Raw genomic sequence first — 55,734 nt, 5'->3', positions numbered from 1 at the left:
CCGACCACATGGCCGACCTTGGCTTCCTCCCGGTGGTCAAGAAGCTCATGGACATGACCCCCACCCAGGGCCAGCGCCTGCTGTTCTCCGCCACCTTGGACAACGGTGTGGACAAGATCGTCCAGCGCTACCTGTCCAACCCGCTGACCCACTCCGTGGACGACCCGCAGGCCGCGGTGACCACCATGGAACACCACGTGCTGGTGGTCAACGACCAGACCGTCAAGAAGCAGCTGATCGTCGAGCTCGCCTCCGGTGCAGGCCGCCGCGTGCTCTTCATGCGCACCAAGCACCACGCCCGGAAGCTGGCCAAGACCCTGACCGACGCCGGCATCCCCGCCGTCGATCTCCACGGCAACCTCTCGCAGAACGCCCGTGACCGCAACCTGGCCGAGTTCTCCTCCGGCGACGTCCGCGTCCTGGTGGCCACCGACGTCGCGGCCCGCGGCGTCCACGTCGACGACGTCGAGCTGGTCATCCACGTGGATCCGCCCACGGAGCACAAGGCGTACCTGCACCGCTCAGGCCGTACTGCCCGCGCCGGTTCCGACGGCACCGTGGTCACGCTGACCCTGCCCGAGCAGCAGTCCGACGTCAAGAAGCTGATGAAGGCTGCCGGCGTCGAGGTCAACTTCGAGCGCGTCACGGCCAACTCCCCGCTGGTTGCTGAACTGGTCGGCGAAATGGCCGACAAGATCGATCCGCGTACCCGCGCCGCGCTGCTGGCCGCCAAGGCCGCGCAGCACGGCGGCGGCACCTCCACCGGTGCCAACGCCGAGCGCAAGCGCGCCCGCCGCACCACCCAGGCAGCACCCACCGCGGGTGGCCGGGGCGGCCGTGGCGGACGTGGACGCGTCGGAGCCGAGGCTCCCCGGACCGATCTGCCGCGCGCCGAGCGCCGCGCCGTCGCCTACGAAGGCAAGGCCGCTGCCCGCAACGCCGCCGACCGTGTCGCCGAGCAGAACCAGGACCGTGCCGATGCCGAGCGCGCCGAGCGCCGGAATGCGCGCGGCCGTGGCCGCGTGACCGCCTACGGGCACCACAACGATGTCCCGGCTGCCGGCGGCCGTGCCGCGGCCGGCCGCGGTTCGGACGGACGCGCCGCCGAGGGACGCAGCGACGCCCGGGGCGCTTCGGCTCCCCGCAGCGGAGCACCCCGCACGGGAGGCGCTCCCCGCACGGGCGCTTCGGCCGGCGGCCAGCGCGGCGGACGTCCGGCAACCGGGCAGCGTGCAGCTGCTGGCGCCAAGTCGGCTGGGAGCAAATCCGGAGGCAGCGCGGCTGTCTGGTCCTCCAACACCGGTGGCACCTCCGGCGGATCCTACGCCGGCGGCGGCAACGGCCGCTCCGGTGAGGGACGTCCGGCCCGCGGCGCCGGCCCGCGCCGCGCGTCGGCTCCGGCCTCGAACGAACGCCGCAGCCGCTAAGGTTCCGGGTTTCCGCCGGCCACAATAGCCGGCGCTACGCAAACGGAAGGCCGCTACGGGGATGCCTATAGCGGCCTTCCGAAAGCGCGGCGGCCGTCCGAAAGCGCGGCGCAAAGCTGAGACTTACCAGCCGCGGGCGCGCCACTCTTCCAGATGCGGGCGTTCCGCACCCAGGGTGGTTGGCTTGCCGTGGCCCGGGTGCACCACGGTGTCATCCGGATACACGTCGAACAACCGCTCGCTGACATCGGTGATCAGCTGGGCAAACCGCGCCGGGTCCTTCTGCGTGTTGCCTACTCCTCCCGGGAACAGCGAATCGCCGGAAAAGATGTGCGCAGGGCCCGCGGGGTCCTGGTACACAAGGGCGATCGAACCCGGTGTGTGGCCGCGCAGATGCACAGCCGTCACGTCGAAGCCGTCGAAGTTGCCGACGTCCCCGTGATCCAGCAGTACATCCACCGGCACCGGAAGCTCCGGGGCATCCTCTGTCCCGGCCGCCGTTTTCACACCCGTGGCTTCCACCAGGGACGGCAGCGCCCGCACGTGGTCCCAGTGCTGGTGGGTGGTGGCAATCAGCGCCAGCTTCGGCGTCGCGGAAGTATCCGCGGCGGCGTCCGTGAGCAGCGCCTGGATGGCGGCCAGATCATCGGCCGCATCGATCAGGAGCTGCGCGCCGGACGCCTTGGCCGTGAGCAGGTACACGTTGTTGTCCATCTCGCTGACCGAAATCCGGCGGATGGTGATGTCGCGTAAAGAGTGAATAAGCGAGTCCATGGGCTTCAGTCTACGGAGGGGCTATTCACGGCCCTGGGACACCCAGTTGGGATCCGCGGAGCGGGAGCCGACGACGGCGTCCGCGGCGGCGTCGAGCGTCTTCAGTTGCGCTGCGGTGAAGACGAGTGCCAGGGCGCCCAGGTTTTCGTCGATCCGGTCCGCCTTGCGCGTGCCGGGGATGGGGACCACGGGGAGCCCCAGTTTCCGGCCCTGCGCGAGCAGCCAGGCCAGTGCCACCTGGGCGGGAGTTGCAGCCCGCCCGGCAACGCTCAGTTCCGCAGCGACCGCCCGCACGGCGTCCACCACACCCTGGTTGGCGACGGCAGCGTCCGCGGCGAAACGCGGGATATTGCGGCGGAAGTCGTTGCTGCCCAGCGTCGAGGCGTCCACGGTGCCGGTGAGGAATCCCCGGCCCAGCGGCGAATAGGGCACAAAACCCACCCCGAGTTCGGCGGCGGTGGGAACCACGTTGCGTTCCACGTCGCGGCTCCAGATGGACCATTCGCTCTGGACCGCGGCGATCGGGTGGACGCTGCTGGCCTCGCGCAGCTCCTCGGCCGTCACCTCTGACAGGCCCAGATGCCGCACCTTGCCGGCCTGCACCAGCCCCGCCATGGCCTCCACGGTTTCCACTATCGGAACGCGGAGGTCACGGCGGTGCATGTAGTACAGGTCGATCGAGTCGGTGCCCAGCCGTTGCAGGCTGCGGTCCACCGCCTGTTTCACGTAGGCGGCGTCGCCGCGGATGTCGGTGTAGCCCGCCGAGGGGGTGCCCACAAGGCCGAACTTGGTGGCCAGCTGGACTTCGCCGCGGCGTTCCTTGAGCAGCCGGGCGATCAGCTCCTCGTTGCTGCCGCCGCCGTAGATGTCCGCTGTGTCGATGAAGCTGACGCCTGCGTCCACCGCGTGATGCAGGGTACGCAGGGCCTCGGCCGGGTCCACCTCGCCGTACACAGGGGTCAGGGCCATGCCGCCGAACCCCAGGGGGCTGACCGTGAGGCCGTCGCCGAGCTGGACTGTTGCTGCCGTCATCTGTTTCTCCATTCGCGCACTGAGTGGTTCCGTCCCTGCCAAGAACCCCGGGGCGCGCGCGGCTATTCCGGCTCACGCTTGTTGACCGGTCGGTTGGCCGGGCCGACGATTCTCCCCACCTTTGACCGTGGCGTGGCCAGTACGACGGCGCGTCGTGGGGACGCGCCGTCGTACTGGCTCATACGTGGGGAGATTGCGCGGGGGACGGTGACTGCTCTGCCTCTTTCGCCGCCCGTTTCTCGGCCGGCAGGAGCTTCAGGCCTGCGGCGCAGCCGACGATCCCGGCGATGAACAGCAGCTTGAGCGGGCTGGCCGGTTCGACGCCGGTGGCCATCGCCCAGCCCACCGTCAGTGCCGCGCCGATCCCCACCCAGACGGCGTAGGCGGTGCCGAGCGGGATGCGCGTTACTGCCATGCCGAGCCCAACCATGCTCAGGGTGAACGTCACCGCGAACACGAGGGTGGACAGCGGGCGGGTGAACCCGTCAGACAGGCCCAGCGCCGTGGCCCAGACCGCCTCCAGCACGGCGGAGGCGAGCAGGATGATCCACGCGAGGGCCGGAGTTGAACGGTTTTCCTGGGGGTAGTTGGCGGCCATCATCACGCCACCAGCTTCAGGCCGACGACACTCGCGGCAATCCCGCCAAGCAGCAGGATGCGGGCCGCCGTCGCGCGCTCAACTTTGGCGATCATCGCGTAGCCGGAGGTCAGGACGACGCCGACCCCCACCCACACGGCGTAGGCCGTTCCGGTGGGGATGGACTGCATGGCGACGGCGAGCCCGCCTGTGCTCGCAATGACGGAGACGAGGAAGACCAAGCCCGGGACCAGCCGGCGCCGGCCGGTGGCCTGCGACGTGCGGTGCAGGGCGGCGGCCCAGACGGCCTCCAGCGCTCCGGAAAGAATGAGAATTAACCACGACATGACGGCTCCTGTGGCCAGTCTTGTCGCGTGCCGGGTACTGAACCGTCGTCCGGAGGCCCGGAAGAAGGGGCCTTGGCCTCCAAGTCTAGCAAAACCGCGTCGCAGCCGGTCGACTTACAGGCCGACGGCGTCGCTCCAGAGCATGAATGTGCGCCCCACAGGGTAGTGCACGCACGGCTCGTCCGGCGAGATAAGGTCTCCGGGCGGTCAAAGGTAGGCAGTCAAGATCGTGGCTCAAAGGTGCGGTGTCGGTCAATAGCGTTTGGCCTGCTCGGTCAGCAGCCAGTCGGTGGTGGCCGAGATGAGGGCCTTGACCCCCGTTTCGGCGGCGCCTGGATCGTGGGCCTCAATGGCGGCTGCCACGTCCTCGAGGATTACCGTGGTGCATCCGCGGTACCCGTCGTCCGTGCAGGGCAGCAGCGTGAGGGTGCCAAGATCGGCCTGTAGCCGGATGAGCTCGCGGGCGAGCCGGGCGGAACGTGCAATGGCCGCGACTTCCAGCAGGAACTCCGAGAGGGCCAGACGCCAGCTCAGGGAGTCATCGTCGGCTGAGGGGATGAACGAGCGCAGCGTGGCGATGTCGGCGGCGTCGGAGCGCCGGGCCGCCACCCCCGCGCAGGCCGCGGCGATCGCCTGGTAGTGCAGCGCGAGGTCCCTGATCTGCAGCCGGCTCAACTCGTGCAGTTGCGCCAGTGCCCGTTCCCGGGAGGGCAGCACGTTGTCGGCGATGAAGCTTCCGCCGCTGCGGCCGCGTGCGGTCCGGATGATTCCCGAGGCACGCAGTTGGGAAAGGGCCTCCCGCGCCGTTACTGCGGACACTCCGAGAGCCGCGGCAAGCTCGGTTTCGTTCGGCAGCCGCTGGCCGCTGGTCAGCAGCCCGGTTTCCACCGCCTGTTCGATCCGGCCGCACACTTCATCGACGAGCCCGCGTGATTTGATCGGAGTGAAGACCGCAGCCAGGCTCCGGGAGGCGCCATTCGGCGACAACAACATCCGGGCCTCCCTTCCCTTCGGCGGTATCCGCCCCCGCCCCGTCCGGGGCGTCCGTGCAGCTTCCGCGGGCGGCGCCGCCGCGCGTCGCCGGGGCTGATGTCATCCTAATGCGGGCTTTGCCGGAGGGTCTATGCATAAAACCTATGAAGTAATAGCATTTGGCCAAGCAGCCCGTGTGGACTGGCTCACATTGCGCTGTGTGGCTCTCTGGTGGACGATCCGGCAACGGAGTAAGGCGCACCCCATGACCGAAACACTGGCCGCCGGCAGCTCGACCGGAACCGAAGAGGTTCCGGCGATTCGCCTGCGTAAGCTCACCAAGGTCTTCGGGGATACGGTCGCGGTAAATGGCGTGGACCTGGACATCCGCCACGGGGAGTTCTTCTCCATGCTTGGCCCGTCCGGCTCCGGCAAGACCACGGTCCTGCGCTTGATCGCCGGCTTCGAGCTGCCCACCTCCGGCAGCATTGAACTCGACGGCAAGGACGTCACGGCGATGGCACCGTTCCAGCGGGACGTCAACACCGTTTTTCAGGACTACGCCCTGTTCCCGCACATGTCGCTCGTGGACAACGTCGCCTATGGGCTGCGGGTGCGCGGCATGCCCGGAAGCCAGCGCCGGCAGCGGGCCAGGGAGGCCCTGGACCGCGTTCAGCTCGGGAAGTTCCTCGGCCGCAAACCCGCCCAGCTCTCCGGCGGCCAGCGGCAGCGGGTTGCCCTGGCCCGGGCGCTCGTGGTCGAGCCGAAGGTCCTCCTGCTGGACGAGCCACTCGGCGCCCTGGACCTCAAGCTCCGGCAACAGATGCAGGTCGAACTCAAGGAATTGCAGCGCTCGCTGGGCATCACCTTCATCTTTGTCACCCACGACCAGGAGGAAGCCCTGACCATGAGCGACAGGATCGGCGTCTTCAACAACGGCAGCATCGAACAGATCGGTACCGCGCACGAAATCTACGAGCGGCCCGGTGGCATCTTTGTGGCCACCTTCGTCGGCACCTCCAACATTTTCGACGCCGCCCAGGCCCAGGCGGTCTATGGCCGGCCAGATCCCTTTTGCATCCGTCCCGAGCGGCTGCGCGTCGCCTGGACCGGGAAACCCGAGCACCGTTCCGGCACCACCTCCCGGCCCGGGACGGTGACGTCGTTCGTCTACGTCGGGCACGCCACCCAGGTGCGGGTGCAGCTCGACGGCGGGCCCGCCGTCGTCGCCCTTGTGCCGGAAAAGCTGCCCGGCAGCGACGCGGAACTGGTAAACGGGCCTGTCACGGTCAGCTGGGACGACGACGCCGTCGTTTGGCTTCCGGCCAGCGGTTCCCACACCGATTCACCGCAGACCGATTCACCACAGATCGAAAGGTAAGGATCATGGCTCCTGGAACAAAGGCCTCCCTCGTGGTCGGGGTGGTCGCGGCGGCAACCCTCGCGCTGTCAGCCTGCGGAACGAGCGGCGGATCGGGTACCTCAGCGTCGGCGCAAGCTACCAAGACTGAGATCGGCACCGGTGAGGGCCAGCTGTCCATCCTCGGGTGGCCCGGGTATGCCGAGGACGGCAGCAACGATCCGGCGGTGGACTGGGTGCATCCGTTCGAACAAGAGACCGGGTGCAAGGTCAGTTTTAAGCCGTTCGGCACCTCGGACGAGGCCGTGACGCTCATGCGCACGGGTCAGTACGACGTCGTCTCGGCCTCCGGGGATGCCTCGCTGCGCCTGATCGCTGGCCAGGATGTGCAGCCGGTCAACATGAGCCTGCTGAAGAACTATCCGGACATCTATCCGTTCCTGAAGGACAAGGCCTGGAACACCGTCAACGGTGTGAACTACGGGATGCCCCACGGCTGGGGCGCCAACCTGCTGATGTACACCACGGACAAGGTCACCCCGGCGCCCACCTCCTGGAGCGCGGTGTTTGACGATGCTGCCCAGAACACCGGCAAGGTCACGGCCTACGATTCGCCGATCTACATCGCCGACGCCGCCGTCTACCTCATGGCGCACAAGCCGGACCTGGGCATCAAGAACCCTTATGCCCTCGACAAGGACCAGCTGGCCGCCGCCGTCGACCTGCTCAAGCAGCAGCGCGCGCACATCGGCGAGTACTGGAGCGACGTCCTCAAGGAAGTCCAGGCCTTCACGTCCGGGAGTACCGTGGTCGGCACCACCTGGCAGGTGGGGGCCAACATCGCCACGGCCGACGGCGCCAAGGTCGCAACCCTTGTCCCTGACGAGGGTGCCACCGGCTGGTCGGACACCTGGATGATCGGGTCCAAGACCAAGAACGTGAACTGCGCCTACAAATGGCTTGACTACATCGCCAGCCCCAAGCCGAATGCCCAGGTGGCCGAGTACTTTGGCGAATCCCCGGCCAACGCGAAAAGCTGCGAGCTGACCACTGACCCTAAGCACTGCGAGACGTACCACTCCGGTGATACGGCCTACGCCGAGAAGATCTGGTACTGGACCACCCCGGTCGCCCAGTGCCTCGATGGCCGCAAGGACGTCAAGTGCACCGACTATTCGGAATGGACCAAATCCTGGACGGAAATCAAGGGCTGATTCCGGACATCGGGCCGCAAGGGATCCGGAAGAAACGGCCGGCCCGAGGGTCGGCAGAAACAAAGGCGAGATGGCACAACAATTGCAGCAGCTTCCGCCCGGCTCACCGCAGAGTGCCGGGGCTGTACCCCGGGCGAAAGCCAATTCCTTCTCGGCGCTGCTGCACCGCTCGCCCAGGCTGCGGCTTGCCGGGCTGCTCACGGCCCCGGCGCTCTGGCTGGTCCTTGACTATGTCGCGGCCCTGGCGGCACTGCTGATCACGGCGTTCTGGACCGTGGACACCTTCACCGGAGAGGTGTCCACGGAGTGGACCACTGAAAACATCGTCACGGTCCTGACGGATCCGGTGTACCAGCGGATCACTCTGCGGACAGTGTGGATTGCCGTGGCGGTCACCGTGATCGACATGATCCTTGCCCTGCCCATCGCGTTCTTCATCGCCAAGGTGGCTCCGGCCCGCTGGGAGAAACTGCTCGTGGTGGCCGTGCTGATGCCGCTGTGGGCAAGCTACCTGGTCAAGGCCTACGCCTGGCGGAATGTCCTTTCCGAGGGTGGCCTGCTGGAGTGGCTGGGGGCGCCGATCGGCCTGTCGTCGCCGGGCTACGGCGAGACCGCCGTCATCGTGACCCTGTCCTACATCTGGCTGCCGTACATGATCCTGCCGATCTACGCGGGCTTTGACCGGGTGCCCGACTCCCTGCTTGAGGCCTCCGGGGATCTTGGCGCGAAGCCGCTGACCACCATGCGCCTTGTCATGCTTCCGCTGCTGGTCCCTTCGATCATCGCGGGCACGATCTTCACGTTCTCCCTGTCCCTGGGTGACTACATCACCGCGCAGATCGTCGGCGGGACCACCCAGATGCTGGGCACCGTGGTTTACGCAAACGTCGGGGCGGCGAACAACCTGCCGTTCGCCGCCGCGGTCTCGCTGGTTCCGATCGCCATCATCATGTTCTATCTCTTCATCGTCCGGCGTACCGGCGCCCTGAACAGCCTGTAGCGAAAGGCGCCTCATGAGACTTTCCCGTAGCGCCAAAGTGGTCCTGGGCGTCATAACCGGGCTGGTGCTGTTGTTCATCTACACGCCGCTGCTGCTGGTGGTGGTGAACTCGTTCAACGCGGACCGGACGTTCGGCTGGCCGCCCAAGGGCTTCACGCTGGAATGGTGGGGCAAGGCTTTCGACTCTCCCGGCGTACGGGATGCCGTCGTGTCCTCCGTGTGGGTGGCATTGGTCTCGACCATCGTCTCGCTGGTGCTGGGAACGCTGCTGGCGATCTCACTGCAGCGCTATGAGTTCTTCGGCCGCGACGTCATCAGCCTCCTGGTGATCTTGCCCATCGCATTGCCCGGCGTTGTCACGGGCATCGCCCTGAACAACATGTTCACCACCATCCTGGGCGTCCCGCTGAGCCTGTGGACAGTGGTGATCGCCCACGCGACCTTCTGCATGGTGACCGTGTTCAACAACGCGATTGCACGGCTCCGCCGCACCAGCGCCGGCCTGGAGGAAGCGTCGTCCGATCTCGGCGCCGGCGTCTTCACCACCTTCGGCTTGGTGACATTCCCGCAATTGCGCTCTGCCCTGCTGGCCGGCGGCCTGCTGGCCTTCGCGCTGAGCTTCGACGAAATCATCGTCACGACGTTCACGATCGGGGCCGGGGAGACCACGCTGCCGATCTGGATCCTGCAGAACCTCTTCCGCCCGAATCAGGCGCCCGTGGTCAATGTCGTGGCCGTCGTGCTGATCGTGGTCTCGATCGTCCCCATCTGGCTCGCCCAGCGCTTGTCGGGGGACTCGGTGGGAGTCAGCGAGGCCAGGGTGAAGGCGGACGGGCGCTAGTCCGAGCCGGCCTCCGCCGCCGGATCGATGGAAACGACCGCCAGGAAGCCACGGCCCAGGATTTCCGGCGTGGCGGTATCAGCGCCGACGACGGCGTCATAACGGTTCAGTTCGACGCGCTCCGGCTCAGCAGCGACGGCGCCCGTCGGCGCTGTGGGGATCGGCGCCGTGGGGACCGGCTCTGTGCCCGTGTCGGCTGCGGGCGCGGGGCGGCCCGCAGTCCCGGGGCTGACGGTCCCTTGGCCCTGCAGGAGGATGCCGAACTGGCCTTCGAACACCGGATGGGCGCGTTTCTTGGACAGCTCGATGATTGACGTGTAGCCCTTGAAGGCGCCGTTGCGGGTGATGACGTTCAGATCCCGGATGTCGCCCGTGGGCAGTGCCCCGGCCGAGGCCGCGTCGCCGGAGAACCGGAATGGCCGGTACTTCTCCAGCGGGTGCTCGGCGCCGTCTACGCTCAGGAGCAACAACTCGCCGTCAATGACCGTCAACACGCGGTCCATTCCGGCGAAAGCGGAGAAGGGGCCGGCCTTGGATACCTCGGCAATGCTGACTCGCCAGTCCCATGCGTTTTCCTGCGCGGCGGTTTGCGCGGACGAGGCCCGCGGATGGCGTGCCACTTCGCGCGTCACCCCGCCGCCGTTGCGCCAGGGGTGGGCTTTGAGCTCGGCATAGCGGATGATCTCCATGGCCCCAGCCTATCGGCCCGGCTCTGGGCCCCGGCCGCCAGCCGGCTCGGCCGGCGCCGCCGCCGATGCCGATGCCGACGGCGACGCTCCTGCCGGCGCCGACGCGAAGTCGGCGGCGGCGGTCCTGTCTTGCTAACGTCAGAGGCAGGAAGCGTGCGGAAGGAGCCTGAATGTTTGTCAAAGTGTGCGGCCTTAGCACCGCGGATGCGGTCCGCGTCGCGGCAGGTGCCGGCGCGGACGCTGTCGGCTTCGTCCTGACCCGCAGCCCCCGGGAGGTCACGCCGGAACAGGTCAGGAACCTCCTCGCCCACGTCCCGAACGGGTTGCCCGCGGTGGGCGTGTTCCGGCACGAACCGGCCGCTGACGCCGTCGCCGTCGCCCGTGAGGCGGGCCTGGTCTGGGTCCAGCTCCACGGCGACCGTTCACCGGCGGACGTCCGGACGGTGCACGACGCCGGGATGAAGCTGATCCGGGCCGTCACCATGGCTGCCCCTGCGGAAGCCTTCGACCATTGGGGTGAGGAACTGCTCCTGATCGACGCCGCTGTCCCCGGCTCCGGGGAAGCCTGGGACTACGGCTCCGTCCGGGCCAAGGCACTGGCCGGACGCAAGTGGCTGCTCGCCGGTGGCCTGGATCCCGCCAACGTGGCCCGGGCAGCGGCGGAGGCCGGGGCGTGGGGCGTCGATGTGTCTTCCGGTGTCGAGTCGGCGCGCGGCATCAAGGACCTTGCCAAAATTGGGGACTTCGTGCGGGCGGCCAAGGAGTCCGGATGAGTCCGGAACCGCCCGCCCACTATCGGAGGGAGCTAGGAGCGTTTGATGATGACGTCATCGATGTATTCGTCGCCCTTTTGCCGGTTGTGCTCGGCCCCGAGCTGAACTTTGCTCAGGCTGCTCCCCAGCATTTTGACGCTCGAGCTGCTGTATCGCTGCACGCCGTCGAACCATACCTGGATTGTTGAGGCGCTGCCGTTGGCGGTCACCCGCATGCTGACATGGTGCCAGGCGCCAAGGGAGATGCTGCTGGAGATCAGCTTCGTGTAGACAAAGGTGCCGCTCGGTGAGGTGACCCGGAGCCACAGCTGCCCGTTGCTGTTGTAGCGGTAGATGTCCGCGACGCGGGTGGAGCCGGAGAAGAAGCGGAAGTACGGGACGTCATTGCCGGAAACGCCGGCCACAGTGATGTTGAACCAGCCGTCTGCGTACGAGGTCTTGGTCCCCGAGGTGAAAGCCGGGGCGGAAAGGTTTGCGAGCGAACCGGAATCCGTGGTCACGTGGAGCTTGGCTGAATGCGTCCCGGTATGCCCCCGCGAACTGGAAATCGTTGCCGTGCCGGTGCCCGACACTTTGGGGATGAGGCCGCAAAAGCCGCCCGCTTCAAAACTCGTGGCGAGCACAATGGTGCCGGGATAGGAGTTTTTCGGCGCGGGGCTGCACGTTGCGGCGGTAGCAGCCTGGGCGGAACCGAAGACAAGGGAACCGGCTACGAGCAATCCGAGCGTCCCAACCATGCTGAGGGTTCTTAGTTTTCTCATTGAAGATACTTTCCGTGATTGGTTCGACTTGTTGTGCCCTTGTGCCGCGGCACCGGGAGGGCGGCTTTCTGTCATGCAAGCTGCGCCAGATGCACCAACTGCACGACCGCCGCGACGCCGACTATGGCCAGCAGGGCTGCGGTGATGATCACCACGGCGCGCGGCAGTGCCTTGTCCGGCTTCAACACGCGCAGCACGTCGCAACTCACGAGTGCCGTCACTGTGGCCAGCCCTGTCAGGAAAATAATCATTTCGCACGCACCAGGGCCCGCTTTGGCCTCTTGAGCTCAAGGCCCAGGAAGGCGAGCGTTACCAACGACAGGACGCAGACGCCTGCCGGCGGTGACCAGAGCCGTGCATAGATCATCGCCGTCGCCACGAGGGTGGACATCGCGAGGCTGAAAGCAATTGCGATGGCGATGCTGAGGGGCAGCGCTCCAGTGGCCTGGGCTGAGCGCGGGGGGTCGAAGCGGAGGAGCAGCACCAGCGCGGTTCCAGGCCCGGCCAGCATCAAGAGGCCGATCACCGCCAGGCGCAGGCCCTCGGGACCGACAAACGAGAGCGGTACGGCGGCTAGGGCGACGGCTGCCGTCGCATAGCTCACGTAGCTGCGTTCAGTTGCCATTGCTAACTCCTTCGATGTGAAAAATCACGCCGCCGGCGTTTTCATAAACCTTCGTCCAGCCAGGACTGGTGGCGCATGTGGCGGTAAAACGTTGAAGATCGCCGATGGGAGTCGAGCCGCGAAGTTCGGCTGCCTCCTTCTGGCTTTCGGTCACGATGAGGTACGCGCCCGCTTTGTGGGCGATCTGGTTGACCGCGTCACAGCTGAGCGGCGCGGCGTTAGGAATGGGCTCGGCAGCAACGAGCGCCCGGTAGTCATAGTCCGCGTAGTGCTGGTATCTCCACGGGGTGTTGCGAACTGCCTCAATGAGGACGGCGCCGGTGGGCGCAGTCGAGTAGAGGCGGTTCACGACGGCGATTTCGTCGTCGTTGAAGCTCTCCATGCCGTCGTTTCCGTAGCGGGAGACGACCGTGGCCGTGGCCAGTACCGCGCCCATCAGCAGCAGCCCAAGGGCTCGGCGCAGGCTCAGCCCGGCAGTGTTTTCTGACATCAGCGGCAGCACCGCCAGGCACACGGCAAACGGGAGGCTGAACAGGTACAGGCGCAGGAGCAGTTCGCCGCCATATGGCTGGAGGGGAATCAGGACCAGCGGCGCAAGCGCTGCGGCCGCGGCCGCCAGCCACGGTGCCTTCCGGCGGTAGCCCACGATGGCACCGGCAACGGCGAGGATCCAGACCAGCGCCACCTCGGCCATGCGCGTGTAGACGACGAACACGTGGGCATCGCTGCCTGAGACCCTGGTGCTCAGCGCACCGAGGCTGTTCGCGCCGATGTCACCGAGCGAGCCGAGCAGCTGGCCGAAGTGCCCCTCCAGGAATGTTGAAGCCGCAAAGAGCAGCCAGCCCATGGGCAGGACCACGGCCAGGACTGGCAAGAAGCGCAGCCGGAGACGGCCGGTCAGCAGCAGTACGGCGAGGATGGGGATCACGGCGAAGGGGCTGAGCTGATGCGAAGCCGTCATGGCCAGCAGGAGCAGCGCGCAGACCACGACGAGCACCGCCGTGTCCGCCCGGAGCGGCTCCACGGCGCCGTACCGCGGGACTGAGCTGTCCAGCTTGCTGACATTCCGGGCCAGCCACCGGGAGAACTTGGTGCGCTCCGTGGGCCAGGCCCAGCCGCCGAAGACGCTGAGCAGGCAGGCAATTAGGGTGAGCAGGAGGACGAACGAATATGCCTGCGGCGACAGATAGTCCTGCCCAATCCAGCTGGCCAGGTAGAAGATCCAGACAGCCGCCCACGCCTGGCGCGGATTTGCCGTCAACCGCCGTGCCAGGGCCAGCAGCGGGGCGAGCAGGAGGATGTTGATTCCCACCGGCGCCCACGTTGCGATGCCGAAAAGGTCCTTGGCGCCCGTTGCGCCGGAGAGCATTCCCAGCAGGCTGAAGAATCCGGGCCAGTTGAAGTACGCGTCCAGGGTCGGATCCAGCTGGCCCGATTGGCTAATGGTGTCGGCAATGCCCATATGCCGGAAACTCGCCTCGAGCCGGGGCAGGCCATGGATGATCGGGTCAGCGCCATCGAGGAGAACCACCGTGACTATGAGCTGCCAGGTCAGAAGTGCCGGAACCAGGCGGCGGAGGCTCAACGAGGCGACAAATCCGGCCAGGCTGAGCGCGAGCGCAACGAAATAGGCGGGCGGGAGGGCGCCAATGAGCCCGGCACCGCCGATCCGAAGGGGATCGACCTGGGTCATGCTCCAGACGCCGAGGGCGAGGGCAGCCGCGGCCGCCGCGGCCAGGGCACCGATGTGCCACGACGGCGTCAGTCCGAGGTTGCGGTGGGTGGGCGGTTTGGCGCCGCCGACATGTGCATGCGCATGCGCCTGCGCCTCGTGCCGGTGGGCGGTGCGCACCGGGAGACTTGTTGCCGTTTCGTGTGTCATCATTTCTCGATTCAGGTCGGCTGGTGGCGCGCCGCTGAAGGAATCTCGCCTGCGGTGGTGGCGGGCTTCACTCGGGTCAGGGTGATCAGTCGCCAAGCGGCAGCCAGCGCAGCCGTCGCTTGGGCAATGGCCCAGAGGACGGAGACGCCGGTGAGGCCAAATTGCTGCGCCACGGCCGCGGCGGGTGCCACGACCAGGATGGCGGCAAGGATGGCGACTGCCGTGGATTCGAAAAGCCGCCCTTGGGCCCGGCACAACCCGTAGTAGACCTGGGTCACGCAACTCAGGAGGAGTGCCGGAACGAGTACAGGAAGAAGGACCCAAGCGGACGCGTACTGCGGCCCGAGGAAGCCCAGAAGCAGTGGCCCGGCCAGCATCAGTATCAGCCCGGCCAGGAGAGTCAACAGGAAGCTGGCCCGCAGCGCGGAGGCGAGGAGGCCCGGCCGTGCCCGCGTCCCCGCGAGGGCCGTTTGCAGGGTAAATCCGGCCGACTGCGGCACGAAGAACACCGCCGAGGCCATCATCCACACCACGTACCAGGCGGCAGTCGGGGCGGGGCCCAACGTAGCTGCAACGATGAGCGGAAGCAGGTAGCCGGGCGCGCGGTCGGCGAGCGTGAGGGCGTGGTTGGGGAGTCCCGGCTTCAGGAGTTTTAGGGCCGGGCGCGGCCGGAGGCCATGCCTCCAGTCCGGGGACACATGGGCCCGGCCAAGCTGGCGCAGGCCTACGAGGACGCTGGCCAGCGCGCCGGCGGCAACGGCGCCCACAATCACCGCCAGGTCACGGAGTCCGACGGCGAGCGCGGCGGCCAGGAAGACGAGCTGCACGAGGCTCTGCGCGAGGCTTCTGACCAGCGTACGGTCGGCCCGTTCCTGGGCTACGCCCACGTGGTCAAGCTGGTAGGCGGTGGCGGCGAGCAGGGCCGTGGCCAGGAATAGGACCGTGACCAGGGGGTCGACCCAGGCTTCGCCCACACCTGTGCCGAGCCAATAAGTGATGGCAACCAGCAGGCCAGCGCCCAGCAGGGAGAACGTGGCGACGGTAAGCAGACTGGTGGCGATGAGGCGCCGGCCGCCATCAGTTTCCGCGGGAAGAAGCGTAAGGGTGGCGGGCCCGACGCCGAGCATCCCCAGCTGCACGGTCAAGAGCGCGGCCGAGACCACCGCGGAGCCAAGACCTATTTGCTCCGGCGGGAGCGCGATGGCCGCGAGGGCCCAGAACAGGAAGCCCGCCACCATGGGGGCGATCCTCGCAGCGGCCAGCCATGCGGCGTTCCCTCCAACCGAGATGGGTTTGTGGGCCGGCCGCAGGAGCTCGCCGGCCATGGCGCGGTAGTTGTAGAGCAGGAAGCCCATCCAATACGGCAGGAAGCGGGGTGCGCGGACCAGGGACAGGCCCACGCCCCGCACAGTGGCCAGCAGGGGTAGGATCACCAGCCAGATGTGGCCCGTGTGCTTGCGGACGGTCCGGGCCATCCCGGCCCCGTCCTGGAGCCACTGGTCGCGGGCGTAATCGAACGTGTCGTCGAACCGGTGCCTGACCACTACGGAGTCGGAGACGCCGAGCCGGTACCCTGCCTGCTCCAGCCTGATCCTGAGCTCCACATCTTCCCCGGAGCGGAACTCGTCGTCGAACCCGACATCGAGCAGCACGTCGCGGCGCATCAGCGTGGCGCTGACGCCGAACCACTTGCGCACCCGGCTGTGGTTGTGGTGCCAGGCCAGCGCGGCCCCCCAGTACCCGGGCCCGTCGGCTTCGCTGGCGAGCCCGAATTGCAGGCCGTCGTAACCGCCGGCCTCGAATTCGGTCAGCAGCCGGGGCAGGCTCTTCGACGGAAGGACGACGTCGGCGTCGATCAGGGCGACTACCTCCCCGGTGGCGCTTCGGGCGCCGAGCATCCTTGCGGCGGGCAGGCCGCGTCCCTCATCGGAGATGACAGTTGCCCCGCAGTCGCGGGCGATTGCGGCCGTGTCATCCGTCGAGCAGCCATCGACCACGATCATCTCGTGTGGCTGTTGGCTGCGGATCGACTCCAGGCACTCGCCCAGCCAGGCTGCGGCATTGCGTGCCGGAACGACAACCGACACCTTCAGATCGCTCACGTGGCCTCGCCTCACTCATCCAGTTTTGAACGAACCAGATTCGCGATGAAGTCAGAGGCCTGGTCCGCTGACCAGGCGGCGGGCAGCCGGAGCAGCCAGCAGGGAACGTCCTCCAGCGCCCGGCGCACCACGGCCGCCTTCTGCCCAAAATGCTCCTCCAGGGGGACCAGGCCGGTGGCGCCGAGGGCCTCGACGAGCCGCCGCGAGACCATGGGTAGTTCCGAATGGAAGTTGCCGACGATCCGGGACGTCATCCACTCCGCACTTCGTGCCTCCAACCGCGCGTCCGCGCCGTCGAAACGTTCAAGGAAGATGGCCAGCTGTGCCGGCGCCGCGGACGAAATCCGCTGCGCCCCGAAGACATGCTCCGGCTGCACCATGCGGTGCTCGGGGGACCAGCGCCGGGTGAAGGCGGCTGTTTTCGGATAGCGGACAATCACCGGATGGACCGCCGTGGCCAGGTGGGCGACGGGCGTCGTCAGCCATCCAGGGGCTAAGGGCTTGCGCGTCCCGCGGAACATGTCCGGGTAGATGGCGCGGTGGTGGGGCTTGATGAACATCGGTTTGGCGTAGCCCATGAGCATTCCGCCTGCGCCCATGAAGGCCCAGTCGTCCGCCATGAACCGCACGTCGCGCATGGCCACCAGCTTCGCCACCGTGCTGGTTTTTCCGACCCCGCCCCAGGCCGGGAGGAGAACCCCGGAGCCGCGGAAGTCCACAACCGCTGCATGGATCATCGCCGTCTCCTCCTGGACGCACAGCCGGTCCAGCAACGGAATCACAGAGGTCAGGAGCTCGCCGGCGCCTTCGATCCGGTACCCGTCCTTCGTCTCGATAATCTGGACGCGGTCAGCCGGAATATAGAGGGACTCCCCGGTGAACCGGTAGGCATCCTCCGCATGCGACTGGCTGGAAATGGGCGATATCGTGGCGCCGATGGTGATCCGCCGTGGCGCGCCGGAGTTCCCCAGGAACGGGGCGAGCATGTCCCTCAGTTGCGGTTCCCCCGGCGTCCCGGCCTCGACATCGATGCCCACGATCCCGTGGACATCGAAGGAGGCTCCGGCAGAGGCGCCAATCGGCTGTTTCACGTCGCGTTCAGGTTGGCTCATGATCCAAGCTTTCTGGGGTCGGGTTCCTGCGGTCAGGTGGTTCCGCGTGCAGGGGCTGCACGGGGCGGTGTACGGGGACGGGCACGTAAATTGCGCGGTTCACTGGACTTCCCTCCAAGGCTCTTCCGTCGACACCGCGGCAGCTTTCAGCGGCGAGGGCGCGGCGGGCAGGCGGCGGCCGCGTACATAGCCGGTCGCGGTGGCCGCGAGAACGGCGAGGATGGTTGCCGCCCGGGCGAGACCGGCGCGGTCCCCGCCGCTGAGCCAGCCGCGGATTCCGGCAAACACTGCACGTGGCAGGACCTGCCGGACATAGCGCCGTTCGGGGCCGAGCGCCCGTTTGTGGCCGACCACCCTGCTGACCTGCGCCTTGGAAATCCCTTCGCCCCAGGAGCGTGCAAGGATGTAGCGCAGGGTGCCGCGTTCGACCGGAACGTGATGGTGCACCAGGGCCGCGGGCTCATAAACCACCCGGGATCCGGGAGCTCCGATCACCGCGCGGATGCACAGTTCGGTCTCTTCGCAGCCCAGCGGGAGGGCGTCCTGGCGTCCAAGGGCTGTGTTGAAACCGCCGACCCGGTCCAGGACCTCGGCGCGGAAGGACATGTTCGCGCCAATGACATTGCGGACCTCGGCGGCGACTTTGGGCATCCCCCGGTACGTGCAGCCGACAATCCAGTCGAGCTCCTTGGCGAAGTGGCCCGGGCGCCCGGCTTCCCAGAGCGGCTCTACCCGGCCGCCAACAGCCAGAACATCGGGATCGTCGTACAGGGCCGCGAGCCGCTCGAGCCAATCCGGCTCGGCTTCGGCGTCGTCATCGAGGAAGGCCACGATCTCCGCCTTGGCGATGCCCGCTCCGGTGTTGCGGGCGCCGGAGAGGCCCTTGGGCCCGGTGTTCTCGACAATTACGGCGTCCGGGACGGTGAAGATGAGGCGCTTGTACAAGTCGACGTTGTAGTCGACGACGACGATCGTCTGCTTGGGTGGGACGGTCTGGGTGCGGACCGAGTCCAAGGCGCCCATCAGCCTGTCCCACCGGTCCTCCGAGTAGGAGCAGATGACCACGGATACTGCCGGGAAGCTGGAGTCTTCGGACATCCTATTCGCCTGCCCGTACGCCCAGAACGCTGCTGGGATCGGTGGGAACGTGCGGGAACATTTCGCTGGGGTACTTGTACTTGACTCGACGCAGGGCTTCGGGACGGGCTCCGGCGGTCGGGGCCTCCCAACTCACGCGCTCGCGGGCAAGGGTGCGCAGGACCCGCCAGCCGTCCCGGAACGTGTGAAGATTCGACTGGCCCGAGATGCGGGACAGTTCATGGCTGGGAACCTCGGCGATGCGGAGTCCGGCCCTTGAGGCCCGCACAATCAGTTCAGTTTCGATCTCGAACCCGTCCGACTCCAGCTCCAGAATGTCAACGCATTCGCGTCGCAGGGCGATGTAGCCGTAGCAAAGGTCTGAGTAGTCGCTGTGGAGAACGGCGTTGGCGAGCCCGGTGAGCATCTTGTTTCCCCCGCTGCGCAGCCACGTGAGATCGTCCGAGCCGCCGCCAGTCACATAGCGGGAGCCTTTGACGAAGTCGTATTCATGCTGGAGCGGAGTCACCAGCCAACCGATCTCCTGGGGGTCCATGCTGCCGTCACCGTCCAGCATGACGATGATGTCGCCGGAGGCCGCGGCAAATCCGGCCCGCACGGCGTTTCCTTTCCCGGGGCGGGGTTCTGCCACCACCACGACGTCCAGGCGCAAGGCCCGGGCCACATCGACTGTGCCGTCCAAGGAACGGCCATCAACAATTACCACCTCATCTACGTAGGAGGGCATGCGCCGCAGCACCCACGGCAGGTTCATTGCCTCGTTCAAGGTGGGGATCACCACACTGACTGAGGGATTTGCCGGCGGGGGCGTCGTTTGGGGGCGCACGTTTGGCTTGAGATTCGGGATGGACACTGGCCTCACCACTCAATAACGTATTCTGCTCGTCTCAACTGCAGCGCTTTTCCGACTCCTCCAACCGGAAAATAGACCCATCGCTGACGCTGAACAGTTGTGGACAACTTAGTGATATACCCCAGGGTTAAAGTCTGCTCACGGCACCTTGCATTAACCTTGGATTAACTTGATGATTCAACTAAAAATGTAGGAATTCTGTTGATGGAGGGTTACCTCCATGCGACACTGGGCGGATGCGGACGCACGTTATAAGGGGGCGCGTACCGGCAAGCCGCCGGCGTCTCCTCACCTTCCGGTTCATGGCGGTTCCCGCCATGGTCCTGGGCCCAGTCCTGGCCCTGGCGGCCTGCGTCGCGGATGGTGCTCCACGGAGCGAGCGGCCGCTCTTCACGTCCATTTCGGCGTCGCCGGCCGGACCGTCAGGCGCCACGGACACTGGCTCCACGGGCACAGGCGTCACGCCGGGGGCGCCGACGGGAGCTCCGGAAAGTGGTGCCGTGACTGGGCCCGCCCCGTCGCCGGGAAGTCCGCCCGCGCCCCAATCCGCACCCGGCCCGGCACAGCTTCCGGTCCCGACCACGGATGTGACAATGACAGGTGACCTGCCCGGCTGGAAGCAGGTCTTTGTCGAGGATTTCTCCGCCGGCGACGTCCCGCTGGGCCGCTTCCCCGGCCCGCTCTACAACGCACGGTGGAGCGCCGGGTACAAGGACGGGACGCCGGATACTGCCGGACAACGCAGCGGTGGAACTTCCGGCTACTACCCGTCCAAGGTGCTTAGTGTCCGCAATGGCTCGCTGGACTGGTACCTGCACTCGGAGAACGGGATCTCGATGGGGGCGGCGCCGACGCCCAAAATCCCCAACGCCAGCTCCAACCCGCCGCGCGCCAACAGTCTCCTCCATGGCCGGTACTCGGTCCGCTACCGGGCTGATGCGCTGCCCGGATTCAAGACGGCATGGCTGCTGTGGCCGGACAGCGGCGTCTGGCCCCGGGACGGCGAAGTGGACTTCCCCGAAGGGGACCTGGCCGCAATCATTTACGGCGCTGTCCACTATGACCGGAACGGCGCGGACGCCTTCGAGAAATTCGATTCGGACCAGTCCGTGACATCGTGGCATATAGCCACGATGGAATGGAGTCCCGGGCGGGTCGAGTTCTTCCTCGACGGGCGTTCTCTGGGTGTCAGCACCAAGGCGCCGACATCGCCCATGCACCTGATCCTGCAGACCGAGTCCTGCCTGACCGGCTGCCCGGCCCCGGCAACCCAAGGCCATGTCTCGCTCGACTGGATCAGCGTCTGGGTGCCGGCTTGAGACTCAGTCCCCGGCGGATTACACGGCAGATTACCGGTGGCCGAATGCTTGTGGCGGATCACTTGCGCCGGAGCGTGAAGGAATCCGAGAAGGTGTAGCCGTCCGCAGGAACGAACCGGGCGGCAAGTTGATCCACGGTGGCCTTGACGTCCAGGGTCCCAAAGGCCGGTTCCCGGTTCTTGCCGGATGTGCTGGCGAAATAGCGCATTTCCGGGTCATCGGATCTGACGTTGTAGAGTCCCACGCCGCCAACGCCAACGGTGGCGAACACGGTCCCCGAGCCCTGGACCATAGTGCCATCGGTATCGGCCAGGCATCCGGAGGTGAAGCTGGCGGGAACGAGTTCCGCGCAGCTTCCGCCCGTGGCCAGCTGATGCGTCCGCTGATAGACGTGGTCGTGGCCGGACAGGACCAAATCCACGTCCTTTTCGATCAGCATGTTGGTGAAGTCCTGCCCCGCCTGGCAGTCATAGTTGCCGACGCTCAGGCACGGGGTATGCATGCCCACCACGGTCCAGGGGATGTTCTGCGATTTGGCCTCGTCGATGGCGTTCGCGGTCCAGCGCCAGCGCTCGCTGCCCCTTGAGTAGTCCAGCGGCTCCCCGCCCCGGAACTCGATGCCGGGGGAGACAAGAATGAAGCGGACAACGGGATTCTGCTCGGGGACATCGACGCGCCACTGGGTGCCGTATTCGCCCTGCAGGCCGGGCAGCTTGTTGGGCAGGCACTGGACAAATTTCTCGATGTCGCCGTCATGGCCGTCACTCTCGTGGTTGCCGGTCACCAGCTGGTAGGGGAATTCGTTGCCGAGGCGGTCAGTGACCATGTCGCAGAACTGCTGTTCGAGCCCGGCTTTGTAGGTGAAGTCACCGAGGGCGAGGTTCAGGTGGGGATCGAGGCCGGCAACGACGTCGAGCACCTTTTTAGCGCCCGCGCCCACGCCGATGTCCCCCTGGGCGGTGAAGTGCACGGGCTCGCCAGCTGGTGGCGCGGCAGGCGACGACGGCGGCGGTGCGGACGACGGCGGTGCGGACGACGGCGTGCCCGGGCTCGGGCGCGGTGCGGGTTCGGGCGGGCCGGGCAGGCAGGCCGAAAGCAGCAGGCCCAGGCTCAGCAAGCAAGCGCCGATGCCCGCCTTGCCACGTTTCCCCAGGGACCCGGCCACGATTCCTCACATCACTTGGTTGATCAGGAGTGCGAATAGTTCTGCGAAATTCGGTGATTGCCCGGCATTTATAGGCCAGAGTAACCCGGCCGCGGAGCGAAGGCCAGAGAACGCGTCGGTCCCGGAAAGCGGAATCCGCCGTCGGAAATCCGGAAGTCCCAAGGCAGCGTGCCCGCTGGCGTGTCGCGAGTCGCGTGTCCCGCATCTAAGGCCGGTCGGACCTAGCCCGGGGCGGGCTTCATCGTTAGCATGCAAAGTGGGGAAACCCCTCCCATCACCCCCGGCGGGACAGACCCCGCCACCGCTCGAAGGAGACCGTTGTGACTCTGCCCGAAGGTTTGACCCCCGGTGTGTGGACGCTGGACATGTCCCACAGCGAAATCGGCTTCAGCGTCCGCCATGCGGGCATCAGCAAGGTCCGCGGCCGGTTCAACGAGGCCTCCGCCGAGGCGCGGGTGCGCGAGTCGCTGGCGGACGCCAGCCTGCACGCCACAGTCAAGACCGCCAGTTTCGATTCGGGGGACGCCAACCGTGATGGCCACGTCCGCGGCCCCGACTTCTTCGATGTCGAGACGTACCCCGACATGACGTTTCGGGCCACCGGGATCCGGGGCGACGGGGAGGACTACGTGCTGACCGGCGAGCTCACTATCCGCGGTGTTACCAAGCCCGTGGAACTCGAAGTCGAGTACACCGGCGTGGCGGTGGACCCCTTCGGCGCCACCCGGGCCGGATTCAGTGCTGAGGCGGACATCAGCCGGAAGGAATTCGGCCTGACCTGGAATGCCGCCCTCGAAGCGGGCGGGCTGCTGGTCAGCGACAAGGTTAAGATCAACGTTGAGGCCGCCATGGTCAAGCAGGCCGAGACGTAAGCGCCGAAGAGGCCGGGCGCAACCAGGAGCCGGGACATGGAAGCCGGTTGCCAGGTGCCGGACACGGGCCGGGCGCGAAAGTCAGGGATTTTTCCGGGTGAACCACTAATCCGAATGTCACTCCTACGGGCGAGAATGAATCCATGAAGACACTCCTGAACATCATCTGGCTGTTCTTTGGCGGCTTGTGGCTGGCCCTTGGATATTTCCTGGCGGGCGTCGTCTGCTGCGTGCTGGTGGTCACCATTCCGTGGGGGGTCGCCTCGTTCCGCATCGCGTCCTATGCCCTGTGGCCCTTCGGCCGCATGGTGGTGGACAAGCCGGGCGGAAACGGCGTGTTTGCCCTGCTGGGAAACGTCATCTGGCTGTTGGTGGCAGGCATCTGGATCGCGATCGCGCACGTCGTCACGGCCTTCGCCATGGCCATCACGATTGTCGGCATCCCGCTGGCGATCGCGAACCTCAAGCTCATCCCTGTCTCGCTGATGCCGCTCGGCAAACAGATCGTTCCGAGCAATTCGCGCTATGTGGTCGCCTACAGCCCCAGCCGACGCTAGGGCGGCAGCGCAGCCAGGGGGCCGAGGGGCACTTCCCCTGTCAGTCCAAGCAATCCGAGGGAGAAGACCATGAGCGAACCGGCGTCCGGGGACACGGACCTCATGCTTGTCATTGTCCGCGAGTTCAGGGCCCCGATCCGGGGCGTGTGGTCCGCGTTGACGGACCCGGACCAGGCTCCGCAGTGGTGGGGTCCGCGCGGCTTCCATGTCCCGCGTGAGAGCGTCGACGCGGACCTCGAAGTCGGCGGCCTGTACCGCGCCTGCATGATCCAGGACAGTACCGGGCAGCAATTCTGGTGGAGCGGGGTGCATACGGATGTTGAGCCGCCGCACCTGTTCGTGTTCACCCATGCCTGGGACAGGCCGGACGGCACCCGCGGCTTCGAGACCGAGGTGACCATCCGGTTGGAGGAGATCGACGGCGGCACGCAGATGACATTTACCCAGGGTCCGTTTGACTCCGCGGCCAGCCGCGACCGCCACGGCGAAGGGTGGCGCGAGTCATTCGACCGGCTGGCGAATCACCTCAGCGTTGCCGCCTGAGCCTCACCGGCTGCGGCTGGGCTGCCGGGTGCCTGCCGGTGGCCGGCCGGTGACACCGTCAGGCGAGCTCGCCCTGCAGGTTACGTCGGGCTGGCTCCAGCCACAGACCGCGGGCGCGGTCAGTATGGAAGAGCGGATCAAGCTGCAGCAACCGGCGGACGACGGCGGCGCGGCCGGCGGCGAAGTCGGCGTCGCCGATATGCGCGAAGTCTTCCCGGACGGCGGCGAGGTAGCGGGCGTAGGCCTCCGGTTCCCCGCCGAGGACGGAGAGATCGGCGTCGCTGAGCAAGGCGCCGCCGTCGTCCCCGGGCTCCGGACGGTGGTCTGCCGTCATCAGCACCAGGCGCACCACTTCGTCCACCTCGGCGGCCGGGAGACCGGCATGCCGGAGCCGGTCTTCGGCCAGCCGCGCCGATTCTTCCTCGTCCTGTCCCGCCACGCCGCGGTAGACGGCGTCGTGGAACCAGGCGGCCAGCACCACGGTCCGGGGCGGATCGGCCGGATCGCACAGCAGGTCCAAGGCCTCCAGCACCGCCAGCAGATGGGTGCGGCCGTGGTACTTCCGGTGCTCCTCGCCCCAGCGGTCCAGCAGGTCCAGGAAGAGGGCGTCGTGGCCCGGCAGCGCCTGATTCCAGCGGTTCAGGAGCGGGACCCGGAGGGCCTTGCCGCGCCGGCGGGCCGGGATCCGCAGCCCGCTGTCGATCAGTTTGCGGACCAGGACCCGGCCCTCCACTGGAATGGCACCGGCTGAGACCAGGGCCTTGTACCGGTCCTCGGCGACGTCGTAGTGGTCGCCGTCGAACGCGCGCCCGGAGATGCCGGCGGCCGCGGCGAACGTGTGCAGCTCCTCGAGCGAGGTGTCCGAAACGAGGTGGGAAAAGTGGGTTCCGTGGGCAGGCCAGAGGGGCGGATCGACGTAGACGGCCATGGTGGCATTCTAGCCCCGTCCGCGGGCACGAACTCGGCGCCGGCGCGGGCGGGGACGTGCCCCGGCCGGCGTCGGACGGGCGACGGCCTGGGTCACACTGCGACGGCGGGGGTCGCACCGCGACGGACTGGTTTACGCCGCGACGGCCTGGGTCACACCGCGACGGCGGGGCGAATGTTCTGGTTGCCGCGGAAAACGTTCCCGGGGTCAAACTCGCGTTTTACTTCTGCCAGCCGGTTGTAGTTTTCGTCGCCGTAGGCCGCGCGGATCCGGGCTTGTCCTTCGTCGCCGATGAAGTTCAGCCAGACGCCTCCGGTGGCGTAGGGGGATATGTCCCGCCGGAAGCGTTTGACCCATGCCTTCGCTTCCTGCCCGCCCTGCGGGGTGTCGCCAAGGCCGAACGGGTGGCTCACCCAGCTGGCACTCCGGTTCAGGAGCGGCGTCGCCGATGCTGCAGGCCCGCTCACCGCGCCGCCCCAATGGGCTATCAGTTGCTGGGAACTTGGCCCGGGGAGGTTCCGCGCCGATTCGATGATGACATCCAAGGCGTCGTCGGAGAGTTCGTCGTGATAGTCAGCGCTCCAGTAGTTGTACTTGCCCGGCGGGTCGTCGAGGGAGCACTGGAAATCTGCGTAGCCAGTATCCTCCACCAGGTCCACAACAGGGCCAAGCTCCCGGTAGGCCTTGGCATGTTCTTTGCCTTCCTCGGCGTCCCCGGCGAAGACATACACGACATACACCGCCATCTTGCCCACCATGTTCGGGGGCACGAAGGGTTCCGCCGGCGCAATCCCGTAGATGAGGGTGGCGGACTCTTCGTTGGGGGCCGCGACGGCCAGGTCCCGGTACCCGCGGCTGAGTTCCGGCGCCGCGTCCCCCGGCCACATCAGCACTCCGGCATGTACTTTTGGCCCGAGCTGGTGCAGGCCGAAGGTGAACGACGTGGCGACGCCGAAGTTCCCACCGCCTCCGTGCAAGGCCCAGAACAGCTCGGGATTCTCCCGGGCGCTGGCCGTCACCTGCTCACCGGCGGCCGTGACCAGATCCACGGAGACGAGGTCGTCGCACGCGAAGCCGAAGGCACGCTCGAGCCAGCCTGACCCGCCCCCAAGCGTGAAACCGGCGAGACCTGTCGTGGAGACCCGCCCGCCGGTGAGTGCTAGGCCGTATTCCTGAGTGGCGCGGTCAAACTCGCCGCAGGTGAGCCCTGCACCCACCGTGGCAGTGCGGGCCTCCGGGTCCACCCGGGCGGATTTCATCGGACGAACATCGATCACAAGGCCGCCGTCGTTCATCGACACGCCGGCCACGGAATGGCCGCCGGCGCGGACGGCGACATCGAGGCCGTGCGTCCGCGCATACGCCAACGCGTCGGCCACCCCTTCCGCGTCGGCACATGGGGCAATGACGGCCGGATGGCGGTCGATCATGGCGTTGAAGAGTCGTCGTGTTTCGTCGTATTCCGGGTGACCCGGCCTGACCCACCTCATGGCAGTGCTCCCTCGGTGACCGCGGCTCCGCCCCACTTTCCGAGCTTACGACCGTGCGCCAGCTGTGGCTACCGCCAGTTGTTTGGCCAGCCGCACCTCGTTGATGACCATGGCATCTCGGACGCTTAGATGCGCGCGGACCGGGCGTCCTGGAGGGGTGTTCTGGCGGTTGGCCGCGGGCGGGTCAGCCTGCTGGCGGGTTCGAAACGGCGGCGCGGAGCCGGTCAGTCGCGGGCGGGTCAGTCGCGGGCGGCGCGGACCGGGTCAGTCGCGGGCGGCGCGGACCGGGTGCTGGCTGACAATCGAGACGCGGTTGAACGCGTTCATCGTGATCGCCAGCCAACTGACGGCGGAAAACTCTTCGGCCGTCAGGTGCCGTCGGGCCTGTGCGCCTTCGTGGTCGCGGGTTTGGGCGTCAGAGATGGTGGTGATGGCCTCGGCCAGCGTCAGGGCTGCGCGTTCCTTTTCGGAGAAAAGAGTGGTGTCGCGCCATGCGGAGAGCACGGCCAGGCGCTGGGCCGACTCGCCGTTCTTGATGGCATCGCCCACGTGCATGTCAAGGCAGTAGGCGCAGCCGTTGATCTGCGAAATGCGGACATTGAGCAACTCGATCAGCGTCCCGTCCAGCCCGGCTTCCCCGGCGGCTTCCTTGACTTTCAAGCCCAGCCCGTTGAGTGCGCGCCAGGCAGCAGGGTGCGCTTTGTCGAGGAATACACTCCGCTGATCGGGATTCTGCGGTGCCGCCGTCTCATTCATGGATTCCACAATACCGATGAGCTTGGGTACGGCCGGGAGCGGCGTGTGACAATCCTGTCAAACATGTGACAAGCTTTGGGGGTGGGGGTGTTTGGTTCGGTGGCCGGCTCCTTGGGGGACCCAGCCACCGGACCGCCCGTTCCGACCTGGCCTTGTCACGGCGGCCAGGCTGCGCCCCGCTGAGCCGTGCCAGGCCGAGCCGAGCCTCGCTGAACTCCGCCGGGCTGAGCCTCGCCCCTCTGAACTCCGCCAGATCTAACTGGGGACATGTCCAGCTGTGCGTGCCAGCAGAGGGCATGTCCCGTGGCCACATCCAGCAGCGTGGGACATGTCCAGTCGTCGGGCCTAAGAGTGGGCATATGGGGAGTATGCCCACCGGTGCGTGCCAACGGAGGGCATGTCCGGCGGTCGCTTCTGGCGGCGGGGGGCATGTCCTGCTGTGTGTGCCAGCAGAGGGCATGTCCAGTGGTCGCGCCCAGGTCGAGGGGACACGCCCATCGTTCGCGACCAGGTCGAGGGGACATGCCCATCGTTCGAGACCAGGTCGAGGGGACATGCCCAGCCCTGGACCCGGGCTGTGGACATATTGGGACTATGTCCAGTCCTTGGGCCGACAGGAGGGCATGTCCCTTCCGGGCCGGGGCCTTCCGGGCCGGAGCGGGCCGAGGAGGGATGCCCGCGGACCGCCCCGGCCCGCGGGCATTCGGCCCCTAGACAGGCGTTTCGCTCTCGGCAAACATGGAGCCAGCGTCCCTCATGGCAAAGTTGAGCGATGTAGACTCAACTTTGACACAGGACCATTCCGGAAGGAGCCCTCTTTGGACGCCAAATTCACCACCAAGAGCCAGGAGGCTCTCGCTGCCGCCGCCATGAACGCCTCGACCGCGGGTAATCCGCAGCTCGAGCCCGCCCACCTGCTCAAAGCGCTCATGGACCAGCGGGAGGGCGTCGCCGTCGCACTGCTCCGGGCCACCGGCGCAGATCCGGACGCCGTCAGCGTCCAGGCGAGCACCGCCATCAAGGCGCTTCCGTCGTCGTCCGGGAGCAGCGTGCAGCAGGCGCAGTTGTCCCGGGCCGGGCTGCAGACGATCAAGAATGCCCAGAACGAGGCCGAGCGCCTCGGGGACACTTTCGTCTCCACCGAACATTTGCTGCTGGGCCTTGCTGCCGGGAGCGACGGCGTCGGGAAGCTCCTGCGCGAGGCCGGCGCCTCCCATGAGGCGCTGCTGGCCGCCCTGCCGGGCGTCCGTGGCGACCGCAAAGTGGACAACGCGGACCCGGAGAACGCGTTCCAGGCGCTGGAGAAGTACGGCACGGACCTCACGGCGGTGGCCCGCTCGGGCAAGCTGGACCCGGTGATTGGCCGCGATGCCGAGATCCGGCGCATCATCCAGGTCCTGAGCCGCCGCACCAAGAACAACCCCGTTATTATCGGCGAGCCCGGCGTCGGCAAGACCGCCGTCGTCGAGGGCCTCGCCCAGCGGATCGTGGAAGGCGACGTGCCCGAAAGCCTGCGCGGCAAGACCCTGATCGCGCTGGACCTCGCCTCGATGGTGGCCGGGGCGAAGTACCGCGGCGAATTCGAGGAGCGGCTCAAGGCTGTCCTGGAGGAAATCAAGGGCTCCGAGGGGCAGATCGTCACGTTCATCGACGAACTCCACACGGTGGTGGGCGCCGGAGCCACGGGGGACAGCTCCATGGACGCCGGCAACATGCTCAAACCCATGCTGGCCCGCGGCGAGCTGCGGCTGATCGGGGCGACCACGCTGGACGAGTACCGCGAGAACATCGAAAAGGACCCCGCCCTGGAGCGCCGGTTCCAGCAGGTCTACGTGGGCGAGCCCAGCGTTGAGGACACCATCGGCATTCTGCGTGGCCTCAAGGAACGCTACGAGGCCCACCACAAGGTGTCCATCTCCGACTCCGCCCTCGTGGCGGCCGCGACCCTCTCCAACCGGTACATCTCCGGCCGGCAGCTGCCGGATAAGGCCATCGACCTCGTGGACGAGGCCGCGTCCCGGCTGCGCATGGAAATCGATTCCGCCCCGGAGGAGATCGACCAGCTGCGCCGACAGGTGGACCGCCTGACCATGGAGGAACTGGCCCTTGCCGGCGAGACCGACCCCGCCTCGGTGGAACGCCTTGCGGCCCTGCGCGCGGACATGGCGGACAAGAAGGAGGAGCTCGCGGGCCTGAACGCCCGCTGGGAGGCCGAGAAAGCGGGCCTGAACCGGGTGGGCGACCTGCGGGCCAAGCTCGACGAGTTCCGCTCCGCCGCCGACAAAGCCCAGCGCGAGGGGGACCTGGAGACGGCGTCCAGAATCCTCTACGGCGAGATCCCGTCCCTGGAGCGGGAACTGAACGCCGCCGCCGAGGCCGAGGCGGCCGTGCCCGATAAATCGAGGCAGATGGTGGCCGATGAGGTCACCGCCGATGACATCGCGGAGGTTATTTCGGCCTGGACCGGCATCCCCGCGGGGCGCATGCTGCAGGGCGAGAGCCAGAAGCTGCTGAACATGGAGCACGTCCTGGGTGAGCGGCTGATCGGCCAGCAGAAGGCCGTCGCCGCGGTCTCCGACGCCGTACGCCGCGCCCGCGCCGGGATCAGCGACCCCAACCGGCCCACCGGCTCGTTCCTGTTCCTCGGCCCCACCGGCGTCGGCAAGACCGAGCTCGCCAAGTCCCTCGCGGACTTCCTCTTCGACGACGAGCGCGCAATGGTGCGGATCGACATGTCCGAATATTCGGAGAAGCACTCCGTGGCCCGGCTCGTCGGGGCGCCCCCCGGGTACGTCGGCTACGAGGAGGGCGGCCAGCTCACCGAGGCCGTGCGGCGGCGCCCGTACTCGGTCCTGCTGCTGGATGAGGTGGAAAAGGCGCACCCGGAGGTCTTCGACATCCTCCTTCAGGTGCTCGACGATGGACGGCTCACCGACGGTCAGGGCCGCACCGTCGACTTCCGCAACGTGATCCTGGTGCTCACCTCGAACCTGGGCAGCCAGTTCCTGGTGGACCCCGGCCTCGACGCCGCGGCCAAGAAGAACGCCGTCATGRCCATGGTGAACGCCTCCTTCAAACCGGAATTCCTGAACCGGCTCGATGAGGTGGTGCTGTTCGATCCCCTGACCGTGGAGGAACTGTCCCAGATCGTGGAACTGCAGGTCAAGGAGCTCGGCGAGCGGCTCAAGGGCCGCCGGCTGAACCTCGAAGTGACCGAGGGCGCCCGCGCCTGGCTGGCCGTGTCCGGCTTCGATCCCGCGTACGGCGCCCGGCCGCTGCGCCGCTTGGTGCAGCGCGAGATCGGCGACCGGCTGGCAAAGGCCATCCTGGCCGGCGAAATCACCGACGGCGACACCGTCCTGGTGGACACCGCGCCGGACCTGATGGAACTCACCATGGGCGGGCTGGAGGGCAGCGGTCTGCCCGACGGCGGCGCGGCCACCGGCACCGGGCTCTCGGTCCGGCGCAAGGAATAGGCGCCGGCGGCTAGAGCGCGCTAAGTGCCGCCGGCAGCCGGGCCCGTCCCGGCTGCCGGCGGGCTAACTGGTCTAAAGCCGTGCGCCATGCCGGCGGGCTACGGCCATGCGCTAATCCAGTGCAGTAAAGCCGGGCAAGGTTAGGGCAGCAGGGACTCCATGATGACGTTTCCGGTGTCCGTCACGGCGTAGCAGTCGACCCGGCGGTCGCCCTTGTCCCAGCTGCGCGAGCTCGGGTAGGCCAGCTTGTAGCTCAGGTCGTAATCTCCCGCCTTGTCCGTCAGCGGTGCTTCCTTGCAGGCATTGCGCGCTTTCTGCTTGAGCTGTTCCCGGCCGGGGTAGGACTCATCTGCCCCGTACTTCTCCACGGCGACCAGCTGCGCCGAGTGACCTGTGGCGCAGTCCACGACGGTGGACTGTTGCGCATCCGGATCGAAGTCCTTGAAGCAATCCCGCAACTGGAAATCCATGGGGCTGACGCCTTCCAGCGGCAAGGCACCGCGGCTGGCCGGGGCCGGGGCCGGGGCCGGGGCCGACGCCGACGAAGCTGCCGGGGCCGGGCTGCCGCTTTCCGGGGAGGGCTGGCCGTTGCCTGCAAATGCGGCCACCGCCCACCAGACCAAAAGCCCAAGCGCGACGAGTACGGCCGCGGCCACGCCGAGCCGCATGGGCCCTTGCAGGCGGATCCGGCGCGCCAGGGGACGCGCTCGCCGGGAGAGCACGCTCACGATGCCGGCGTAGGTGAGGCCCGTGGGCTTCGCCGCAGCAGGTGCCGCCGAGCGATTCGTGGCCCGTGCGGGGTCGGCGGTAATGACGGGCAGGGTGGACGTCGGCGGCCTCGAAGGCGGCGGCGGGATGGACCCGGCGTCGTATCTTGGATTCTCTTCAGTCACTGAGAAATTCACCACTTCCGTGCGTCTTTGCCGGAGCTGGAAGTCCGGCGTCGCGGCCCTTTTCTGGGCGCACATCACGAAACTCTATCGAAGATGCGCGGCACGGCGCATGTGCCGGTGGGCGCGGCCGCCGTTCCGGGACGCGCCACACTGTCCACAAGGCGCACGCCGGCGAGCAGTTGACGCCGAAAGCATGTAATCTAGGTGTACGACAAATTGACCAAACATTCCGGGGCCTCACCGATCGCCAAAGGTGACCACCTCCGGTCCAAGTACAAAAGGGGGTCACGCCATGGGGCGCGGCCGTCAAAAGGCAAAAGCTACCAAGCAGGCTCGGGACATCAAGTACTACTCCCCGAACACTGACTATTCGGCCCTTCAGCGCGAGCTCACGGGCCCGGGAAGTCGTGCCACGAGCCACTTCGCGGATGACCCGGTCGAACCGGATTATTCAGCGTATGTGGATAAGTACGCGGACGATGTGGAAGACGACGACGACGAGGTAGATTCCCGTCGCATAGGTTAGTCGACGCTTCCTTCCGGCAGTTCTCCCCGGGGGGATCCTTCCGGCACTGCTGTGCCAGCCAAAGATTTTCAGGCCGCCGGCCACACCTGTTTTGGGTGTGGCCGGCGGCCTCTCTTGTGCCCGTACCGTCTGCCCGCGTCGTTTCGCCATGGTTTCGCCGGCGCAGTTGTCTCCGACGGGGCCGCGGGCTAGGTTGTTGGTGCCGGATTTTCCCGGACGCGACCCCGATGCCCGGAAGGACTGCCATGACCATGCGCACAGAATTCGCTGAGGGCGAGCTCTGCTGGACGGACCTCCAGACCAGCGATGTGGAGGCGGCGAAGGCCTTCTACGCGGAGGTTTTCGGCTGGCGGTACGAGGATCTGCCCACCCCGGACGGACGCAGCTACGCGAAAGCCTTCCTCGGCGACGCTTTGGTTACCGTGCTCGCGCCGCAGACCCCCGAGCAGGAAGCCGCCGGCAGACCGGGCCGGTGGAACGTATATTTCGCGGTCGAGGACGCCCGGGACCTGGCCGGGGAACTGGCCCATTCCCCCGGGCAGCTTGAATTCGGCCCCGAGGCGATCGGTGGCACCGGCGTCATGGTCTTCTTCGCCCCGCCCGGCGGCGGCACCACTGGGGCCTGGCAGGCGGGCAGCCACTTCGGGGCCGGCCGGAGCCATGAGGCGGGCACCTTGGCCTGGGCCGAGCTCCTCACACCCGAGCCGCAGGCCGCCGTCGGCTTCTTCCAGCAGCTTTTCGGGCACGAGGTGACCGAATACCCCCAGGACGACGGCGGCACCTACACCACGCTCATGGTGGGCGGCGCCGAAGTGGCCGGCATCGCCCGGGTTCCCGGCGATGCGCAGGAGACCCTCGAGCCGGGGTGGCAGGTCTATTTCGGCGTCTCCGACGTCGCGGCGGCGGTGCAGGCCGCTGTGTCCGCGGGCGGCGTCGTGCTGATCGAACCGGACGAGGTCGAGGAAGCCGGCACCATCGCCACACTCAAGGACCCGCAGGGCGGCGTCTTCAGCCTGCTGGAGGTCTAAACAGATCGATTGCTCCAAAACAGCCCTTTTGGCGCTGCTAGGGGGCCGTTTTGGAGCACTCGATGAGGTTTAGGTCCTCAGTCCTTTTCGTGACAGAGGTCCAGCAGCGGAATCAGGGCTTCCGGGTCGCCGGCCCGCGCGGCGGCCAGAATTTTCCTGTGCGAATCCGCAACGCGGGCCAGCTTGGCATCATCCAGCGGATAGGACCGGCTGATCAGGCGCTGGACGGGGTTGTCCCAGACGGATTCGAGAGTGGTCAGAAGGAATCTATTCGGGCACGGTGCGGCCAGGCTCAAATGAAAGCCCCGGGTTGCGATGAACAGCGCCTCCGCGTCGGCGCTGGCGGATCCCTCGGCGATCAGCAGCTCCAGCCGGGCCAGATCCAGTGGCGTGTACTTGGCGCCGCACTGCCGGATGGCCATGATCTCCAGTGCCTTGCGGACTTCATAGACCTCGGCAACGTTTGACGGCGTGAGCGTCGTCGCGAAGTATCCGGCTCCGGGTACCAGCGTCGCCAGGCCTTCGTGCACCAGCCGGTTCAGCGCGTCGCGGATCGGGGTGCGGGAAACCCCGTATTCGTCCGCCAGCTGCTCCTGGACCAGTGGAGCGCCCGGCTCAACCACGCCGTTGACGATCTCATCGCTGATCCGGTCGTAGACCTGCTCGCTCAACGGCCGCATCTTCTTGGCAACTTGCGCAGCCATTCGCCTCATCCCCTTCTGATCCCACGAATTCATCAAGTCTACGTGCTTTACATCACAGTATTCACTGTATACAGTGAATCCAATCCTTCCCAGCCTAGCTGAAAGTCAGCCCATGCCCCTGCACATTCCCCGAATCCCCGGTGTCGATTTCCTTGCCACAGGCAGGCAGCTCGGCTATCTGGAGATCGAACATTCAGACAACGCCCACGACGCCGCCGTCATCCCGTCCCCCATCGCCGTCCTGAGCGGCGGGGCCGGGCCAACGGTCCTTCTGATCGCCGGCACCCACGGCGACGAGTACGAGGGGCAGATCCTGCTGCAGGAGCTCATTCGGTGCATGGACCCGGCGGAAGTCAGCGGTCGCCTGATTGTCCTGCCCGCGTTGAATATCGCCGCCGTCCGGGAAGGACGCCGCGTTGCCAGCGTGGACGGGGTGAACCTCAACAGGTCCCTTCCGGGCAACGCCGCCGGGGGTCCGGCACAGCAGATAGCTTCCATCGTGGCCGAGGACCTCATCCCGCTGGCGGATTTCGTCATGGACATCCATTCCGGCGGAATCGCCTCGGAATACGTGCCCTCGGCCTTCGTCTACCACGGACCCACGCCGGAACTTTGGGCACAAAAGACCGCAGCCGTGGCTGCCTTCAACGTGCCGTATTCCGTCGTGGTGCAGCCCATGCTCAAATCCGGTTCCATCAGCGGCGCCGCCGACCGGGCCGGCGTCCCCATGATCTCCACCGAACTGGGCGGCAGGGGGACGGTTTCGCTGCAGATCCTGGAGCGCGCACGGACGGGACTCCGGTCGCTCCTGGGCCACTGGGGACTTCTCCCGGGCGATCCGCCCGCGGAACGATCCCCGGAACGGCCACCGGCCCAATCCCCGCTCCAATCCACGGTCCAGTGGGTGGAGCTCACGCCGCAGTCCCCGGTGAACTCCACTATGGCCGGGCTCTTCGAACCCACCGTTGAACTGGGGCAACGAGTCGCGGCGGGGGACCGCGTGGCCAGGGTTCATTCAGTGGAGGAACTCGACCGCCCGGCCAAGGAATTCTTCGCACCCATAGACGGGGTGGTTGCCATCGTTCGGCATCCGGCCCCCGTCAACGTCGGCACCACGCTGGTCAACATCGCCGTTGACCACGGAACCACCCACCCGGAAGGCAACTATGTCACATCGTAATTTCATGACCACCGGCACTTTGCTGCTCGCAGCCCTTGTCGGGCTGAGCGGCTGCACCAACGCGTCCCTCGACGCCGGAAGCGCCGCCGCGCAGCCCTTGCCCGGGCAGGGCGGTGCCATAGCCGCCGCGCCGCTCAACCAGGCAGCCGCGGATCTGCTGCCCGCGGAGGTCAGGTCCAAGGGAACGCTCTTGGTGGGGACGGACCCCACGTTCCCGCCCTACGAGTTCTACGCTGAGGACAACAAGACAGTGACGGGATGGGACGCCGACTTCGCCAAGGCACTTGGGGAGACCCTTGGGCTGGAAGCCCGGATGGTCCCGGCCACCTTTGACACCATCCTCCCCGGGGTCGGATCGCATAAATATGACGTCGGGATCTCCGGATTCAATGTCACCGCAGAACGGAAAAAGAACGCCGACTTCGCCACCTACATGAACAGCGGCTCGGGCCTGGCCGTCAAGCAGGGCAACCCGAAGAATCTCGCCCTTGATGCCATGACGCTGTGCGGCACCAGGATCGGCGGCGAGAAGGGAACCTCCCAGGGCATCGAAACACTGCCGGCGTTCTCGAAGCAGTGCACGGATGCGGGCCAGTCCGCGATCGACATCCAGCTCTTCCCCTCCCAGCACGAGGCCAACCTGGCCCTCACCTCCGGCCGCGTGGACGGCGTCCTGTCCGGCGATATCGGCATGGCCTACGCCAGCAAACTCTCCGGAGGCTCCTTCGAGCTCGCCCCCGGCGCCGGCTGGGATCCCACGGCTGTGGGCATCGCCTTGCCGAAGGACTCGCCGCTGACCAAGGCCGTCGTGGCCGCTGTCGAGCCGCTCGTGGCCAGCGACACGTACACGTCAATCAACGCCAAGTACGGCATCCCCGATTCCGTGAAGGTCAGCGCGGACCAGGTCGGCGCGGGTGCCTCCCGATGAGCGGCACCATGAGCCTTTCAAAGACCACCAGCACCAGGGGAGAGTACACCGTGGTGACGGCCCGGCACCCGTGGCGCTGGGTCGCTGCAGCGGCGGTCACCGCCGTCGTCGTTCTGTTCCTTATCTCGGCTGTGACGAACCCGCGCTTTGGCTGGGACAAGGTGGCCCTGTACTTCCGGGACACCACAATCGTCAACGGCATTGGCATCACGCTGATGCTGACCGTCGTCTGCATGGCGGGCGGCGTCGCCCTGGGCGTCGTTCTGGCCGTGATGCAGCTCTCCGCCAACCCGGTGGTCAAGGGCTCGGCCGGTATGTACGTGACGGTTTTCCGCGGCACCCCGGTGCTGGTCCAGCTGCTGTTCTGGTTCAATCTCTCAGCTCTGTACCCGGAAATCACGTTCGGCATCCCGGGCGTCAGCTTGGATGCCAACCAGCTCATCACACCCCTGGCCGCGGCAATCCTGGGCCTGGGGCTCAACGAAGCGGCCTACATGTCGGAAATTGTCCGGGCCGGCATCCAGTCCATCGACCAGGGGCAAGGCGAGGCGGCGGGGGCGCTGGGCATGTCCCGCCTCCAGACCCTGTTCCGGGTGATTCTGCCGCAGGCGATGCGCGTGATCATCCCGCCCACCGGTAACGAGTTCATCGGCATGCTGAAGATGACCTCGCTGGTCAGCGTCATCGCGGTCCCGGAACTGCTGTATTCGGCCCAGATCATCTATTCCAAGAATCTCCAGGTGGTGCCGCTGCTGCTCGTGGCCAGCATCTGGTACATCATCGTCACCACCGTGTTCAGTGTGGGCCAGGGATACGTGGAGCGGCGGTTCTCCCGCGGTACGTCCCGGTCCGTGCCGCCGTCGGCCGCCGAACGCCTGCGGCGTTTCTTCAGGATCCACTCCCCGCAAGCCTCAGGAAGGGGCAGCCAATCATGACCACCGAGATAGCAGAGCCAAGGCCGCTGGTGCGGGCCGAGGGCGTCCGTAAGAGCTTTGGCAACAACGAGGTCCTCAAAGGCATCGATCTTGATGTCCGGCGCGGTGAAGTGGTGTGCATCATCGGCGCCTCCGGATCGGGAAAGAGTACCTTCCTGCGGTGCGTGAACCATCTGGAAAAGATCGACGGCGGCCTGCTCCGGGTGGAGGACCGTGTGGTGGGCTACCGGCTCAAGGGCCACAAGCTGCACGAGCAGTCCCACAATGAGATCTGCGTGGACCGGAGCGACATCGGCATGGTTTTCCAACACTTCAACCTCTTCCCGCACATGACAGTCCTGGAAAACCTCATGGAGGCGCCGGTGAGGGTGCTCAAACAGCGCAAGGACGAGGTCCGGAGTCGGGCGCTCGGGCTCCTGGAAAAAGTGGGACTGGCCGAGAAGGCGCAGGCCTACCCCCGGCACCTCTCGGGCGGGCAGCAGCAGCGCGTGGCGATTGCCCGCGCGCTCTGCATGGAACCGAAACTGATGCTCTTTGACGAGCCCACATCCGCCCTTGATCCGGAACTCGTCGGTGAAGTCCTTCGTGTTATGAAGGACCTTGCCCGGACCGGCATGACCATGATCGTTGTCACGCATGAAATAGGGTTTGCTCGGGATGTGGCCGACCGCGTGGTGTTCATGCACGGTGGCCGGATCCTTGAGGAAGGCCCCGCCGAAGCGGTCATCAACCATCCGCAGAACGAACGGACGCGAGCCTTCCTGTCCGCTGTGCTCTAGGCCTTAACCATCGAGTGCTCCGCACCTGCCGTTTTCAGGACTCAAAACGGCCGGTGGGGAGCACTCGACGTCGGGGCAGGCGGTCTAGGCGTAGGCGTTGACCAGCCGGACGGCGCCGCCGTCGACGCCCTTGGCGCCCTGGACGTAGTCCGGGCCCGTCTTGACGATGGAGTCCGAGTTCACCTCGACCGTGCCCATGACCCAGGACGGCAGGCCGCGGTCGTTGAGCCGGTTGACGGCGGCGTCGGCTGCTTCCGGCGACACGATGGCGACCATGCCGACGCCCAGGTTCAGGGTGCGCTCCAGATCGGCCAGCGGGACGTTGCCGAGTTCGGAGACCAGCTTGAAGATGGCCGGGAGTTCCCAGGTGGAGCGGTCCACGGTGGCCAGCAGGCCCTGCGGGAGGACCCGGGCGAGGTTGGCGGCGAGGCCGCCGCCGGTCACGTGGCTGAAGCCGTGGACGGCCTTGCCGGCCGCGGAGCCGTTGACCGGGAAGGTGCGTGCCAGGTCCAGGCAGTCCGCGGCGTAGACGCGGGTGGGCTCGAGGAGCTCCTCGCCCAGGGTGCGGCCGAGTTCGGAGACCTGGCGGTCCAGGGCCCAGCCGGCGTGGTTGATGACGCGGCGGACCAGGGAGTAGCCGTTGGAGTGCAGGCCGGAGGAGGCCATGCCGATCACCACGTCCCCGGCGCGGACACGGTCCGGGCCCAGCAGAGCATCGGCCTCGACAACACCGGTGGCGGCACCGGCGACGTCATACTCGTGTTCGCCCAGCAGGCCCGGGTGCTCGGCGGTTTCGCCGCCCACCAGGGCGGTGCCGGCGACCGAGCAGGCGGCCGCGATGCCGCGGACGATGTCGGCGATCCGCTCCGGGACCACCTTGCCGCAGGCGATGTAGTCGGTCATGTAGAGCGGCTCGGCGCCCACGACGACGATGTCGTCCACCACCATGCCGACGAGGTCGAAGCCGATGGTGTCGTGGATGTCCATGGCCTGGGCGATTGCCACCTTGGTGCCGACGCCGTCGGTGGAGGTGGCCAGCAGCGGGCGCTTGTACGTGAGCAGCCGGGAGACGTCATAGAGGCCTGCGAACCCGCCGACGCCGCCGATCACCGAGGCGTTGTGGGTGGCCTTGACGGCGTCCTTCATGAGTTCGACGGCGCGGTCTCCCGCTTCGACGTCGACGCCGGCGGAGGCGTAGGTGATGCCGGCGTTCTGGGCGGCGTTCATGTCAGCGGCCGGGGAGGCGGAAGTCATACTGGCTCTTTCTTGTCGGCTGTGGTGACGCGGTCGGCATCGGTGAGCAGTTCTTCGAATTCGGAATCCGGCCCCGGATCGCAGCCGGTGGCGCCGGCCTTCTCGGCCGGGTCGTCGGAGATTTCGGTGCCGGGTTCGGCGTCGGGCGCCGCGGAAGCCGCGGACGGCGCCGTGCCGGACGCAGCCGTGGCGGAAGCAGAGGGAAGTCCGCCGAGGTCCGTGCGTTCGAGCAGGTTCTTGCCGAGCTTGTCCGCCCCGGGCAGCTCGATCGGGTACTTGCCGGTGAAGCAGGCGGTGCAGAGGCGCTCGCGCGGCTGCCGGGTGGCGTCGATCATGCCGTCTTCGGAAATGTAGGCGAGTGAGTCGGCGCCGATGGCCTGGGTGATTTCATCGATGGTGGCGCCGTTGGCGATCAGTTCCGCCCGGGAGGYGAAGTCGATGCCGTAGAAGCAGGGCCACTTGACCGGCGGGGAGGAAATCTTGATGTGGACGCTTGCGGCGCCGGCTTCCCGGAGCATCCGCACGATGGCGCGCTGGGTGTTGCCGCGGACGATCGAGTCATCCACCACCACAACACGCTTGCCGCGGATCACGGATTCGAGGGCGTTGAGCTTGAGCCGGATGCCGAGCTGGCGCAGCGTCTGCGAAGGCTGGATGAACGTGCGGCCCACGTAGGAGTTCTTGACGAAGCCGTGCGCGAAGGGGATACCGGATTCCTCGGCGTAGCCTACGGCCGCGGGGGTGCCCGATTCCGGCACCGGGATGACGATGTCCGCTTCCTGGGTGTTTTCGCGGGCCAGCTGGCGGCCCATTTCCACACGGGATTCGTACACCGAGCGGCCCGCGATGGAGGCGTCCGGGCGGGCAAGGTAAACGTACTCGAAAACGCAGCCGGCCGGCGTCGCCTCGGCGAAGCGCTGCGAGCGGACGCCGTCCTCGTCGATCGCGATGAACTCGCCGGGTTCGATTTCGCGGATGAAGCTGGCGCCGACAGTGGCGAGGGCGGACTGCTCGGAGGCAACCACCCAGCCGCGTTCCAGCCGGCCCAGGCAGAGCGGGCGGATCCCGTAGGTGTCGCGGGCCGCGTAGAGGGTGCCCTCATCCATGAAGACGAAGCAGAAGCCGCCCTTGATCTTGGGCAGCAGCTCCATGGCGGTCTGCTCGAGGGACTTGCCCTCTTCGCCCTCCAGGAGTGCGGTGACCAGGGCGGTGTCCGAGGTGTTGCCCTGCTTCATCTCGCCGCTGAGGTTTCCGCCGTTGCGGTCCTCGATCATCGCCTTGAGCTCGGCCGTGTTGGTCAGGTTGCCGTTGTGGGCCAGGGCCACGGTGGCCGTGGACGTCGCGCCCAGGGTGGGCTGGGCGTTGGCCCAGTGGCTCGCACCGGTAGTGGAATAGCGGCAGTGGCCGACGGCCAGGTGCCCGGTCAGGGTGTTCAGCGTGGTCTCGTCGAAGACCTGGGAAACGAGTCCCATGTCCTTGTAGACGTTAATCCGCTTGCCGTCGCTGGTTGCAATGCCAGCCGACTCCTGACCGCGGTGCTGCAGTGCATACAGCCCGTAGTAGGTGAGTTTTGCTACTTCTTCACCGGGTGCCCAGACCCCGAAGACGCCGCATGCGTCCTGAGGGCCTTTTTCGCCTGGGAGAAGATCATGAGAAAGTTTTCCATCGCCGCGTGCCACTGGTCGATTATCTCACGATGTGCGCTAAGACTTTTCCGGCGGCCGTTTTATGACCTGCCGGCCTGCTCAGGCGCGGTTCTCGTCGTCGTCCGAGGTATCCGGAGTCTCCGGTGCGTCCGTTGCGGACTCGACGACGGCGTGCTCGGCGCGGCGGACGCTCATCCGGTCCAGCACCAGGGCTGTCGCGGCACCCAGGATGACGCCGCCGGCCGCGCAAAGGACCATGAAGAAGCCGAAGACCGAGCCGCGGTCGTAGCTCGCGTCACCGGGGAAAGCGTAGGCGATCACGGCCGCGGCGGCCACGCCCACGAGCCCGCCCAGGATCAGGAAGGGCACATATTTCGGCGCCCGGCGGACGGTCACCTCGCGGCGCTCCGGAACGCTGCCCTGGGCCGGCTCCCGCTGGGGGTCGGTGCCTGCTGTGCCGGGGGTTTCGTGGGAAGACATGCCATTAAGCGTACTGCCCTTGGACTCATTGCCGGGGCCCGGTTCCCGGAGCAGACTAGGGGCTACGTACAGACGAGCTAAGGAACGGCCATGTTAGCCTCAGCCGCCCGCATTCGCGACCAGCAGCGCATAATCTGGAATGAGTTCTCGGCGGGCTGGAACAAATGGGACGCTGAGCTGCTCGGCTGGCAGGCTCCGTTCGGGGAGGCATTGCTCGAGGAGTTGCCGCTGCGCCCCGACTCCCGGGTGCTGGATGTCGCGGCAGGCACGGGGGAACCTGGACTCACCGTGGCCAAGCGAGTGTCGGAGGGCAGGGTGGTCCTGGCCGACATTTCGGCGGGAATGCTCCGCGTGGCCGAGGAGAAGGCATCGGCCTGGGGCCTGACCAACCTGGACTTTGAGGTGTGCGACGCCGCAGCCATGCCCTTCGGGGACAGCACGTTCGACGCCGTGTACTGCCGCTTCGGGCTGATGTTCTTTCCGGTGATGTCCGCGGCCATGGCAGAGATGGCGCGCACCGCCCAACCCGGTGCCCGCGTCGGCGCCGTCGTCTGGGGGCGCGCGGCGGCAAATCCCTGGGCCAGCCTGATCCTGGGCACGATCGCCCGGCACCGGGAACTGCCCATCCCGCCCGCGGGCACTCCAGGTCTGTTCCGCTGCGCACCAACCGGGTTCATGACCCGGATGTTCAAGGACGCCGGGCTGGCAGAGGTGAGCGAGCGCCAAGTCAGCACCGACCTGGTGCACGAATCCCCCGAGAGCTACTGGGAGTTCATGACCGACATCGCCACCACCGTGGCGATGGGGCTGGCTAAGGCGGATGAGGAGTCGCGGGCCCTGATCCGCTCGGATGTGTTCGCGTTGTTGGGCCGCTACGAGCACGACGGCGCGATCCGGCTCCGGTCCACCGCCACGGTGGTGGCGGGAACCAAGGTGTAGCTCGGCGGGACGGGGCGGGTATTCGCGGCGTTTTCGGACGGGCGCACCGAGGACCCGCGCTGCAACCGAGGTAGTTCCATGCCCCGATGGTGGTCCGCCACGCTGGGCCGGACAACCACCCGCGGGCCGGGTGTGGAGAACTTTTCCGCGGCAGTTTCAGGCACGCGCCCAGCTATCGGACGGGCGCGCCCCGGATCCTCGCTGCATGTATCCGATTCAGCAGCGAGGGTCCGAAACCGCCGCGGAAACAGGTACGGCCCACGTCAGGGCACGCGGGTGCACCCAGTCGGGCGACGCCGGACGAGCGCTCCGACACCGGGGGAGCACTCCAGCGTCAGACGATCAGCGGGTCAGACGCCCAGCGCTTCCTTCAGCGACGCAACATGGCCCTGGGCCTTGACCTGGTACTGCGCCAGCGTCACCTTGCCCTCGGGGTCCAGCACTACGGTGGAGCGGACGATGCCCTCCGTGACCTCGCCTTGGACCAGCTTCTCGCCCCAGGCGCCGTATGCCAGGGCGACAGTGTGGTCCTCGTCGGCCAGGAGCGGGAAGGTCAGCGCGAAGTCGCCGGTGAAGTGGGCCAGGGCCTCGGGGGCGTCGGGGGAGATGCCCAGGACCTCGTAGCCTGAGCCCTGCAGGGACGCGAGGTTGTCGCGGAAGTCGCAGGCCTCGGTGGTGCAGCCGGGGGTCGCGGCCTGYGGGTAGAAGTACACAATGACGTTCTTGCCGCGGTAATCGGCCAGGGCAACCGGCTTGCCTTCGGCGTCCGGCAGGGTGAAATCCGGGGCCGGGGTGCCGGGCTGAAGCTTGACGGTCGTGTTTGCGCTCATGATGATCCTTCGGGGGAGTGGACAATGGGTCTGTGATGCACAACATCGTGGACCGAGGCTGTATTCCGCCGCCTGAGCCTATCAAGGACCCTTCCGGGGCGGCTTTGGCGGGCTCGGGCCTGACAGCTTTTTCATAGCTCCGGCATAGCTGCCGTAGCTAGATTGAAGTCATTATGGAACAGCAAAATCCACAGCAGCGACGATTCGGATTCCGGCGCACTCCCGGCCGCGGGCCCCGTCGAGGGACCGGCCGGGCACGGGCCCTGATGGGGGCGGCCTGTGCCGCGGTGCTGGCGGTCGTCCTGGCTGCAGGTATCTATTCCTTTGCGCAAGCCCGCTCGACGGCGGCGAATCTCACGACAACGTCGGCTGCGTCGGCTGCGCCGTCTGCCACGACCACAGCGGAGGCCAGCGCGTCGCCGTCAGCCAGTCCCGATGCATCTGCCCAGGCATCCGCCCCGGCTGCGGGCGCGGTGGACGCGGCACTGGACACGCGCATCCAGGCCATTCTCGATGCCAACAGCCAGTACCAGATCGGCGTGGCGCTGGTCGACCTCTCCCAGGGCGCCGGCTCCGCGGACGTCCACGAATACGGGGTCCGGGAGAAGTTCGTGGCCGCGAGCACTGCCAAAGTCCTGGCCGCGGCGGCCTACTACCACCTGGTCGAAACCGGGGCGGCCAGCCTCGATGACCCGTTGGGGAACTACACCGCCGGATTCCAGCTCCGCGAGATGATCCAGCAGAGCGACAACGACTCGTGGTCGCTGATCATGGATGCCGTGGGCCACGAGCAGTTGACCGAGTATGCGGCGTCGCTGGGCGTGAGCTATGACCCGAAAATCAATACACTGACCCCGGCGGAAATGGCGACAATCGTCTCCCGCGTCTACTCCGGGACGCTCCTGAATGCCGGGGACACAGCCCAGCTGCTGTCCTATATGCAGGACACCAACTACGAATCACTCATTCCCGCCGCAGTGCCGGAAGGGATCACGGTCTTCCACAAGTACGGGCTCCTGGGCGGTGAACTGCACGACGCCGGCATCCTCATCCGGGACGGCACCGCCTACGCCCTGGTGATCTATACCAAGGGCCAGGACCTGAGCGACGTCCCGGAACGCACCGAGGTGATCCATCAGCTGACGCAGGCGGTGGCGGGCGCCCTCTTCTAGGCCGCCTCTGGGACGAGCGTGTCAGGGGCCGCCCGCAGACGTCCGGAACGCTAAATCCGGTGCCCTAAATGCCGAGTTCCTCCCGCAGCGCCCGCACGTGGCCCTGCGGGCTGACCTGGTATTGCGCCAGGACCACGTTGCCGTCGGGACCGACAACCACGGTGGACCGGACCGTTCCTTCGCGGACCTCGCCCTCCACCAGCTTCTCGCCCCAGGCCCCGTACGCGAGGGCCACAGCGTGGTCCTCGTCGGCGAGCAGGGGGAACGTCAGCGCGTGCTCGGCGGCGAAGGCGGAGAGGGCCTCACGGGCGTCGGACGAGATGCCCAGGACCTCGTAGCCTGCGCCCCGGAGGGCAGCAAGGCTGTCGCGGAAGTCGCAGGCCTCGGTGGTGCAGCCGGGCGTGGCGGCGCGCGGATAGAAATAGACAATGACGCTTTTGCCGCGGTAATCGGCCAGTGAAATCCGGCGGCCCGCAGCATCGGGCAGCGTGAACCCGGGTGCTGGAGTGCCAGCCCGCAGTTTGGTGGTGACGATGGATTGCATGCAGTTTCCTTCGATCGAGGGTCGGGATGGTTGTGGCAGCGGACCTCAGATGCTGTATTCCGCCGGTCCGCGCACGGTCGCCCGCGGACCGGGGACGAAGCGGTAGCCGCCGCTGCGGACGGTGACGACGGCGTGCCGGCAGCCCTTGAGTTTCCGGCGCAACCGGCCGACGTAAACGTCGATGGACCGGGTTGCCGCGCCAGGGGTGTCGAACGCGTCGAGGCAATGCTGCAGTTCCTCCCGGCTGACCGTGCGGGAGCAGTTCTGCACAAGGCACCTCAGGAGGGTGAACTCCAGATCCGTCAGGGGCACCCGCTCGCCATCGAGCCTTGCGTCCCCGGCCGCGAGGTCGACGGCGAGCCGGCTGATGCTGCCGGGGGCGGGCGCCGGGCCCGCCCCGCCGTCGTCGTCCGGAGTGCCGTCCCCGGCGGGATCCCCGGTCGGGGTTCCCGGCAGGGCGCCGTCTTCTCCAGGGGATCGGACGACGGCGGACGTTGCGGCTCCGGCGGCGGGCCTAAAGTGGACTTCCGCCTCCGGGGCACTTCTTAGGGCGCGGCCAAGCACGAGTTCGGCCGCCCGGGCCAGACAGGCCGGGTCAAGGTCGGCGTTGTCCGGCACGGTGATCCAGACAGCCAGTCCCTTCGCCGCGAGGCCGGCCTGCCGCGGCTGTCCGTTGCGCCTGGCCCGTCCGTGAACGGCGCGTGCGGTGCCGGCCACGGCTGCCTGGCTCATACGTCGCCGCGGCGGATCAGCTTGCCGTTCGGAGTCCGGCCGTCGATCAGGGTGCCGCGGAGATAGGTCTGCCGGACGACGCCGGAAAGCGCCTTCCCGTCGTACGGGGTGATGGGGTTCTTGTGCTTGAGCTTGGAGGCGTCCACGACGTACGCCTCGTCCGGGGCAAACACGGAGAGATCGGCGTCGTACCCCACCGCCAGCTGGCCCTTGTTGGCCAGGCCGGCGAGCTGGGCCGGCCTGGCCGCCATCCACGAGAGAACCTGCTCCAGCGGGATGCCGCGGTGCCGGGCCTCGGTCCAGATCAGCGACAGGCCCAGCTGCAGCGAGGAGACCCCGCCCCAGGCCACGGCGAAGTCCCCGTTTTCCAGGTCCTTCAAATCCAGGGTGGACGGGGAGTGGTCCGAGACGATGCAGTCGATGGTGCCGTCCTGCAGCCCGGCCCACAGCAGTTCGCGGTTGGAGGCTTCGCGGATCGGCGGGCAGCACTTGTAGGCTGTGGCGCCGTTCGGGATTTCCTCGGCCGTCAGCGTCAGGTAGTGCGGGCAGGTTTCGACCGTGAGGCGAACGCCGTCGCGCTTGGCGGTCGCGATCAAGGGGAGCGCATCGGAGGAGGACAGGTGCAGGATGTGGGCGCGGGCGCCGGTCCGGCGGGCCCGTTCGATGACCTCGGCGACGGCCTTGTTCTCGGCCCCGCGCGGGCGGGACGCGAGGAACATCGCGTAGCGGTCGCCGCCCGGGTGGGGTGCGTGATCGATCGCGTGGGCGTCCTCGGCGTGGACGATCATGAGCGAGTCGAAGGATTTCAGCTCTGCCATGTCCACTTCCATCTCGTCCGCTTCCAGGTGCGGGAACTCGTCCACACCGGAGTGCAGCAGGAAGCATTTGAAGCCGAAGACACCCTCGTCGTGCAGCGGCCGCAGTTCGTGCTTATTGCCCGGGATGGCTCCGCCCCAGAAACCGACGTCCACGAACACCTGGTCCTCTGCTACCTCGCGTTTGAGTTTCAGGGCCGCCACCGTAGTGGTGGGTGGGATGCTGTTCAACGGCATGTCGATGATCGTGGTGACGCCGCCGGCCGCTGCCGCCCGGGTGGCGGAAGCGAAGCCCTCCCACTCGGTGCGGCCGGGCTCGTTGACGTGCACGTGGGTGTCCACCAGGCCTGGCAGGAGGGTTTCGTCGTCGGCGAGCTCGATGACTTCACGGCCGGGGAGGCCGTCGCCCAGCGGCGCGATCGCGGTAATCACGCCGTCGCGGATGCCGACTTCCCGCGCGGCGAGGCCGGCCGTGGTCAGCACCTGCCGCCCGCGGAAGACGACGTCGTAGGTTTCTTCAGACACGGAGGGTCTCCTTTCCAGGAGCACTGTCCAGGGCGCGGGCACCCGGGACGGGGTGCCCGCGTTGGTCAATTGCTCGCCGAGTTGCCGTCCGAGGCGCTCCAGCAGAGGAGCGGCCTCGGCTATACATGTGTCTACATTGCTTTCCAGCTCCGTCAAAGCGTGGACCGCGAGGAACCCGGAACTGCTGATCTGCTCCCCGGTCAGGACGGACCGGCCGCAGACAGCGACTACCGGAACCCCGGCGCGGCGGGCGGCCCGGGCAACGCCCACCGGAGTTTTGCCCAGCAGGGTCTGTTCGTCGAGGCTGCCTTCGCCGGTGATCACCAGGTCCGCGCCGGCCAGCCGGTCGGCCAGCCCGGTGAATTCAAGGACGACGTCGATGCCCGGCCGGCGGGTCGCGGCCAATACGGCGATCGCGGCGTAGCCCACGCCGCCGGCTGCCCCGGCGCCCGGCGCGTCCGCGGCCTTCCGTGCGCGGGGCCCGATTTCGGCCGCGAGCACGTCCACGAAGTGGGCCAGGGCGGCGTCGAGGGCAGTTACGTCCTCCGCCGTGGCGCCCTTTTGCGGGCCGAAGATCGCCGCGGCACCTTGGGCGCCGAGCAGCGGGTTGTCCACGTCGCTGGCGAGCACGAAGCGTGCCCCGTCCAGGCGGGATTCGAAGCCGGAGAAGTCGATCCAGTCCAGCCTGGCCAGGGCCGCGCCGCCGGGCGGCAGCTCGTTGCCGTGGGCGTCGAGGAACCTGGCGCCGAGTCCCTGCAGGACCCCGGCGCCGCCGTCGGTGTTGGCGCTGCCGCCGACGCCCAAAATGATCTGCCGGCATCCGGCGTCGAGCGCTGCCCGGATCAGTTCGCCGGTGCCCAGGCTGGTGGCGCGTTTGGCGTCCTTGACGCCGTCCGGCAGGACGGCCAGGCCGGACGCGGCGGCCATCTCAATGACCGCCTCGCGGCCGCGGAGCGCGAACTCTGCCCGGAGCGGCGCGCCGGTGGGGCCGCTGACGACGGCGCTTCGGCGGGTGAAGCCGGAGCCGACGGCGGCATCGAGGGTGCCCTCGCCGCCGTCGGCCACGGGAATCCGCAGTACCTCCAGATTACTGATCTGTCCGCTGTCGCGGGCGGCCGCGTGCAGCCCCGCTTCCAGGTGCCGGGCGACGTCCGGGGCCGAGAGCGAGCCTTTGAACTTGTCCGGCGCAATGACCACCCGCATCTCAGGCCTGCAGGGCCAGGATGGCGGTGGGGGCGTCCCCGGCGGTCTCGGCCAGGGCCTCGAACTCGTTGACGGCGTTGATCTCGGTGCCCATGGAGATGTTGGTGACCTTTTCCAGGATGACCTCCACCACCACCGGAACCTTGAACTCGCCCATGAATGCCTTGGCCTTGTCGAACGCGGCAGGAAGGTCCTCCGGGTTTTCCACCCGGATGGCCTTGCAGCCCAGGCCCTCCGCCACCTTGATGTGGTCCACTCCGTAGCCTCTTGCGGTTGCAGAGAGTTCGGTGGAGTTGATGTTCTCGAACGCCAAGGACACGTTTTGTTCCATGTTGAACCCCCGCTGGGACTGGCGGATCAGGCCGAGGTAGGAGTTGTTGACCACCACGTGGATGTACGGCAGGTTGAACTGCGCGCCCACGGCCAGTTCTTCGATCATGAACTGGAAGTCGTAGTCACCGGACAGGGCAACAACGCTCTGGTCCGGCTTGCCGCGGACCACGCCCAGCGCGGCGGGGGCGGTCCAGCCCAGCGGGCCGGCCTGTCCGGCGTTGATCCACTTGCGGGGGCCGAACACGTGCAGCATCTGGGCGCCGGCGATCTGCGACAGTCCGATCGTGGACACGTAAGTGGTGTCCTTGCCGAACGCCCTGTTCATTTCCTCGTACACGCGCTGGGGCTTGATCGGCACGTTGTCGAAGTGGGTCTTGCGGTGCAGCGTGGCTTTGCGTCCGGAGCATTCGGCAACCCAGGCGGTGTAGTCCGGCAGCGACCCGGCGGCGCGGCGTTCCCGGGCCAGTTCCAGCAGCCCGTCCACGGCGGCAGCGGCGTCGGAGGCGATGCCGAAGTCCGGGGAGAACACGCGGCCGATTTGGGTGGGCTCGATGTCGATGTGCACGAACTTGCGGCCGGCGGTGTAGGTGTCCAGCCCGCCGGTGTGGCGGTTGGCCCAGCGGTTGCCGATGCCGATCACGAAGTCGCTGCGCAGGAAGTTCTCGTTGCCGTAACGGTGGGAAGTCTGCAGGCCCACCATGCCTGCCATCAGTTCGTGGTCATCCGGGATAGCGCCCCAGCCCATCAGGGTGGGGATCACGGGGACGTTCAGCAGCTCGGCCAGCTCCACCAGCTGCCCGGAGGCACCGGCATTGATGATGCCGCCGCCGGCCACGATCACCGGGCGCTCGCCGGCGGTGAGCATGTCCAGTGCCTTTTCCAGCTGCTTCCGGCTGGCCTTGGGCTTCTCCACGGGCAGGGGCTCATAAGTGTCGATGTCGAATTCGATCTCGGCCATCTGCACGTCGATCGGCAGGTCCAGCAGGACCGGGCCTGGGCGGCCGGAGCGCATCAGCTGGAAAGCCTTCTGGAAGGCGCCGGGAACCTGGCCTGGCTCCAGGATGGTCATGGCCAGCTTGGTGACGGGCTTGGCGATGGACTCGATGTCCACGGCCTGGAAATCCTCCTTGTGCAGCTTGGCAACGGGTGCCTGGCCGGTGATGCAGAGCATCGGGATGGAATCGGCCCAGGCCGCGTACAGGCCGGTGATCATGTCCGTGCCCGCGGGGCCGGATGTGCCGATGCAGATGCCGATGTTGCCGTCCTTGGCCCGGCTGTAGCCGTCAGCCATGTGACTGGCGCCTTCAACGTGGCGGGCCAGGGTGTGGCGGATGCCGCCGTGGGCCCTCATGGCCGAATAGAACGGGTTGATCGCCGCGCCTGGCAGGCCGAACGCCTCGGTGGCGCCCTCCTTTTCCAGGATGGCGACGGCTGCGTCTACGGTGCGCATCTTCGTCATGGTGTGCTCCTTGAAAGTCTGTTTTTGGGTGTGCTTGAGGTGCCGGCGTCGTCATTGACGACGTCGGGAGGCTGGGTTCAGGTGGTGACCGGCGCCTGGCCGGCGGTTTACTTCCGGCCGCTGAGCTGGAGGACCTGCTTGAAGAGGCCGGAGTGATCCAGGCCGCCGTCGCCCTGGTTGACGGTGGCGGCGACGAGCTGCGCGACGACGGCGCCGAGGGGGACGGCGACGTTGGCCTCGCGGGCCGCGGAGGTGACGATGCCGAGGTCCTTGTGGTGCAGGGCCAGGCGGAAGCCGGGGTCGAAGTTGCGGTCCAGCATCTTCTGGCCCTTCTGCTCCAGGACCTTGGACCCGGCCAGGCCGCCGCCGAGGACCTTGAGGGCGGCGTCCGTGTCCACGCCGTAGGCCTCGAGGAAGGCGATCGCCTCGCCGAGGACTTCAATGTTGACGGCCACGATCAGCTGGTTGGCTGCCTTGACGGTCTGGCCGGAGCCGGAGGGCCCCACATGGACGATGGTCTTGCCCACGGCGGCCAGGACATCCTGGGCGGTCTCGAAGTCGGCGGCGTGGCCGCCCACCATGATGGAGAGCGCGGCGTCGATGGCGCCTTGTTCCCCGCCGGAGACCGGGGCGTCGAGGGGACGGATTCCGGCGGCCCTGGCGTCGTCGGCGAGGCGCTTGGCGACGTCGGGGCGGATGCTGCTGGCATCGATCCACAGGGCGCCCGGCTTGGCGTTGGCGAAGACGCCGTTGGGGCCGCTGACCACGCCTTCGACGTCCGGGGAGTCCGGCACCATGGTGATGACGGTGTCGGCGCCCTTGACGGCCTCCGCGATGCTGCCGGCGCCCCGGCCCCCTTCGGAGACCAGTTTGTCGGTCTTGTCCTGACTGCGGTTGAAGCCTGTGACCGTGTGGCCGGCCTTGACGAGGTTGATGGCCATGGGCAGGCCCATGATGCCGAGTCCGATGACTGCGATGTTGCTCATTGTGGTTCTCTTTCTGAAGTCTTTTTATGCGTTTTAGCGCAGGTGTGCTTCTGTGCCGCGGCTGGTGGGTGCGGGTGCTGCCGGTGGGTGGGCCCACGCCGGCCGGGTTCCCTGGCCGAGCTTGCGAGGTCAGGGTGCCGGTGGGTGGGCCCACGCCGGCCGGGTTCCCTGGCCGAGCTTGCGAGGTCAGGGTGCCGGTGGGGACTACTGCGAGACGCGCTGGCGGATGGCCCAGCTGAATGCGGTCTCCGCCGGTTCCTTGTATTCGAGGCCGATGTAGCCCTCGTAGCCGAGTGCGCGGCTGCGGGCGATCCATTCGCCGAGGGGAAGCTGCCCGGTTCCGGGAGCCCCGCGGCCGGGGTTGTCGGCGATCTGGATGTGGCCGAAGTCCTTGGCGTGCTTTTCGATGACGGCGGCGACGTCGTCACCGTTCACTGCCAGGTGGTAGAAGTCGGCGAGGAGCTTGATGTTCCTGGCGCCGGATTCCTGCTTGACCCGGGCGATGACGTCGAGGGCGTCCTGGGCCGTGAGCAACGGGTACTTGGGGGCGCCGCTGACGGGTTCCAGGAGCACCGTGCCGCCGATGCGGGCGATGCCTGCGGCCGCCGTCGCGAGGTTTTCGGCGCCAATGGCGTCCTGCTGCTCGGCGGATTCGCCGTCAATGCGGTTGCCGTAGAGGGCGTTGAAGGCCTTGCAGCCGAGGCGCTCACCGATGCCGGCGACGACGTCGATGTTGTCCTGGAATTCGGTGGAGCGCGCGGGCCAGGATACGAGGCCGCGGTCCCCGCCGGGCATGTCGCCCGCGTTGAAGTTCAGGCCCGTGAGCTGCACGCCGGCGTCGGTGATGGCGTTCTCAAACCGGGCAACCTCGGCGTCGGTGGGGACGGAGGTTTCGAAGGGCCACCAGAATTCGACGGCGTCAAAACCGGCGGCCTTCGCGGCGGCCGGGCGTTCCCAGAGGGGGAGCTCCGTCAGGAGGATGGAGCAGTTCACGGTGTACGTCATTGTGGGTTCCTTCCGGTGTGGGCGGGAGCTGGATCCCGGGCGTCTTTGCCTTGCAGATCCGATTACTAATTCCACTTCGTTGCCTGCTTAGTTCCTGCATGGTTTCCGCTTGGTGGAATTTAGATTCTGCTTTATGAAAAGTGTAGAGAAGTTGGGGCAGGGGAGTCAAGGGGTGGAGAGTCAATGGGGGTGCGTCGGGGAAGGGCCGGGCTGCGCGTCTGGGCGGCGCCTTGGGACTGTGGGGTCCTCGCGCGGCGGGCACAGCTTTGGTGCCCGGGCATTTCACGGCGCGGGCCGTTTCAGGTCAGGGGGCCGGCATTGGGTGACTGCCCCGCCGGGAACCGTCTGATCCCGGCGAAGGGCATCCCTACCGCTTCCTGGGGTCCTTCCGGACGCCCAGGCCCACGAGTGCGCCGACCGCAAGGCCGATCAACATGCCCGTGAACGGTTTGTCGGCGGTGGCGGCTCCGATGGCGAAGCCGAAGGCCGCGCCAAGGAGCAATCCGATCCACAGGGATTCGTACTTCACAGCCTCAGGCTAGCAAGCAACGCCCAGGCCACAAGGGCTCCCGGCCGCGGGCTCCGGAACCACGAATGAGTCCGCCCCGTCAGACGGGGCGGACTCCACTGCGTATTCGGTATTGGTGGATCGGTCTTAGGTCAGGCGGATCTGGCGGTTGACGTCTTTGTACAGCAGGTACCGGAAGTTGCCCGGGCCGCCGGCATAGCAGGCCTGGGGGCAGAAGGCACGCAGCCACATGAAGTCGCCGGCCTCCACCTCAACCCAGTCGTCATTGAGCCGGTAGACGGCTTTGCCCTCCAGGACGAAGAGCCCGTGTTCCATGACGTGGGTTTCCGCGAAGGGGATGGAGGCGCCGGGCTTGAGCGTGACGATGTTGACGTGCATGTCGTGGGCGAGGTCCTCCGGGTCCACGAAGCGGGTGGTGGCCCAGGCGCCGTCGGTGTCGGGCATGGCCCGCGGTTCGACGTCCTGGTCGCGGGTCACGAAGGATTTCGCCGTGAAGCCGTCCAGCGGCTCATAGGCCTTCCGGATCCACTGGAAACTGGCGATCTCCCCGGACTCGTTCGCCACGGACCACTGGGCCCCGGCGGCGAGATAGGCGTAGCCGCCCTCTCCCAGCTTGTGGATTTCCCCCTCGAGGGTCAGGGCCAGGGCGCCCTTGGTCAGGAAGATGACGCCTTCGACGCCGGCCTCGGGCTCAGGCTTTTCCGCTCCGCCGCCCGGTCCCACCTCGACAATCAGCTGCGAGAACGTCGTGGCAAAACCGGCGATGGGCCGGGCAATGATCCAGGAGCGGGTGTTGGTCCAGCCGGGCAGCGTGCTCGTGACGATGTCCCGGAGCACGCCCTTCGGAATGACGGTGTAGGCCTCTTTGACGATGGCCCGGTCCGAGAGGAGCTGGGTCTGCGGCGGAAGCCCGCCCTCGGGGTAGAAATAGTTGCTCATGGGTGCGTTCCTTTAGCTGAGGGGGTGGAGGTGTTGGCCAGCCGGGGATGGGCCAGCGCGGTGAGTTGGGGGAGCCCGACGCCGGCCAGCGCCAGGACTTCTTCGGCACCGACGGCGCCGCATTGGACGCCGCGCAGAACGAAGGCCGCCAAGGCGCGTGCGGTGGCGGGTTCATCCATGACGCCGCCGGCGGTTTGTTCCACGTAATTGCGGAGCCGGGCAGCGGCGGCGGGGAGCCCTTGCCGGTAGAAGGCATAGGTTGCGGCGAACCGGCTGGGCAGCTGGGCCGGGTGGAGGTCCCAGCCCTGGTAGTAACCGCGTTCCAGCGAGCGGCGGACCAGGCGGCCGTGGAGCTGCCAGGCCTGCTCCACGTTCTCGCCCACCGGGATGATGTTGGTGGAGCCGTCGGAGAGCCGGATCCCGGTGCCGGCCACGGCAAGCTGCATGACTTCCTTGGCAAAGTCCGCCACGGGATGCTCCATGGACTGGTATTCGGCGGAGATCTGCAGCGAGGCCGAGTAGTCGTAAGTTCCGTAGTGCAGCCCGCTGATCCGGCCGGGCACCGCGTGCGGCAGGCGCGCCACCGGCGAGGTTCCGTCCGGGCCCAGGATGAGCTGCGGCGTTTCCACCTGCACCTCAAAGCGGAGCCGGCCCGCGGGGAGCGAGTGGACTTCCTCGAGGCGGGACACGGCGAAGGCCATGGCCTCCACCTGCGCCACCGTGGTGACCTTGGGCAGGGTGAGGATGAGCCCGTCCGGCAGTTCGCCGGCCGCGGCCAGCTGCGATACGAAGAGATCCAGGGTCCGCAGGCCCCGGGCGCGGGTGGCGGCCTCGAAGCACTTGAAGCGGATCCCGATGAAGGGCGGCGCGGTCCCGGCGGCGACCGCGGTGGCCACGGCGGATGCCGCGGCCGAAGCGGCGGCGTCCTCGGCGTCGTCGCCCCGGTCCCCGAACCCGTCCTCAAAGTCCAGGCGGAGGTCCTCGATCGGTTCGCGTGAGAGCTTGGCCCGGACCCGCGGCGCGACGGCGGCGGCCAGCTCGGGGTCCTGGCCCTGCAGCGCGCACAGGTTTTCGACTCCGCCGCGGGCGTCCACCGCAGCGAGGGCCTGGGCGCCCCAGTCCGCGGTGAACCCCGGGCTGAAGCGGTCGGCCGGGACGTAGACGGTGTGCACCGGCTGGCGGGAGCCGTCATCGCCAGGGTAGCTGCGCTCCAGCAGCCGGTCGGTGTCGGCGAGCTGCGCATCGATCCGGGCGAGATCGGCCCCCGAGAGGGCCGGCGTCACCGGACCCTGCCTTCGGGGCTGGCTCCGTAGATGACTGCGCGGCTGCGGCCTGGCGCTGGCGGAGGTGGCTGCCATGGCTCAGCCCACCAGCTCGTACGCCGGCGTGGTGAGGAAGTCCGTGTAGTCCTCGGACAGGCAGATGTCGCCAATGAGCTTGCTGGCGGGCAGGTAGTGCTTCGCGAAGGCGTCCTCGCCCACCTCGCCGCGGAGCTTCTCGGTTTCCTCGGCCAGGATCCCGGACACCAGCTCGCGGGTGACGGTCCGGCCTGTGTCGGCCAGCACCGAGTGGTTGCGGATCTGCTGCCAAACCTGGGACCGCGAGATTTCCGCCGTCGCGGCGTCCTCCATCAGGTTGTGGATGGCCACCGCGCCGTTGCCCGAAATCCACACCGCTGTGTAGGCGACGGCGACGTAGAGGTTCAGGCGCATGCCTGCCTCGGTGACCGTGCCATGGGCGGAGGCGACGTCCAGGAGCTGGTCCGCGGTGACCGAGACTTCCGGGCGCTGCCTGTCCAGCTGGTTCGGCCGCTCGCCCAGAACGGCGTCGAAGACGTCCCGGCAGACCGGCACCAGGTCCGGGTGGGCCACCCAGGAACCGTCAAAGCCGTCGTTCGCCTCGCGGGTCTTGTCCGCGCGCACTTTCTCGAACGCCTGGGCGGTCACCTCGGGTTCGCGGCGGTTGGGAATGACGGCCGCCATGCCGCCCATGGCGAAGGCGCCGCGGTGGTGGCAGGTCTTGACCAGCAGTTCGGTGTAGGCACGCATGAACGGCGCGGTCATGGCCACGGTGGCGCGGTCCGGCAGCACAAAGCGCGAGCCGGCGTCGCGGAAGTACTTGATGATGCTGAACAGGTAATCCCAGCGGCCCGCGTTCAGGCCGGAGGCGTGGTCGCGGAGTTCGTAGAGGATCTCGTCCATTTCGAAGGCTGCGGGGATGGTCTCGATCAGGACGGTGGCGCGGATGGTGCCTTGCGGAATGCCGAGGTAGTCCTGGGCGAAGACGAAGATCTCGTTCCACAACCGGGCCTCGAGGTGGCTCTCCATCTTGGGCAGGTAGTAGTACGGGCCATGGCCGTTCGCCAGCAGCTGCCTGGCGGTGTGGAAGAAATGCAGGCCGAAGTCCACCAGGGCGCCCACGGTGTGTTCGCCGTCGATCAGCAGATGGCGCTCGCCCATGTGCCAGCCGCGCGGGCGGGCGACAACGACGGCCAGCGGGGCATCGGTCCGGAGCGTATATTCCTTCCCCTCGGGGGAGGTGTAGGCCAGGGTGCCCGCCGCGGCGTCGCGGAGGTTCAGGATCGATTCGATCACGTTGGACCAGGTGGGGGTGCTGGCGTCCTCGAGGTCCGCGAGCCAGACCTTGGCCCCGGAGTTCAGGGCATTGATCGCCATCTTGGCCGGTGCGGCCGGGCCCGTCATTTCCACCCGGCGGTCCTGCAGGGCCGCCGGGGCTGGGGCCACCGTCCAGTCGCCCTCACGGATATCGCGGGTTTCCGGCAGGAAATCGAGCCGGCCGGTGCGGGCCACCTCGTCGCGTTTGAC

General features: G+C 67.4%; 53 protein-coding genes, 1 pseudogene and 1 riboswitch (2 of these 55 running past the window's edge). Of the genes and pseudogenes, 19 read left to right on the top strand and 35 right to left on the bottom strand.

What is annotated here, in order from left to right; genetic code table 11:
• Nucleotides 1-1,427 carry the 3' portion of a DEAD/DEAH box helicase gene (locus AC1DR1_RS05895; RefSeq protein ID WP_229994076.1) on the top strand. It extends 478 nt beyond the left edge of the window, so 1,427 of the gene's 1,905 nt are visible here — the last part of the coding sequence; its start codon lies off the left edge, out of view; its stop codon occupies nt 1,425-1,427.
• Nucleotides 1,428-1,550: 123 nt separating this feature from the next.
• Here AC1DR1_RS05895 and AC1DR1_RS05890 read toward each other — a convergent pair whose 3' ends face one another.
• From AC1DR1_RS05890 to AC1DR1_RS05870, 5 genes are all read right to left on the bottom strand, one after another.
• Nucleotides 1,551-2,201 (bottom strand): MBL fold metallo-hydrolase, encoded by a 651-nt coding sequence (locus AC1DR1_RS05890; protein ID WP_229994077.1) that lies wholly within the window; start codon nt 2,199-2,201, stop codon nt 1,551-1,553.
• Between the two features lie 21 nt (nt 2,202-2,222).
• Entirely contained in the window at nt 2,223-3,233 is a 1,011-nt protein-coding gene (locus AC1DR1_RS05885) for an aldo/keto reductase (RefSeq protein ID WP_229994078.1), read from the bottom strand.
• A gap of 178 nt (nt 3,234-3,411) precedes the next feature.
• Nucleotides 3,412-3,834: a DMT family transporter gene (locus tag AC1DR1_RS05880; RefSeq protein WP_229994107.1), complete on the bottom strand. Its 423-nt coding sequence runs from the start codon at nt 3,832-3,834 to the stop codon at nt 3,412-3,414.
• Nucleotides 3,834-4,157: a DMT family transporter gene (locus AC1DR1_RS05875; RefSeq protein WP_229994079.1), complete on the bottom strand. Its 324-nt coding sequence runs from the start codon at nt 4,155-4,157 to the stop codon at nt 3,834-3,836. The genes AC1DR1_RS05880 and AC1DR1_RS05875 overlap by 1 nt, the downstream gene beginning before the upstream one ends.
• A 9-nt stretch (nt 4,158-4,166) precedes the next feature.
• Nucleotides 4,167-4,234, bottom strand: a riboswitch (guanidine-III (ykkC-III) riboswitch).
• Nucleotides 4,235-4,409: 175 nt separating this feature from the next.
• Nucleotides 4,410-5,150, bottom strand: coding sequence for a FadR/GntR family transcriptional regulator (locus AC1DR1_RS05870; RefSeq protein WP_229994080.1), 741 nt, complete (start codon nt 5,148-5,150; stop codon nt 4,410-4,412).
• A gap of 244 nt (nt 5,151-5,394) precedes the next feature.
• Between AC1DR1_RS05870 and AC1DR1_RS05865 the strand changes: the two genes are divergently transcribed.
• The 4 genes from AC1DR1_RS05865 to AC1DR1_RS05850 all read left to right on the top strand — a co-directional run bounded on the left by AC1DR1_RS05865 (nt 5,395) and on the right by AC1DR1_RS05850 (nt 9,544).
• Nucleotides 5,395-6,510 (top strand): ABC transporter ATP-binding protein, encoded by a 1,116-nt coding sequence (locus tag AC1DR1_RS05865; protein WP_229994081.1) that lies wholly within the window; start codon nt 5,395-5,397, stop codon nt 6,508-6,510.
• A 5-nt stretch (nt 6,511-6,515) separates the two neighbouring features.
• Complete coding sequence (locus tag AC1DR1_RS05860; RefSeq protein ID WP_229994082.1) at nt 6,516-7,703, top strand: ABC transporter substrate-binding protein; 1,188 nt, start codon at nt 6,516-6,518, stop codon at nt 7,701-7,703.
• 70 nt (nt 7,704-7,773) lie between these two features.
• Complete coding sequence (locus tag AC1DR1_RS05855; RefSeq protein WP_476992319.1) at nt 7,774-8,703, top strand: ABC transporter permease; 930 nt, start codon at nt 7,774-7,776, stop codon at nt 8,701-8,703.
• A 13-nt stretch (nt 8,704-8,716) separates the two neighbouring features.
• Entirely contained in the window at nt 8,717-9,544 is an 828-nt protein-coding gene (locus tag AC1DR1_RS05850) for an ABC transporter permease (RefSeq protein ID WP_229994084.1), read from the top strand.
• Here the strand turns inward: AC1DR1_RS05850 and AC1DR1_RS05845 are convergent.
• Nucleotides 9,541-10,233 (bottom strand): HutD/Ves family protein, encoded by a 693-nt coding sequence (locus tag AC1DR1_RS05845; protein ID WP_229994085.1) that lies wholly within the window; start codon nt 10,231-10,233, stop codon nt 9,541-9,543. The two genes, AC1DR1_RS05850 and AC1DR1_RS05845, sit on opposite strands and share 4 nt — an antisense overlap.
• A 170-nt stretch (nt 10,234-10,403) precedes the next feature.
• Between AC1DR1_RS05845 and AC1DR1_RS05840 the strand changes: the two genes are divergently transcribed.
• Nucleotides 10,404-11,006, top strand: a complete 603-nt coding sequence (locus AC1DR1_RS05840) for a phosphoribosylanthranilate isomerase (RefSeq protein ID WP_229994086.1) — start codon at nt 10,404-10,406, stop codon at nt 11,004-11,006.
• 32 nt (nt 11,007-11,038) lie between these two features.
• On the opposite strand, the gene AC1DR1_RS05835 is transcribed toward AC1DR1_RS05840, so the two are convergent.
• The 8 genes from AC1DR1_RS05835 to AC1DR1_RS05800 form a co-directional block, all read right to left on the bottom strand.
• Nucleotides 11,039-11,743, bottom strand: coding sequence for a hypothetical protein (locus AC1DR1_RS05835; protein WP_476992318.1), 705 nt, complete (start codon nt 11,741-11,743; stop codon nt 11,039-11,041).
• Nucleotides 11,744-11,838: 95 nt separating this feature from the next.
• The gene (locus tag AC1DR1_RS05830; RefSeq protein ID WP_229994088.1) at nt 11,839-12,018 is read right to left on the bottom strand and encodes a hypothetical protein; all 180 of its coding nucleotides are present in this window, start codon (nt 12,016-12,018) and stop codon (nt 11,839-11,841) included.
• Nucleotides 12,015-12,392, bottom strand: coding sequence for a hypothetical protein (locus AC1DR1_RS05825; protein WP_229994089.1), 378 nt, complete (start codon nt 12,390-12,392; stop codon nt 12,015-12,017). Before AC1DR1_RS05825 ends, AC1DR1_RS05830 begins: the two co-directional genes overlap by 4 nt.
• Complete coding sequence (locus tag AC1DR1_RS05820) at nt 12,382-14,277, bottom strand: hypothetical protein (RefSeq protein WP_476992317.1); 1,896 nt, start codon at nt 14,275-14,277, stop codon at nt 12,382-12,384. Before AC1DR1_RS05820 ends, AC1DR1_RS05825 begins: the two co-directional genes overlap by 11 nt.
• An 8-nt stretch (nt 14,278-14,285) precedes the next feature.
• Nucleotides 14,286-16,376, bottom strand: a complete 2,091-nt coding sequence (locus AC1DR1_RS05815; RefSeq protein WP_229994091.1) for a glycosyltransferase — start codon at nt 16,374-16,376, stop codon at nt 14,286-14,288.
• An 11-nt stretch (nt 16,377-16,387) separates the two neighbouring features.
• Nucleotides 16,388-17,488, bottom strand: a complete 1,101-nt coding sequence (locus AC1DR1_RS05810; RefSeq protein WP_476992316.1) for a hypothetical protein — start codon at nt 17,486-17,488, stop codon at nt 16,388-16,390.
• A 99-nt stretch (nt 17,489-17,587) separates the two neighbouring features.
• Complete coding sequence (locus AC1DR1_RS05805) at nt 17,588-18,586, bottom strand: glycosyltransferase family 2 protein (RefSeq protein ID WP_229994093.1); 999 nt, start codon at nt 18,584-18,586, stop codon at nt 17,588-17,590.
• A 1-nt stretch (nt 18,587) separates the two neighbouring features.
• On the bottom strand, nt 18,588-19,367 hold the full coding sequence (locus tag AC1DR1_RS05800; protein WP_476992332.1) for a glycosyltransferase family 2 protein: 780 nt from the start codon (nt 19,365-19,367) through the stop codon (nt 18,588-18,590).
• Between the two features lie 665 nt (nt 19,368-20,032).
• Between AC1DR1_RS05800 and AC1DR1_RS05795 the strand changes: the two genes are divergently transcribed.
• Complete coding sequence (locus tag AC1DR1_RS05795; RefSeq protein ID WP_229994095.1) at nt 20,033-20,758, top strand: glycoside hydrolase family 16 protein; 726 nt, start codon at nt 20,033-20,035, stop codon at nt 20,756-20,758.
• Between the two features lie 58 nt (nt 20,759-20,816).
• Here AC1DR1_RS05795 and AC1DR1_RS05790 read toward each other — a convergent pair whose 3' ends face one another.
• On the bottom strand, nt 20,817-21,923 hold the full coding sequence (locus tag AC1DR1_RS05790; protein ID WP_476992315.1) for a metallophosphoesterase: 1,107 nt from the start codon (nt 21,921-21,923) through the stop codon (nt 20,817-20,819).
• A gap of 320 nt (nt 21,924-22,243) precedes the next feature.
• Between AC1DR1_RS05790 and AC1DR1_RS05785 the strand changes: the two genes are divergently transcribed.
• The 3 genes from AC1DR1_RS05785 to AC1DR1_RS05775 all read left to right on the top strand — a co-directional run bounded on the left by AC1DR1_RS05785 (nt 22,244) and on the right by AC1DR1_RS05775 (nt 23,895).
• Entirely contained in the window at nt 22,244-22,795 is a 552-nt protein-coding gene (locus AC1DR1_RS05785; protein ID WP_476992314.1) for a YceI family protein, read from the top strand.
• Nucleotides 22,796-22,938: 143 nt separating this feature from the next.
• Nucleotides 22,939-23,352: a YccF domain-containing protein gene (locus AC1DR1_RS05780; RefSeq protein ID WP_229994098.1), complete on the top strand. Its 414-nt coding sequence runs from the start codon at nt 22,939-22,941 to the stop codon at nt 23,350-23,352.
• Between the two features lie 69 nt (nt 23,353-23,421).
• Nucleotides 23,422-23,895: an SRPBCC family protein gene (locus tag AC1DR1_RS05775; protein ID WP_364748535.1), complete on the top strand. Its 474-nt coding sequence runs from the start codon at nt 23,422-23,424 to the stop codon at nt 23,893-23,895.
• A gap of 58 nt (nt 23,896-23,953) precedes the next feature.
• On the opposite strand, the gene AC1DR1_RS05770 is transcribed toward AC1DR1_RS05775, so the two are convergent.
• The 3 genes from AC1DR1_RS05770 to AC1DR1_RS05760 all read right to left on the bottom strand — a co-directional run bounded on the left by AC1DR1_RS05770 (nt 23,954) and on the right by AC1DR1_RS05760 (nt 27,069).
• Nucleotides 23,954-24,823 carry a DUF4031 domain-containing protein gene (locus tag AC1DR1_RS05770; protein WP_364748533.1) on the bottom strand — a complete coding sequence of 290 codons (870 nt, stop codon included), beginning with the start codon at nt 24,821-24,823 and terminating at the stop codon, nt 23,954-23,956.
• A 152-nt stretch (nt 24,824-24,975) separates the two neighbouring features.
• Nucleotides 24,976-26,313 (bottom strand): FAD-binding oxidoreductase, encoded by a 1,338-nt coding sequence (locus tag AC1DR1_RS05765; protein WP_476992313.1) that lies wholly within the window; start codon nt 26,311-26,313, stop codon nt 24,976-24,978.
• 264 nt (nt 26,314-26,577) lie between these two features.
• On the bottom strand, nt 26,578-27,069 hold the full coding sequence (locus AC1DR1_RS05760) for a carboxymuconolactone decarboxylase family protein (RefSeq protein ID WP_229994102.1): 492 nt from the start codon (nt 27,067-27,069) through the stop codon (nt 26,578-26,580).
• An 818-nt stretch (nt 27,070-27,887) separates the two neighbouring features.
• Between AC1DR1_RS05760 and clpB the strand changes: the two genes are divergently transcribed.
• Nucleotides 27,888-30,545: an ATP-dependent chaperone ClpB gene (clpB, locus tag AC1DR1_RS05755; RefSeq protein WP_476992312.1), complete on the top strand. Its 2,658-nt coding sequence runs from the start codon at nt 27,888-27,890 to the stop codon at nt 30,543-30,545.
• Between the two features lie 140 nt (nt 30,546-30,685).
• On the opposite strand, the gene AC1DR1_RS05750 is transcribed toward clpB, so the two are convergent.
• Nucleotides 30,686-31,438 (bottom strand): septum formation family protein, encoded by a 753-nt coding sequence (locus tag AC1DR1_RS05750; RefSeq protein WP_476992311.1) that lies wholly within the window; start codon nt 31,436-31,438, stop codon nt 30,686-30,688.
• 292 nt (nt 31,439-31,730) lie between these two features.
• On the opposite strand from AC1DR1_RS05750, the gene AC1DR1_RS05745 reads away from it, so the two are divergent.
• Both AC1DR1_RS05745 and AC1DR1_RS05740 read left to right on the top strand, forming a co-directional pair.
• Nucleotides 31,731-31,964 (top strand): DUF3073 domain-containing protein, encoded by a 234-nt coding sequence (locus AC1DR1_RS05745; protein WP_018774150.1) that lies wholly within the window; start codon nt 31,731-31,733, stop codon nt 31,962-31,964.
• 245 nt (nt 31,965-32,209) lie between these two features.
• Nucleotides 32,210-32,992 (top strand): VOC family protein, encoded by a 783-nt coding sequence (locus tag AC1DR1_RS05740; protein ID WP_476992310.1) that lies wholly within the window; start codon nt 32,210-32,212, stop codon nt 32,990-32,992.
• Nucleotides 32,993-33,069: 77 nt separating this feature from the next.
• Here the strand turns inward: AC1DR1_RS05740 and AC1DR1_RS05735 are convergent, their stop codons facing one another.
• Nucleotides 33,070-33,696 (bottom strand): GntR family transcriptional regulator, encoded by a 627-nt coding sequence (locus AC1DR1_RS05735; protein ID WP_364748520.1) that lies wholly within the window; start codon nt 33,694-33,696, stop codon nt 33,070-33,072.
• A gap of 112 nt (nt 33,697-33,808) precedes the next feature.
• Between AC1DR1_RS05735 and AC1DR1_RS05730 the strand changes: the two genes are divergently transcribed.
• The 4 genes from AC1DR1_RS05730 to AC1DR1_RS05715 are packed head-to-tail and all read left to right on the top strand — an operon-like array spanning nt 33,809 to nt 37,518.
• Nucleotides 33,809-34,876: a succinylglutamate desuccinylase/aspartoacylase domain-containing protein gene (locus AC1DR1_RS05730; RefSeq protein ID WP_364748517.1), complete on the top strand. Its 1,068-nt coding sequence runs from the start codon at nt 33,809-33,811 to the stop codon at nt 34,874-34,876.
• On the top strand, nt 34,863-35,804 hold the full coding sequence (locus tag AC1DR1_RS05725) for an ABC transporter substrate-binding protein (protein ID WP_476992309.1): 942 nt from the start codon (nt 34,863-34,865) through the stop codon (nt 35,802-35,804). The genes AC1DR1_RS05730 and AC1DR1_RS05725 overlap by 14 nt, the downstream gene beginning before the upstream one ends.
• An 8-nt stretch (nt 35,805-35,812) precedes the next feature.
• Entirely contained in the window at nt 35,813-36,739 is a 927-nt protein-coding gene (locus AC1DR1_RS05720; RefSeq protein WP_364748513.1) for an amino acid ABC transporter permease, read from the top strand.
• Complete coding sequence (locus AC1DR1_RS05715) at nt 36,736-37,518, top strand: amino acid ABC transporter ATP-binding protein (RefSeq protein ID WP_364748510.1); 783 nt, start codon at nt 36,736-36,738, stop codon at nt 37,516-37,518. Before AC1DR1_RS05720 ends, AC1DR1_RS05715 begins: the two co-directional genes overlap by 4 nt.
• An 84-nt stretch (nt 37,519-37,602) precedes the next feature.
• Here the strand turns inward: AC1DR1_RS05715 and purM are convergent, their stop codons facing one another.
• From purM to AC1DR1_RS05700, 3 genes are all read right to left on the bottom strand, one after another.
• Complete coding sequence (purM, locus tag AC1DR1_RS05710; RefSeq protein WP_229995584.1) at nt 37,603-38,772, bottom strand: phosphoribosylformylglycinamidine cyclo-ligase; 1,170 nt, start codon at nt 38,770-38,772, stop codon at nt 37,603-37,605.
• Complete coding sequence (gene purF, locus AC1DR1_RS05705; protein ID WP_476992308.1) at nt 38,769-40,451, bottom strand: amidophosphoribosyltransferase; 1,683 nt, start codon at nt 40,449-40,451, stop codon at nt 38,769-38,771. The genes purM and purF overlap by 4 nt, the downstream gene beginning before the upstream one ends.
• Nucleotides 40,452-40,517: 66 nt before the next feature.
• Nucleotides 40,518-40,898, bottom strand: coding sequence for a hypothetical protein (locus tag AC1DR1_RS05700; RefSeq protein WP_229995582.1), 381 nt, complete (start codon nt 40,896-40,898; stop codon nt 40,518-40,520).
• Nucleotides 40,899-40,988: 90 nt separating this feature from the next.
• Between AC1DR1_RS05700 and AC1DR1_RS05695 the strand changes: the two genes are divergently transcribed.
• Nucleotides 40,989-41,837: a class I SAM-dependent methyltransferase gene (locus AC1DR1_RS05695; RefSeq protein WP_229995581.1), complete on the top strand. Its 849-nt coding sequence runs from the start codon at nt 40,989-40,991 to the stop codon at nt 41,835-41,837.
• Between the two features lie 350 nt (nt 41,838-42,187).
• Here AC1DR1_RS05695 and bcp (AC1DR1_RS05690) read toward each other — a convergent pair whose 3' ends face one another.
• The gene (gene bcp, locus AC1DR1_RS05690; protein WP_229995580.1) at nt 42,188-42,667 is read right to left on the bottom strand and encodes a thioredoxin-dependent thiol peroxidase; all 480 of its coding nucleotides are present in this window, start codon (nt 42,665-42,667) and stop codon (nt 42,188-42,190) included.
• A 173-nt stretch (nt 42,668-42,840) separates the two neighbouring features.
• Between bcp (AC1DR1_RS05690) and AC1DR1_RS05685 the strand changes: the two genes are divergently transcribed.
• The gene (locus AC1DR1_RS05685) at nt 42,841-43,839 is read left to right on the top strand and encodes a serine hydrolase (RefSeq protein ID WP_229995579.1); all 999 of its coding nucleotides are present in this window, start codon (nt 42,841-42,843) and stop codon (nt 43,837-43,839) included.
• Nucleotides 43,840-43,903: 64 nt separating this feature from the next.
• Here the strand turns inward: AC1DR1_RS05685 and bcp (AC1DR1_RS05680) are convergent, their stop codons facing one another.
• The 11 genes and pseudogenes from bcp (AC1DR1_RS05680) to aceB all read right to left on the bottom strand — a co-directional run.
• The gene (gene bcp / locus AC1DR1_RS05680; RefSeq protein WP_229995578.1) at nt 43,904-44,383 is read right to left on the bottom strand and encodes a thioredoxin-dependent thiol peroxidase; all 480 of its coding nucleotides are present in this window, start codon (nt 44,381-44,383) and stop codon (nt 43,904-43,906) included.
• A 45-nt stretch (nt 44,384-44,428) separates the two neighbouring features.
• Nucleotides 44,429-45,115 carry a winged helix-turn-helix domain-containing protein gene (locus AC1DR1_RS05675; RefSeq protein ID WP_229995577.1) on the bottom strand — a complete coding sequence of 229 codons (687 nt, stop codon included), beginning with the start codon at nt 45,113-45,115 and terminating at the stop codon, nt 44,429-44,431.
• Nucleotides 45,112-46,455, bottom strand: a complete 1,344-nt coding sequence (gene allB / locus AC1DR1_RS05670; RefSeq protein WP_476992331.1) for an allantoinase AllB — start codon at nt 46,453-46,455, stop codon at nt 45,112-45,114. The genes AC1DR1_RS05675 and allB overlap by 4 nt, the downstream gene beginning before the upstream one ends.
• Nucleotides 46,456-46,521: 66 nt before the next feature.
• Nucleotides 46,522-47,658 (bottom strand): annotated as a pseudogene (locus AC1DR1_RS05665) (glycerate kinase); the annotation flags it as partial.
• A gap of 1 nt (nt 47,659) precedes the next feature.
• The gene (gcl, locus tag AC1DR1_RS05660; protein ID WP_476992307.1) at nt 47,660-49,450 is read right to left on the bottom strand and encodes a glyoxylate carboligase; all 1,791 of its coding nucleotides are present in this window, start codon (nt 49,448-49,450) and stop codon (nt 47,660-47,662) included.
• A gap of 107 nt (nt 49,451-49,557) precedes the next feature.
• The gene (locus AC1DR1_RS05655; protein ID WP_229995573.1) at nt 49,558-50,436 is read right to left on the bottom strand and encodes a 2-hydroxy-3-oxopropionate reductase; all 879 of its coding nucleotides are present in this window, start codon (nt 50,434-50,436) and stop codon (nt 49,558-49,560) included.
• Nucleotides 50,437-50,640: 204 nt separating this feature from the next.
• Nucleotides 50,641-51,441: a hydroxypyruvate isomerase family protein gene (locus AC1DR1_RS05650; RefSeq protein WP_229995572.1), complete on the bottom strand. Its 801-nt coding sequence runs from the start codon at nt 51,439-51,441 to the stop codon at nt 50,641-50,643.
• A 367-nt stretch (nt 51,442-51,808) separates the two neighbouring features.
• A complete protein-coding gene (locus tag AC1DR1_RS05645) occupies nt 51,809-51,970 on the bottom strand; it encodes a glycine zipper domain-containing protein (protein ID WP_229995479.1) in 162 nt (53 codons plus the stop codon).
• Nucleotides 51,971-52,096: 126 nt separating this feature from the next.
• Nucleotides 52,097-52,909, bottom strand: a complete 813-nt coding sequence (locus AC1DR1_RS05640) for a bifunctional allantoicase/(S)-ureidoglycine aminohydrolase (protein WP_229995480.1) — start codon at nt 52,907-52,909, stop codon at nt 52,097-52,099.
• Nucleotides 52,906-54,192, bottom strand: a complete 1,287-nt coding sequence (locus AC1DR1_RS05635) for a DUF6986 family protein (protein WP_229995493.1) — start codon at nt 54,190-54,192, stop codon at nt 52,906-52,908. Before AC1DR1_RS05635 ends, AC1DR1_RS05640 begins: the two co-directional genes overlap by 4 nt.
• Nucleotides 54,193-54,270: 78 nt before the next feature.
• Nucleotides 54,271-55,734, bottom strand: partial view of a malate synthase A gene (gene aceB / locus AC1DR1_RS05630; RefSeq protein ID WP_229995481.1) — the 3' portion only. Its footprint extends 135 nt past the window's final position; 1,464 of the gene's 1,599 nt are visible here — the last part of the coding sequence; its start codon lies off the right edge, out of view; it ends in the stop codon at nt 54,271-54,273.

Source organism: Arthrobacter sp. P4_F10, from assembly GCF_056401435.1.
Note: the sequence above shows the minus strand (reverse complement) of the source record. Positions and strands in the feature narration are given on the sequence as shown.

Coding starts and splice junctions, on each gene's coding strand:
- AC1DR1_RS05890 (WP_229994077.1), bottom strand. CDS start 2,201: ATGGACTCGCTTATTCACTCTTTACGCGACATCACCATCCGCCGGATT.
- AC1DR1_RS05885 (WP_229994078.1), bottom strand. CDS start 3,233: ATGACGGCAGCAACAGTCCAGCTCGGCGACGGCCTCACGGTCAGCCCC.
- AC1DR1_RS05880 (WP_229994107.1), bottom strand. CDS start 3,834: ATGATGGCCGCCAACTACCCCCAGGAAAACCGTTCAACTCCGGCCCTC.
- AC1DR1_RS05875 (WP_229994079.1), bottom strand. CDS start 4,157: ATGTCGTGGTTAATTCTCATTCTTTCCGGAGCGCTGGAGGCCGTCTGG.
- AC1DR1_RS05870 (WP_229994080.1), bottom strand. CDS start 5,150: ATGTTGTTGTCGCCGAATGGCGCCTCCCGGAGCCTGGCTGCGGTCTTC.
- AC1DR1_RS05865 (WP_229994081.1), top strand. CDS start 5,395: ATGACCGAAACACTGGCCGCCGGCAGCTCGACCGGAACCGAAGAGGTT.
- AC1DR1_RS05860 (WP_229994082.1), top strand. CDS start 6,516: ATGGCTCCTGGAACAAAGGCCTCCCTCGTGGTCGGGGTGGTCGCGGCG.
- AC1DR1_RS05855 (WP_476992319.1), top strand. CDS start 7,774: ATGGCACAACAATTGCAGCAGCTTCCGCCCGGCTCACCGCAGAGTGCC.
- AC1DR1_RS05850 (WP_229994084.1), top strand. CDS start 8,717: ATGAGACTTTCCCGTAGCGCCAAAGTGGTCCTGGGCGTCATAACCGGG.
- AC1DR1_RS05845 (WP_229994085.1), bottom strand. CDS start 10,233: ATGGAGATCATCCGCTATGCCGAGCTCAAAGCCCACCCCTGGCGCAAC.
- AC1DR1_RS05840 (WP_229994086.1), top strand. CDS start 10,404: ATGTTTGTCAAAGTGTGCGGCCTTAGCACCGCGGATGCGGTCCGCGTC.
- AC1DR1_RS05835 (WP_476992318.1), bottom strand. CDS start 11,743: ATGGTTGGGACGCTCGGATTGCTCGTAGCCGGTTCCCTTGTCTTCGGT.
- AC1DR1_RS05830 (WP_229994088.1), bottom strand. CDS start 12,018: ATGATTATTTTCCTGACAGGGCTGGCCACAGTGACGGCACTCGTGAGT.
- AC1DR1_RS05825 (WP_229994089.1), bottom strand. CDS start 12,392: ATGGCAACTGAACGCAGCTACGTGAGCTATGCGACGGCAGCCGTCGCC.
- AC1DR1_RS05820 (WP_476992317.1), bottom strand. CDS start 14,277: ATGATGACACACGAAACGGCAACAAGTCTCCCGGTGCGCACCGCCCAC.
- AC1DR1_RS05810 (WP_476992316.1), bottom strand. CDS start 17,488: ATGAGCCAACCTGAACGCGACGTGAAACAGCCGATTGGCGCCTCTGCC.
- AC1DR1_RS05805 (WP_229994093.1), bottom strand. CDS start 18,586: ATGTCCGAAGACTCCAGCTTCCCGGCAGTATCCGTGGTCATCTGCTCC.
- AC1DR1_RS05795 (WP_229994095.1), top strand. CDS start 20,033: ATGACAGGTGACCTGCCCGGCTGGAAGCAGGTCTTTGTCGAGGATTTC.
- AC1DR1_RS05780 (WP_229994098.1), top strand. CDS start 22,939: ATGAAGACACTCCTGAACATCATCTGGCTGTTCTTTGGCGGCTTGTGG.
- AC1DR1_RS05775 (WP_364748535.1), top strand. CDS start 23,422: ATGAGCGAACCGGCGTCCGGGGACACGGACCTCATGCTTGTCATTGTC.
- AC1DR1_RS05770 (WP_364748533.1), bottom strand. CDS start 24,823: ATGGCCGTCTACGTCGATCCGCCCCTCTGGCCTGCCCACGGAACCCAC.
- AC1DR1_RS05765 (WP_476992313.1), bottom strand. CDS start 26,313: ATGAGGTGGGTCAGGCCGGGTCACCCGGAATACGACGAAACACGACGA.
- AC1DR1_RS05760 (WP_229994102.1), bottom strand. CDS start 27,069: ATGAATGAGACGGCGGCACCGCAGAATCCCGATCAGCGGAGTGTATTC.
- AC1DR1_RS05745 (WP_018774150.1), top strand. CDS start 31,731: ATGGGGCGCGGCCGTCAAAAGGCAAAAGCTACCAAGCAGGCTCGGGAC.
- AC1DR1_RS05740 (WP_476992310.1), top strand. CDS start 32,210: ATGACCATGCGCACAGAATTCGCTGAGGGCGAGCTCTGCTGGACGGAC.
- AC1DR1_RS05735 (WP_364748520.1), bottom strand. CDS start 33,696: ATGGCTGCGCAAGTTGCCAAGAAGATGCGGCCGTTGAGCGAGCAGGTC.
- AC1DR1_RS05730 (WP_364748517.1), top strand. CDS start 33,809: ATGCCCCTGCACATTCCCCGAATCCCCGGTGTCGATTTCCTTGCCACA.
- AC1DR1_RS05725 (WP_476992309.1), top strand. CDS start 34,863: ATGTCACATCGTAATTTCATGACCACCGGCACTTTGCTGCTCGCAGCC.
- AC1DR1_RS05720 (WP_364748513.1), top strand. CDS start 35,813: ATGAGCCTTTCAAAGACCACCAGCACCAGGGGAGAGTACACCGTGGTG.
- AC1DR1_RS05715 (WP_364748510.1), top strand. CDS start 36,736: ATGACCACCGAGATAGCAGAGCCAAGGCCGCTGGTGCGGGCCGAGGGC.
- purM (WP_229995584.1), bottom strand. CDS start 38,772: ATGACTTCCGCCTCCCCGGCCGCTGACATGAACGCCGCCCAGAACGCC.
- AC1DR1_RS05700 (WP_229995582.1), bottom strand. CDS start 40,898: ATGTCTTCCCACGAAACCCCCGGCACAGCAGGCACCGACCCCCAGCGG.
- AC1DR1_RS05695 (WP_229995581.1), top strand. CDS start 40,989: ATGTTAGCCTCAGCCGCCCGCATTCGCGACCAGCAGCGCATAATCTGG.
- AC1DR1_RS05685 (WP_229995579.1), top strand. CDS start 42,841: ATGGAACAGCAAAATCCACAGCAGCGACGATTCGGATTCCGGCGCACT.
- bcp (WP_229995578.1), bottom strand. CDS start 44,383: ATGCAATCCATCGTCACCACCAAACTGCGGGCTGGCACTCCAGCACCC.
- AC1DR1_RS05675 (WP_229995577.1), bottom strand. CDS start 45,115: ATGAGCCAGGCAGCCGTGGCCGGCACCGCACGCGCCGTTCACGGACGG.
- gcl (WP_476992307.1), bottom strand. CDS start 49,450: ATGACGAAGATGCGCACCGTAGACGCAGCCGTCGCCATCCTGGAAAAG.
- AC1DR1_RS05655 (WP_229995573.1), bottom strand. CDS start 50,436: ATGAGCAACATCGCAGTCATCGGACTCGGCATCATGGGCCTGCCCATG.
- AC1DR1_RS05650 (WP_229995572.1), bottom strand. CDS start 51,441: ATGACGTACACCGTGAACTGCTCCATCCTCCTGACGGAGCTCCCCCTC.
- AC1DR1_RS05640 (WP_229995480.1), bottom strand. CDS start 52,909: ATGAGCAACTATTTCTACCCCGAGGGCGGGCTTCCGCCGCAGACCCAG.